This window comes from Mycobacterium sp. SM3041 (assembly GCF_039668335.1).
Lineage (GTDB): Bacteria > Actinomycetota > Actinomycetes > Mycobacteriales > Mycobacteriaceae > Mycobacterium.
This window is the reverse complement of sequence record NZ_JAYXBQ010000080.1, coordinates 56,552-112,434: the sequence shown is the minus strand read 5'-3', so window position 1 is coordinate 112,434 and position 55,883 is coordinate 56,552. Positions and strand designations below refer to the sequence as shown.

The window sequence follows — 55,883 nt, the reverse complement described above, 5'->3', positions numbered from 1 at the left end:
GATCAGCCGATTGCAATCGATGAAGCGCTCATCTATCAGTTGGGTTGCTACGAGGGCTCATAGAAGTTTCGAAACGCCTGAATCGGCTTTCGTTGGGCGTTGCCTCCATCAAAGCTTGGTGTCGCTGTCTCACAACCGCGCCAACACCTCGGCCAGCAGCGTCCCCATCCGGGTCGCTGACTGGCGCCCCGCCTCCAGGACTTCGGCGTGGCTCAGCGGCTCACCGGTCATGCCGGCCGCCAGGTTGGTCACCATCGAGATGCCGAGCACCTCGGCGCCGCCGGCGCGGGCCGCGATGGTCTCGTGCACCGTCGACATGCCGACCAGGTCGGCGCCCAGGGTGCGCAGCATCCGGATCTCGGCGGGTGTCTCGTAGTGCGGGCCGGGCAGCCCGGCATACACGCCTTCGGTCAGCGACGGGTCGACCGCGCGGGCCAGTGCCCGCAGCCGCGGCGAATAGGCGTCGACCAGATCGACGAACTGGGCGCCGACCAGAGGCGACCGCGCCGTCAGGTTCAGGTGGTCGCTGATCAGCACCGGCTGGCCCACCGAGTACTCCGCGCGCAAGCCGCCGGCGGCATTGGTCAGCACCACGGTGCCCACACCGGCCGCGATGGCGGTGCGCACAGGGTGCACGACATGGCGCAGGTCGTGGCCCTCATAGGCATGGATGCGGCCCAGCAGGACCAGCACGTTGCGGCCGCCGACCTGCAGCGCGAGCGCCTGACCGCCATGACCCGACGCGGTCGGTGGGGTGAATCCGGGCAGGTCACCCATGGCGATGGTGGCTGACGGCTCGCCCAGCACGGCGGCGGCCGGGGCCCAGCCGGAACCGAGGACGACCGCCACGTCGAAGCCGGCGATTCCGGTGCGGTCACGGATGGCGGCGGCGGCCGCAGCGGCGGCGGAGTCAGGGGTGGCCTGCGGATCGGTCACGGCGTCCACCTTAGTTGCCAGCTGCGGCCGAACAGGCCGGTGCGATACTTCCATGATGCTGACGGGAGACGCCATGCAGACGGTCACCGATGCCGTCGCGCGTCACCGTGCCGATTTGATCGAGCTGTCCCACTCGATCCACGCCGAACCGGAACTGGCTTTCGCGGAGCACCGCAGTTGCGCGAAGACCCAGGCGCTCGTGGCCGAGCGCGGCTTCCAGGTCACCCCGGCCGCCGGCGGCCTGGATACCGCGTTCCGTGCCGACTACGGCAGCGGCGAGCTGGTGATCGGCGTCTGCGCCGAGTACGACGCGCTGCCCGGTATCGGACATGCGTGCGGGCACAACATCATTGCCGCGTCGGCGGTCGGCACGGCGCTGGCGCTGGCCGAGGTCGCCGACGAGATCGGCATCACCGTGGCATTGATCGGCACGCCCGCCGAAGAGGCCGGCGGCGGAAAAGCGTTGCTGCTGAACGCCGGGGTGTTCGACGACGTCGCGGCATCGGTGATGCTGCACCCCGGTCCGGTCGACATCGCGGGGGCGCGGTCCCTGGCGCTGTCCGAGGTGTCTGTGGCCTACCGCGGGCGCGAGTCGCACGCCGCCGTCGCGCCCTACCTGGGCATCAACGCCGCCGATGCGGTCACGGTCGCGCAGGTCGCGATCGGGCTTCTGCGTCAGCAGTTGACGCCCGGTCAGATGGTGCACGGCATCGTCACCGACGGCGGTCAGGCACCGAACGTCATTCCGGCGCATACGGAATTGCTGTACACGATGCGGGCCACGGACTCCGCGTCACTGGACGAACTGGAAGTACGCATGTTCTCGTGCTTCGCGGCCGGCGCCTTGGCGGCGGGCTGTACGCACGAGGTGACGGAGGTGTCGCCGCGGTATGACGCGCTGACGCCCGATCCGTGGTTGACGACGGTGTTCCGCGCCGAGATGGAGCGTCTCGGCCGGACGCCGCTGCCGGTGGACCTGGAAGTGTCTGTGCCCCTTGGTAGTACCGACATGGGCAACGTCACGCAGGTGATGCCGGGAATCCACCCGGTCGTCGGGATCGAGGCCAATGGCGCGTCGATCCACCAACCGGAGTTCACCGCGGCGGCGGCGGGGCCGAGTGCGGACAAGGCCGTCACCGAAGGCGCGATCATGTTGGCGCGCACGGTGGTTGCGCTGGCGCAGGCGCCTGACGAGCGGGCTCGGGTTTTGCAGAAGATGGCGGACCGGGCGGCGGTTCAGCGACAAGTGAAGGCAGGGCGCGGATGACCCTCTCGGACCACGCCGAGCGCTGGCTGGCCACGAACTACGACGACCTGGTCGGCTGGCGGCGGCATCTGCACGCCAACCCCGAGTTGGGCCGGCAGGAGTTCGAGACCACCAAGTTCGTTGCGACGCGGCTGGCCGAGGCCGGGTTGAACCCGAAGATTCTGCCCGGCGGTACCGGCCTGACGTGCGATTTCGGTCCCGAGGACCGGCCGCGGATCGCCCTGCGCGCCGACATGGATGCGCTGCCGATGGACGAGCGCACCGGCCTGCCGTTCGCCTCGACCGTGCCCAATGTGGCGCACGCCTGCGGACACGACGCGCACACCGCGGTGCTGCTCGGCACCGGGTTGGCTCTGGCGTCGGCGCCGACGCTGCCGGTCGGTGTGCGCCTGGTGTTCCAGGCCGCCGAGGAGCTGATGCCCGGCGGCGCGCTGGACGCCATCTCCGCGGGTGCACTGGCTGGTGTGTCGAGAATCTTTGCGCTGCACTGTGATCCGCGGCTCGAGGTCGGCAAGGTCGCCACCATTCCGGGTCCCATCACCTCGGCCGCCGATCAGATGGAGATCACCCTGCACTCGCCGGGCGGCCACACGTCGCGCCCGCACCTGACCGGTGATCTGGTCTACGCGCTCGGCTCGCTGATCACCGGGGTGCCCGGCATCTTGTCCCGCCGCGTCGATCCGCGGCACAGCACCGTCATGGTGTGGGGCGCGGTCAACGCCGGATTCGCGTCGAACGCCATCCCGCAGACGGGCACCCTGGCCGGGACCATCCGCACCGCCAGCCGTGATGCCTGGGTCGAGATGGAATCGATTGTCCGCGAGATCGTTTCGTCCCTGCTGGCGCCGCTCAACGTGGATCACACGGTGCTGTACCGCCGCGGCGTCCCGCCGGTGGTCAACGAGGAACTCTCGACGCGCATCATGACCCACGCCATCGAGGCGCTGGGCCCCGATGCCCTGGCCGACACCAAGCAATCCGGTGGCGGCGAAGACTTCTCGTGGTATCTCGAGGAGGTGCCGGGGGCCATGGCGCGCCTCGGCGTGTGGCCCGGCGTCGGCCCGCAGTTGGACCTGCACCAGCCGACCTTCGACCTCGACGAACGCGCCCTCGCCGTCGGCGTCCGGGTCCTCGTCAACATCATCGAACAGGCCGCCGCTTTTTAACCCGCGGGCGCGCGTGTCTGCTCCTAACCGCGAGCGGCCGTGTTTGTACGCCGACACGCCGCGTTTCGCGTGCATCTTGGGGCCGCTCACGCTCGCCGAGGGGCCGTGAACTGCGCACCTGATCCACGTGCCGCGAAATTCCACAGTTCGTGATTGATCCACAGATCGTCTGATGCGCCTTTCGGCCACAGCCGTGGAAGCCGAGCATCAACGACGTGGACGCCGACCTTCAAGCACTACTCGACCTCCAGCATGGAGTAGCTACCAGCGCTCAGATCCTGTCGAAGCTGTCCCGCAGGACATTTGACTCGTATCTGAAAACTGGTGCCCTCGAACGTATCTGGCAAGGGATCTACTCACGGGGTGAACCCGACGACTGGACGCGGCTGCGCGGCCTGGACCTCTCGGCCGGCAAGCCGGTCCCGGTGTGTCTGGGGACGGCGGCGGCCCTCTACGGATTCGACACCGAGAATCCCAAGGACCTGCATGTGCTCAATCCCGCAGGTTCGCATCTGCGGCACGCTGATGGACTGGTGATCCATCGCCGCGACGGCGCACCGATGGTTGTGGAGCAGGGCCGGCTCGCGACCGCGCCCGCGTGGACTGCGATCGAAGTGGCACGCTCGCTGCGAAGGCCACGCGTACTGGCGACGCTCGATGCTGCTCTGCGTTCCGGCACCTGCGACCGGGTGGAGTTGTCACGAGCGGTGACCAGGCAGGCCGGACGTCGCGGAATCGTCATCGTGAGGGAGATGTTGCCGATCGCAGATCCGCGCGCGGAGTCGCCGATGGAGAGCGAGGCCCGCCTCGTGATGATCGACGGCGGTCTACCGATGCCCGAACTACAGTACGAGGTCATCGACGGTCGAGGAAAGCTGCGTCGGCTGGATTTCGCATGGCCGCAGTACATGGTCGCCGCCGAGTACGACGGATTGGATTGGCACAGCGGACCGGACGCGATGTTGGCCGACCGCGAGCGCAGTTCGGCACTGATGGACGTCGGATGGACGGCGATCTCGATGGTCTTCGAGGACGTCCGCTACCGCCCGGACGACCTCGTCGCGCGCATCAACGCGAACTTCGGGCGCGCTCGCGCCGCCTGAGCGGCCCCAAATTGCACGCGAAACACGGTGTGTCGCTGTACAAACACGGCCGCTCGCGGAAAGGAGGTTGCCGCTCGCGGGAAAGAAAGAGGGACTACGGCCCGATGTTGCGGGAGGGGCGGGTGCGGAGGTGGTGGACGTAGTCCGCGGGGGCGCCGGCGATCTCGGCGGCCTCGGCCATGACGCCGAGGTACCGCGCCGAGGGCAGCCCGCCTTCCCAGGCGTCGACGACGTACATCCAGGCCAGCACGGGGTCGGTCGAGGTGTCCGACGACACCCGGTGCACCCGGCAGCGGATCTTCTTGTGGATCCCCAGCTCGGAGCCTTCCCACCGGTCCAGGCGTTCCTCGTCCTCGCGGGTCATGTCGTAGAGCACGACGAAGACCTTCGAGAGTGGATCCTCGACCAGCGTCGCCAGCGCGCCCTCCCAGCCGATGTCGGCGCCGGCGAACGTCAGTCGCCAGCCATGCAGCCATCCCGTGGCCGCCATCGGAGAATGAGGCGCCCGCTGAAGCATCTGCTCCGGATGCATGTTCGATCCGTAAGCGGCGTAGAGCGGCACTCGGCAAGCCTACGGCTTGTTGTCCGGCGACCAACACCCAACTCGGGGTTAGATGTAGCCGTGGCTACCCGCATCGTGATCATCGGCGGCGGTCCCGCCGGATATGAGGCCGCCCTGGTCGCCGCCGGTTACGGCCGTGAGGCAACCGAGGTGACCGTCGTCGACCGCGACGGCATCGGCGGTGCCTGCGTGCTCTGGGACTGTGTGCCGTCCAAGACCTTCATCGCGTCGACGGGCGTGCGCACCGAGCTGCGCCGCGCCGACGGGCTGGGCTTCGACATCAAGATCGAGGACGCCAAGATCTCGTTGCCGCAGATCAACAACCGGGTCAAGACGCTGGCTCGCAGCCAGTCCGTCGACATCGGCGGGCAACTGCTGCGCGCCGGCGTCAACGTCGTGGCCGGCCGCGGCGAGCTCGTCGACAGCATCCCGGGAATGGCGCACCACCGGGTCAAGGTCACGACGCCCGACGGGCGGTCCGGCGTGCTGAAGGCCGACGTGGTGCTGATCGCCACCGGCGCCAGCCCCCGGGTCCTGCCCAACGCGGTGCCCGACGGCGAACGCATCCTGAACTGGCGGCAGCTGTACGACCTCACCGACCTGCCGGAGCACCTGGTCATCGTGGGCTCGGGCGTCACCGGCGCCGAGTTCTGCAACGCCTACACCGAACTGGGCGTCAAGGTCACGGTGGTGGCCAGCCGCGACCAGATCCTGCCGCACGAGGACTCCGACGCCGCCGCGGTGCTGGAGGAGGTGTTCTCCGAGCGCGGTGTGACGTTGGTCAAGAACGCGCGCGCCGATTCGGTGGTCCGGACCGAGACCGGCGTCAAGGTCAGCCTCGCCGACGGCCGCGTCGTGGAGGGCAGCCACGCGTTGATGAGTATCGGGTCGGTGCCCAACACCTCGGGCCTGGGGCTGGAGAAGGCCGGCATCGAACTCGGGCCGGGCAATTACCTGACGGTCGACCGGGTGTCGCGCACCAAGGCGCCGGGCATCTACGCCGCGGGCGACTGCACCGGCCTGCTGCCACTGGCCTCGGTGGCCGCCATGCAGGGCCGCATCGCGATGTATCACGCACTGGGTGAAGGGGTTTCGCCGATCAGGCTGCGGACGGTCGCCGCCGCGGTGTTCACGCGCCCGGAGATCGCCGCGGTCGGCGTGCCGCAGTCCGCGATCGACGCCGGCACGGTGCCGGCCCGCACCCTGATGCTGCCGCTGAACACCAACGCGCGAGCCAAGATGTCGCTGCTCGAGCACGGTTTCGTGAAGATCTTCTGCCGCCCGGCCACCGGTGTGGTGATCGGCGGCGTCGTCGTCGCGCCGATCGCCTCCGAGCTGATCCTGCCGATCGCGCTGGCGGTGCAGAACCGCATCTCGGTGACCGATCTGGCGCAGACGCTGTCGGTCTACCCGTCGCTGTCGGGCTCGATCATCGAGACGGCCCGCCGGCTCATGGCTCACGACGATCTGGACTGACACGCGAACCGCACCGACCACGTAGGCTCGGTCACGCAAGGCCTACCGACGAGTAACCACGAGGAGTTCCGCCGTGAGTGACCCGATTCCCGGTCCGGGCAATGGTCAGACCCTGCTGAGTCCCGCGCAGCGCGACACCGCATGGAACCGGTTGGGCTCCGAGCAGTTCGACGTCATCGTGATCGGCGGCGGTGTCGTCGGCGCCGGTGCGGCGCTCGACGCGGCGACGCGCGGCCTGAAGGTCGCCCTGGTCGAGGCTCGCGACTTCGCGTCCGGCACTTCCAGCCGCAGCAGCAAGATGTTCCACGGCGGCCTGCGCTACCTGGAGCAGCTCGAGTTCGGCCTGGTTCGTGAGGCGCTGCACGAACGCGAACTGTCCCTGACGACGCTGGCGCCGCATCTGGTGAAGCCGTTGCCGTTCCTGTTCCCGCTGACCAAACGGATCTGGGAACGTCCCTACATCGCCGCCGGCATCTTCCTGTACGACCAGCTCGGCGGAGCCAAGTCGGTGCCGGCGCAGAAGCACCTGCTCAAGGCCGGGGCGCTGCGGCTGGCACCCGGGCTCAAGCGCAGTTCGCTGATCGGCGCGATCCGCTACTACGACACCGTCGTCGACGACGCCCGGCACACCATGACCGTCGCCCGCACCGCGGCGCACTACGGCGCCGTTGTCCGCACCTCGACGCAGGTGGTGGCGCTGCTGCGCGAGGGCGACCGGGTCACGGGCGTGCGGGTCCGCGACTCGGAAACCGGTGCGGTGACCGAGGTGTGCGGCCACGTGGTGGTCAACGCCACCGGCGTGTGGACCGACGAGATTCAGGCCCTTTCGAAGCAGCGCGGCCGGTTCCGGGTCCGCGCCTCCAAGGGCGTGCACATCGTCGTCCCGCGGGACCGCATCGTCAGTGAGGTGGCGATCATCCTGCGTACCGAGAAGTCGGTGCTGTTCGTCATCCCGTGGGGGACGCACTGGATCATCGGCACGACCGACACCGACTGGAACCTGGACCTGGCGCACCCGGCGGCGACCAAGGCCGACATCGACTACATCCTCGGACACGTCAACAAGGTGCTGGCGACACCGCTCAACCACGACGACATCGACGGCGTCTACGCGGGTCTGCGCCCGCTGCTGGCCGGTGAGAGCGAGGAGACCTCGAAGCTGTCCCGCGAGCACGCGGTCGCGGTGCCGGCCCCGGGCCTGGTGGCCATCGCCGGCGGCAAGTACACCACCTACCGGGTGATGGGCGAGGACGCCATTGACGCGGCCAGTGAGTTCGTGCCGACGCGGGTGGCGCCGTCGATCACCGAGAAGGTGCCGCTGCTGGGTGCCGACGGCTACTTCGCGCTGATCAACCAGACCGAACACGTGGGCCAGCACTATGGTCTGCACCCCTACCGGGTGCGGCACCTGCTGGACCGTTACGGCTCGTTGATCGGTGAGGTGCTGGACATGGCGGCCGACCGGCCTGACCTCTTAGAACCCATCACCGAGGCGCCGGTGTACCTGAAGGTCGAGGCCTGGTACGCGGCCGCGGCCGAGGGCGCACTGCACCTCGAGGACATCCTGGCGCGCCGCATGCGGATCTCCATCGAGTACCAGCACCGCGGCGTCGACTGCGCCCGTGAGGTCGCGGAAGTTGTTGCGCCCGTGCTGGGTTGGAGTGCCGAGGACGTCGACCGCGAGGTCGCCACCTACCTGGCGCGTGTCGAGGCCGAGGTGCTGTCGCAGACGCAGCCCGACGACGAATCGGCCGACGCGCTGCGCGCGGCGGCTCCCGAGGCCCGGTCCGAGATCCTCGAGCCGGTGCCGCTCGATTGAGCCTGCCCGTCCGTCCCGGATACGAGGGGATCGGGCCCGCCCGGCTACGGGTGCACGGTGGGCCGGTGCTGGCTGAGCTGCGGTCCCGGTTCGGCGACGAGGCGGCCGCCAAAGTGCTTGCCGGCGAGGTGCTTTGCGCCGACGGGTCGGTCGTCTCCGACACCACGGAGCTACCGGCCGGCGCGTTCATCTACTGGTACCGGGACCTGCCCGACGAGGTCGTCGTCCCGTTCGACGTGCCGGTGCTGTACCGCGACGACAACATCGTCGTGGTCGACAAGCCGCACTTCCTGGCGACCATGCCGCGCGGTGGGCACGTGGTGCAGACAGCGCTGGTGCGGCTGCGCCGGGCCTTGGGACTATGGGAACTCTCACCGGCACATCGGCTGGACCGGCTGACGGCCGGTGTCCTGGTGTTCACCGCGCGGCGCGAGGTCCGCGGGGCGTATCAGACGATGTTCGCCTCGGGCGGGGTGTCCAAGACGTATCTGGCCCGATCGTCGGCGGGGACGCCGGCCGGGCCCGTCGAGCTGCGGAATCGAATTGTGAAGCGGCGCGGGTCTTTACAGGCCGTCATCGAGCCCGGTGAGGTGAACGCGGTGACGGCAGTCGAGCCGCTGGGGGACGGGCTGTTCCGGCTGACGCCGGCCACCGGCCGCACCCACCAGTTGCGGGTGCACATGAACTCGCTCGGGCTGCCCATCGACGGTGATCCGTTGTACCCCACGGTGCTCGAGGTTCCTGTCGGCGACTTCTCCACACCGCTGCAGTTGTTGGCCCACCGGCTCGCATTTGTCGACCCGGTGACCGGAGAGCAGCGGGAGTTCGTCAGTGAGCGGACGTTGGCGAACCGGCCCGAATAAGCCCTGTGTTCTACTGCTAGCCATGGACCGCACCACATTTGACCGCCTGTTCGACATGACCGACCGCACCGTCATCGTGACCGGCGGGACGCGCGGTATCGGCCTCGCGATGGCCGAGGGGTTCGCGCTGGCCGGTGCCAATCTCGTGGTCGCCAGCCGTAAGCCCGACGCGTGCGAGGCTGCGGCCGAGCATCTGCGCGGTCTGGGTGGCAAGGTGATCGGCGTGCCCGTGAACATGGGCAACCTCGACGATCTCGACCGGCTGGTCGAAGCCACCGTCGCCGAGTTCGGCGGCATCGACGTGCTCGTGAACAACGCGGCCAACGCGCTCGCCCAGCCGCTGGGGGAGATGACGCCCGAGGCGTGGGCCAAGTCGTACGACTCCAACCTGCGTGGGCCGGTGTTTCTGGTGCAGAAAGCGTTGCCGCACTTGAAGACGAGCCCGGCTGCCGCGGTCCTGAACATGTCGTCGGTCGGCGCCTTCCAGTTCGCGCCGTTCGTGTCGATGTACGCCGCGGGCAAGGCGGCGCTGCTGTCGTTCACCCGCTCGATGGCGGCCGCCTACGCGGCCGACGGCATCCGGGTCAACGCCATCGCGCCCGGCCCCGTCGACACCGACATGGTGCGCAACAACCCGCAGGAGGCCATCGACGCGATGGCGTCCAACACGCTGCTGAAGCGGCTGGCCAGCCCTGACGAAATGGTGGGCACGGCGCTCCTGTTGTGTTCGGGCGCAGGCAGTTACATCACCGGACAGGTCGTCATCGTCGACGGCGGCGGGACGCCGCGGTAGCGGTCAGTACGTGTGCAGGGGGCCGTATGACTTCCCGTACATCACCCGCAGCGCGCCGTCGCGGACGAATCCTTTGTCGAGAAGCTTGATACCCGTGTTCGGAATGGCCGGGATGCCGGCGAGCTTGTGGCCGAAGCGGCCCATCCGGTACTCCCGGCCCCAGGCCGCTTCCAGGCGCTGGGTGTAGTTGGTGAAGTCGTCGGGGCCACCGTTCTGCAGCGCCGCGATGACGCATTCGCCGGCGACCAGGCCGGCCTCCAGCGCCTTCGAAATGCCTGCGCCGGAAACCGGTTTGGCGGCGCCGAGTGCGTCGCCGGTGAAAACCACGCCCGGACGCCACGGCGGCCACGCGGTAAAACCCATCGGCAGCCGCCACGCTCGCACGCTCTTGCTCTTCTTCAATTCCGCGATCGACGGCAGCTCCCAGTCGCGCGGCAGGGATGCCAGGAATTCACCGAGCAATTGCGTGGCGTTGATGGCCTGCCAGTTCCGGTAGCAGTTCACATAGCCCACGCCGATGTTGAGGACGCCGTCGCCCATCGGGAACACCCAGCCGTAGCCGGGCAACTGATCGCCCTGGAACTGCAGTTTGAGGTAGATGTCGAGCGAATCGGTGTCCGGCCGGTTGGCGTGCATCTCCGCGCGGATCGCGATGGCCGAGTAGCCGTTGTACTCCGAATCGATGTTCAGGGCGCGCTTTACGGGCGAGTACGCGCCGTCGGCGGCGACGACGGCGTCTGCGGAGATCTTCTCCCCGCTCTTGAGGACCACGCCGACCACCCGGCCGTCGGCATCGATTTCAGGTCCCGCCACTTCGGCGCCTTCGTGTACCTCTGCGCCGGCCTTCTCGGCGTGCCTGAGCAACACCGTGTCCAACTGCGTACGGCTGACGGTGTGGCCGTGATCGGGCATGCCGGGGCGGCGCGGGAAGGACATCTCCCACCGGCTCGGACTGAACACCGTGACGCGGTTGACCCGATGGAAGGTGGCGACTTCGTCGGCCAGGCCCATCTTCTGCAGGTAACTGACGGCGCGCGCCGTCAGTCCGTCGCCGCAGGGTTTGTCGCGGGGAAACTCGGCCTTGTCGACGACCAGCACCTTGGCGCCCACCTGCGCGGCCTGCCAGGCGGCGGCAGAGCCCGACGGACCACCACCGGCGACGACGACGTCGTACCGCTGTGCCATCGTGCCCCCGCCCGTCCCGAAGTGGCTCCAGTTCATCAGCTTTCGTGCGGAGCCGCCAGGTGACCAACTTACCGATGCGGGTCGTCGACTTTCAGGCTGTCCCCGGTGTTCGAGACGAAGACGACGAGGAGCTTGGCGGATTCCGTCTGACTGGTGTTCTCGGTGAGCACGTGGTGCGCGCCGGGCTGCTCCACCCAGTTCTGGCCCCGGCGATACTCGGTGACGGGGGAGTCGTCGACCTGACTGCGCACCGCGCCGTCGAGGACGTAGGCGTAGATGAATGCGTCGCCGTGCCGGTGCGGCGCGGCCCGGACGCCGGGCGGGAATTCGACGACCGCCGACGTGAACGTCTTGCCCGGCACGTTGGGCAGCGCCTGCGCGATCAGTGGCGTCAGTGCCTCGACCGGTGGCGGCGATGCGGTGCCGGTCGACGTGCACCCGGTGGTTCCGATGACCAGGGCAGCGGTGAACAGGCCTGGTGCGCAGCGCATCCCGATCATCGAGTGGCGTCGTTCACTTGGATGATCGCCTTCCCGCGCGTCCGCCTGTCGGGTGCGAACGCCGCCACCGCTTCGGCAAGGGGCCGGACGGCACCGACGATCGGCGTGAGGCGTCCGTCGCGCACCCGGTTGGCGAGTTCGATCAGCTGCGAGCGGTCTGGTTCGACGACGAAGAACAGCCCGCGGCCGTTGCGGGGAAGCACCTCGGGCGGCTCCGCGATGGTGACGAGCGTGCCGCCGTCCCGCACGAGCGAGGCCGAGCGGGCGAGGATGTCGCCGCCGATGACGTCCAGCAGGACGTCGACTTCACCGGCATCTTCCAGCCTCTCGGTGTCGAGATCGACGAAGGCGTCGGCGCCGAGCGCCAGTGTCCGGTCGCGGTCGGCGGTGCGGCCGGTCCCGATGACGAAGGCGCCCACTTCGTGAGCCAGCTGTACCGCGAGCGAGCCGACGCCGCCCGCCGCGCCGTGAATCAGGACCGTCTGGCCGGTGGTGAGACGACCGTGCGTGAACAGGCCCTGCCAGGCCGTCAGTCCCGATATGGGCAGTGCGGCGGCGACGACGTGGTCGATGTCGGCAGGTAGCGGCGCGAGGTTGCGGGCCTCGACGGCGGTGTATTCGGCGAGCGACCCGTCACGCGTCCAGTCGGCCAGCCCGAATACCCGCTGTCCCACGGTCAATCCGGTTGTGCCGTAACCCAACTCGACGACGACCCCGGAAAGTTCATGGCCGGGCACGCTCGGAGTCCGGTCGCGTCCCGCCCGGTCGGTCCAGGTGGCGGGCCAGTCCAGCTCGCCGGGCGTGAACCCGGCCGCATGCACCCGGACGACGACGTCGTTCTCGGCGGCGTGCGGGTAGGGCAGTTCCATCAGGGTCATGCCCTTGATGCCGGCATCACGATCGTTCACGACCATGGCTTGCATGACGTTTCCTCCTTCGGTCCACCTCCACGAGAACAATCCGGACCAATCAAGTCCAATGAACAGAGTTGATCTTTCCGATCAGCATCATTGATAGGTTGTCGCCATGGAACTGCGTCAGCTCGAACACTTCCTCGCGGTGGCCGGCGCGATGAACTTCTCGCGTGCGGCGCAGCAGGTGCATGTCGTGCAATCCGCACTGTCGATGTCGATCGCGAAGCTGGAGAGGGAGCTCGGCGTCGAGCTGTTCGATCGGACCAAGCAGCAGATCAAGATCACGCCGGCAGGTGAGTTGTTTCGCGAACACGCCCGGCGCGTCATCCAGACCGCGCGGTTGGCGAAGGATTCGGTCGGCGACTTCCGTGGCGAGCTGTCCGGAACCGTCGATCTGGGTTCGCTGATCTCCTTCGGCACCTTGGACGTGCCGAAGGTGCTCGGGGAGTTCCACCGCACCTACCCCTTCGTCCAGATCAGGCTGCGGCAGAGTCAAACCGGTTCGGCTGCTTACCTTTCGGCGATCGCGGAGGGTTCACTCGACCTGGCGCTGGTGTCGGCGCCCGACCGGTTCCCGCCACGGGTCCAGATGCAGTTGATGTGTGAAGAGCCGATGGTCTTCGTCTGCCGTGCCGACCACCGCCTGGCGCAGCGTCGTCACGTGGACCTCACGGAACTGTGCGACGAAGACCTGATCGGCTTCCCTCCCGAGTTCGGGCTCAGAAGGCTGGTGGAATCGGCGTTTTCGGCGGCCGGCGTCTCGGCGCGTACCCCGCACGAGGTCGCGCTCGAATATTCGATCGCAGCCAGGCTGGTTCAGCATGGGTTGGGCACCATCATCATGCCGGGCAGTGAAGCCGCGAACTTTCCGGACTTGCGCGCCATAGAGATTCGGCCCGCGATCGTGTGGCAGATCTACCTGGCCTCGGCGGAACAATCACAGATCGGCCCGGCCAGCGCGAAGTTGGCCGAGATGCTGCTGGCCGAAGTCGGGCCGCGCGCGTCCCGGTAATCCGGGCGTACCGGGGCTACCGTGGATGTTGTGGCATCCATCTTCGGCGACTCGCATCTGAAGAACGTCCGCCTGGTCACCCCGCAGACCACGAAGGGCTGCCAGGACTGCATCGCGGCCGGCACCCGCTGGGTGCACCTGAGGCTGTGCCTGACGTGCGGGCACGTCGGCTGTTGTGATTCCTCGCCGATGAAACATGCGAGTGCGCACGCGCGAACGCCGGGACACGAGATCGTGCAGTCCTTCGAGCCGGGCGAGAACTGGCGGTGGTGCTACGTGCACGAGAAGTACGTCTGACATGTCCTGATTTGTGGGATGCGTGGCATTGCGCGCCCTGTCAGGTAGGGCCGATCCGCGGACAAAATGGACTGTATCCAATCAAGTCCGACGGAGAGTTGACGATCATGACCGAAGTCATTGCAGGAGTAACGATTCCGGATACCGAGCTGGTCCGGGAGGCCACCTCGATCGTGCGGAAGGCGACCGACGACACGTTGTTCAACCACTCCCGCCGGGTGTTCCTGTGGGGATCGTTGAAGGCCGCTGCGCGGGGCCTCGAAGTCGACCCGGAACTCGCCTACGTGGGCGGCATGTTCCACGATCTGGGCCTGACGACGGAGTACGGCACCAAGCATCAACGGTTCGAGATCGACGGGGCCGACCTGGCTCGAAAACTGTTGCTGGACTTCGGCCGGAGTGAGCAGGAAGCGACGAATGTGTGGCTCGCGATCGCGCTGCACACCACTCCAGAGGTCCCGCACCACCTGGCGCCCGAGGTCGCGGTGGTGATTCTGGGTGTCGAAACCGACGTCATCGGGCTGGGCCTCGACGAGATCAGTGCAGAGCAGCGCGCCGAAGTGGTTGCCGCCCATCCGCGTCCCGACTTCAAGAACCGCATCCTGCGGGCGTTCAACGACGGCATGGCCCATCGGCCGGCCACCACGTTCGGAACGATGAACGACGATGTGCTCGCACACTTCGATCCGTCGTTCGAACGGACGAACATGGTGGATCTCATTCAGAACAACGCCTGGCCGGAGTAGCGAAGGCGATGGGCAATGCCGGGCCGGGCGACAGGACGCGGGGGAACCCGGCCCGGCATTGCCTGTGGATCAGGCCTGCTTGACGGCTTCGATGTCGAGGGTGATGGTGACCTTGTCGCCGACGACGGCGCCACCGGTCTCCATCGGCAGGTCGAGGTCGACGCCGAAGTCCTTGCGGTTGATGACAACTGACGCCTCGTAGCCCGAGACCTCGCCGTTGCCCATGCCGGGGCTCACGCCGTTGAATTCCAGGTTCAGGTGACCGGGCGGGTGTTGCCCTTGATGGTCAGGTTGCCGTCGAGGAGGTACGCATCGCCGTTGGGGCGCACCGCGGTCGAGACGAAGGTCGCGACGGGGTGGTTCTCGGCGTCGAAGAAGTCGGCCGACTTCACATGGCCGTCGCGCTGCTCGTTGCCAGTGTTCAGCGACGTCACGTCGATCTCGGCGGTGACCGACGGGGTGCCGTCGGCGGCGACGGTGATGGCGCCACTGAAGTTCTCGAACTTCCCGCGGACCTTGCTGACCATCAGGTGGCGTACCGAGAACTCGACGGTGGAGTGGGCGGTGTCGATCGCCCAGGTGCCGACGCTGAGGGGAGCGGTTGCGGTGGAGGTCATGTGCCTGTCCTTTGCTTGGTTCGAGGGCCGGCCTGTCCGGCCTCTGCCGATCACCAACCGGACTGCGGTCCGGATTATTTCCGGGTGGTGACTCGCTTTTCCTTAATGAAAATGATTATCATTAAGACATGCTCTCGACTTCAGCTGCCCTGATCCCTGTGACCGTGCTTTCGGGCTTCCTGGGAGCGGGCAAAACGACGCTGCTCAACCACATCCTCGCCAACCGGGAGGGTCGCCGGGTTGCGGTGATCGTGAACGACATGAGCGAGGTGAACATCGACGCGGCCCTGATCGCCGGTCAGGGTCATCTCGACCGGACCGAAGAGAAGCTCGTCGAGCTCACCAACGGATGCATCTGCTGCACCCTGCGTGAGGACCTCATCACCGCGGTCGCGGATCTGGCCCGGCAGAACCGATTCGACCAGATCGTGATCGAGTCGACGGGCATCTCCGAGCCGATGCCGGTGGCGGCGACCTTCAGCTGGGAGTTCGAGGACGGCTTCGTCCTGTCCGAGCTCGCCCGCCTCGACACGATGGTCACCGTCATCGATGCGTGCACCTTCCTGCCGGAACTGGCGCGCGGGGAAGCGCTCACCGAGCGGAACCTCGCGGTGGCCGACGGCGACGGCCGCAACATCGCCGATCTGCTGGTCGACCAGGTCGAGTTCGCCGACGTCATTCTCATCAACAAGACCGACCTCGTGAGCGCCAAGACGACCGCGACCGTCGAGGCTGTCGTGCGGCGTCTGAACCCCAATGCGCGGATCGAGCGCACCGAGCACGGGATCGTGCCGCTGGCAACCGTTTTGGACACCGGCTTGTTCGATCCGGAACTTGCCGCGGAGGCTCCCGGGTGGGATGAAGAGATCGCCAACGGGCACACCCCGGAAACCGAGGAGTACGGGATCAGCAGCATGACGTTCCGTGCCGATCGCCCGTTCCATCCGCAGCGACTCGCCGATGCCCTCGACCAGGTGCGAGGTCTGTTGCGCAGCAAGGGTTTCTGCTGGATCGCCACCCGGCCGAACATCGCTGCCATCTGGTCGCAGGCCGGCCCCAACCTCACCATCGAACCCGCCCAGTACTGGACGAGCACCGAAATCGAGCCCGGTCAGGAGATCGTCTTCATCGGTATCCGCCTCGAAGCGGGCAAGGTGCGAGCGCTTCTCGACGCGGCGCTCCTCACCGACGACGAAGTGGCGGCCGGCACGGGTGCCTGGCTGCGTTACGCGGATCCGCTACCGGCGTGGACTGCGGCGCACAGCCACGTCTGAGGCGTGTCATTTGAAGCAAGCCCGCCGCGCAGGGGCATCACGCACTACCTTGGGCTGTATGACACGTGTCCGCGGTGCCGGCCCGGTCCGCCATGATCACGGCCGCTACTCGTGCCTCATCACCGGAGAACGCGTGAAAACCACAATTGCACAACACATCACACCACGAGAGGGACCGCCTGATGTCGATTCACCCAGCACTGATCAAAGCCACCAGGACGGTGGCCACGGGCGTCATCGGCGTGGCGGCGTACGACGTGCTGCGCAAAGCGTTGCGTGCGGCGCCCATCCACGAAGCGAGTGTCACCACCGCATCGTGGGCGCTGCGCGGTACCCGCAAAGCCGAGGAGGCGGCAGAGAACGCCCGGCTGAAGGTCGCCGATGTGATGGCCGAAGCACGAGAGCGAATCGGCGAGGAGGTGCCGCCGCCGTCGGTGGCCGACGCCGAACATTCCCATGACCACTGATGTGCTGACCGACGTGGCAGATGCGTCCCGCATCGCCGCGGACGCCGATCTGACGGTGATATCCATTGCAGCGGGCCGGATTCGGGTTCGGGTTCCGTGGCTGCGGGGCGACGCCGTCGGCGCTGTGGCGATCGAAGATGCCGTCGACAAGGTCGGTGGCGTCAGAACTGTCCACGCCTACCCGCGGACCGCGTCGGTGGTGGTCTGGTACTCGCCGCAGCGCTGCGACACGTCGGAACTGTTGACCGCGATCCGCGCCGCGCAGGCCACGCCGCGGCAGCTGGTGCCGGCTCGCTCGCCGCGTTCGGCCGACATTCACAACGCGGATGTACTGCGCATGGCGCTCGGTGCTCTGGCTCTCGCGCTCTTGGGAGTCCGTCGTTACGGCCTGGCCCGCCCGCGGTTGCTCGGGCCGGCCAGCCGCACGTTCGCCACCGGAGCGACCATCGTCACCGGATACCCGTTCCTGCGCGGTGCGCTGCGCGCACTGCGCGGGGGCAAGTCGCCCGGCACCGATCTGCTGGTGTCCGCGGCGACCATCGCGAGTCTGATCCTGCGCGAGAACGTCGTGGCACTCACGGTGCTGTGGCTGCTGAACATCGGTGAGTACCTTCAGGATCTGACCCTGCGTCGTACGCGCCGCGCCATCGCCGACCTGCTGCGGGGCGTTCAGGACACCGCCTGGGTGCAGCTTCACGACGGCACCGAGGTGCAGGTCAACGCCGAAACCCTGCGGATCGGCGATCTGGTCGTCGTTCATGAGCAGGTCGCGATCCCGGTCGACGGCGAGGTCGTCGCAGGGGAGGCGATCGTCGACCAGTCCGCCATCACCGGTGAGACGCTGCCGGTGACCATGGCACCGGGTGCGACGGTCCACGCAGGATCCGTGGTCGTCCGCGGCCGGGTCGTCGTGCGGGCCCGCGCGGTGGGCAGTCACACGGTGCTGGGCCGCATCGTGGCGAGAGTCGAAGAAGCACAACGTGATCGGGCGCCGATCCAGACGGTGGGAGAGAACTTCTCCCGTCGGTTCGTGCCCGCGTCGTTCGTCTTGGCAACGGCAACGTTCGTGGCCACCGGCGACGTCCGCCGGGCAATGACCATGCTGCTGGTGGCGTGCCCGTGCGCGGTGGGGCTCGCCACCCCGACCGCGATCAGCGCGGCCATCGGCAACGGAGCACGGCGTGGCATCCTCATCAAAGGCGGTTCACATCTGGAGGCGGCCGGCCGGGCCGATGCCGTGGTCTTCGACAAGACCGGCACTCTCACTCTCGGTCGGCACATCGTCACGAACATCGTTTCTTTCCAGGAGAGTTGGACTCCCGAGGAAATTCTCGCCTACGCCGCGAGCTCAGAGATTCACTCACGGCATCCGTTGGCCGAAGCGGTCATCCGCTCGACCGAAGACAAACACATCGTGATTCCGCCGCACGAGGAGTGCGAGGTACTCGTGGGTCTGGGGATGCGGACCCGCGCCGACGGTCGCACGCTGCTGCTCGGCAGCCCGTCTCTGCTGGAGCGCGAGGACGTCGCGGTGTGCGGCGAGGCCGATGCGTGGGTGCAGCGCTTGCGCCGTCAGGCCGAGACGCCACTGCTGCTTGCCGTCGACGGTGAACTGGTGGGTTTGATCAGCCTTCGCGACGAGGTGCGCCCCGAAGCGGCAGAAGTGCTTGCGCGCCTGCGGGCCTCGGGTGTGCAGCGGATCGTCATGCTCACCGGTGACCACGCGGACACCGCGCAGGCCGTCGCTGCCGAGCTCGGCATCACCGAATGGAAGGCCAACGCGCTACCCGAGGACAAACTCGCCCTGGTGCGCACGCTGCATGACGAGGGCTACACCGTTGCGGTGGTGGGCGACGGGGTCAACGACGCACCCGCGCTGGCCGCGGCAGACATCGGTATCGCCATGGGATTGGCCGGCACCGACGTCGCCGTCGAGACTGCCGACGTGGCATTGTCGACAGACGACCTGCGGCGGCTGCTCGACGTGCGCGGTCTCAGTGACCACGCAGTCGGCGTGATTCGGCAGAACTACGCCATGTCGATCGCGGTGAACGCGGTCGGGCTGCTACTCGGAGCGGTCGGCGGATTGTCGCCCGTCCTCGCCGCGATCCTGCACAACGCGTCGTCGGTCGCCGTCGTCACCAACAGCTCGCGCCTCATCCGTCACGAGCTGGCACAGTCCGGCGCGAGGTCACCGAGCAGGTAGCGCTGCAGCGTCACGCCGAGGTCGGCGGCGAGCTGTTCGTTCGAGCGGTTGGCCAGTGGTTCCAGGCCGATGACGTAGCGCGCCATCGCGAAACCGTTGACCTGCGACATGACGAGCGCGGCGCGGTAGTCGGCATCGGCGGAGCCAAGTCCTTCGGCGATGGGCGCAATGATCTTGCGCGCCAGGAAGTCCCGGACCAGCTTCGCGGCTTCGGGTTCGGCCGTGGCCGCGCGCACCATGCCGATCATGGGTTGTCGCCGCACTTCATCGTCGAGAACCTCGAGGATGAACGTCGCCAGCCGGAGCCCCGCTGAGTCCTTGTCGCCGTCGAGCACCCGGCCGATGACCGTGGCGGGCTCGACCGGCAGTTCGACCACGGCGAGGAACAGGTCGCGCTTCTTGCCGTAGAAGTGGCTGACCAGCGCCGGGTCGACGCCGGCCTGCAGCGCGATCTGCCGCAGGGAGGTCCGTTCGTATCCCAATTCCGCGAACAGCTTTCGCGCGGTTTCCTCGATCGCCTCGCGGGTGCCGCTGGGGCCCGGGCGGCGTCCACCGCGGGTGGGTCGCTGGCTCATTCGACTCCCTGATTCACAGAATTCTTTACGTGTTGAATTATAGCCCCAGCGGGTCTACTGTCATACCGTCAACCTTCTTGATTAGCCACGCTAGAAGGCGTTCCGCGCAGTCCGTGCCTCGCGTACGGATTGAAAGGGGCACGGATGCAGCAGCTTTCGATCAGGCGCCGACTCGGCCGGCACTGGATGTATGTGGTGGCCGTGGTGGTGGTCGTGGTCGCCGGGTTCGCGGTGTACCGACTGCAGGGCATCTTCGCCTCGCATGACGTCACCTCGACCCCGAGTGGTGCGGTGAACGACATCGTGCCGTTCAACCCCAAGCATGTGGTGATGGAGGTCTACGGACCGCCGGGCACCGTCGCCACCGTCACCTACCTGGACGTCAATGCCCAACCGCAGCGCGCCGACTCCGTCACGCTGCCGTGGACGTACGACACGACCACCACGCAGCCCGCGGTGTTCGTCAACCTTCAGGCCCAAGGCGACAGCGACTCGATCGGCTGCCGCATCACCATCGATGACGCCGTCAAGGACGAGAGAACGGTGAACACCGTGCACGCCTTCACCTACTGTCTGGACAAATCCGGATGAGCGCCAACCGCGTTCCCGACTTCATCCGCCGGTACTCGGTGCTGATCGCGTTCTTCTGGCTGGGCCTGGCCGTCGTCACGAACGTCTTTGTGCCGCAACTGGAGACCGTCGCCGAGTCGCACAACGTGTCGCTGAGTCCGACGGACGCCCCGTCGCTGCAGGCGGCGAAGCGGATCGGCAAGGTCTTCCAGGAGTTCGACTCCGACAGTTCGGCCATGATCGTCCTGGAGGGCGACAAGCCGCTGGGGGCGGACGCACACCACTACTACGACGGCCTGATCGACAAGCTCACCGCCGACACCAAGCACGTCCAGCATGTCCAGAACTTCTGGGGTGACCCGCTGACCGCGGCCGGATCGCAGAGCGCCGACGGCAAGGCCGCGCTGGTGCAGGTGTATCTCGCCGGCAATCAGGGTGAATCGCTGGCCAACGAGTCCGTCGACTCCGTCCGCAAGATCATCGAGAACACCCCGCCGCCAACAGGTTTGAAGGTGTATCTCACCGGTGCCGCGCCGCTGATCACCGACCAGTTCGAGGTGGGCCGCCACGGGACGCTGAAGACCACCCTGATCACCATCGGCGTGATCATGGTGATGCTGTTCTCGCTGTACCGCCGGATCACGACGGTGATCATGGTGATCTTCACGGTGATGATGGAGCTGACGGCCTCTCGCGGCGTCGTCGCGTCGCTGGCCAATGCGGGCATCATCGAGCTGTCGACGTACTCGACAAACCTGTTGACACTGTTGGTCATTGCCGCGGGCACCGACTACGCGATCTTCCTGCTGGGCCGGTTCCACGAAGCCAGATACGCCGGGCAGGACCGCGTCGAGGCGTACCACACCATGTATCACGGCACGTCACACATCATCCTGGGATCGGGCCTGACCATCGCGGGTGCGGTGTTCTGCCTGACGTTCACCCGGCTGCCGTACTTCGAGAGCCTTGGAATCCCGGCCGGCACAGGCGTTCTCGTCGCCGTGGTCGCCGCGTTGACGCTCGCGCCCGCGCTCCTGTGCATCGGCCGGCACTTCGGCCTCTTCGAACCCGTGCGCCAGTTGCAGACCCAGGGCTGGCGGCGCATCGGTACCGCCATCGTGCGCTGGCCCGGCCCCATCCTGGTGGTGACCATCGCGGTGGCCCTCATCGGCCTGATCGCCCTGCCCGGCTACAAGACGAGTTACGACACCCGTCCGTACATGCCGGCCGACGCGCCCGCCAACATCGGATACGCTGCCGCCGAACGGCACTTCTCCCAGGCCCGGCTCAATCCCGAACTGCTGATGATCGAAGCCGACCACGATCTGCGGAACTCCACCGACATGATCCTGCTCGAGCGCGTCGCGAAAGCGGTCTTCCACACCGACGGCATCGCACAGGTGCAGTCGATCACCCGGCCGCTGGGGACGCCGCTGGACCATTCGTCGATACCGTTCCTGATCAGCGCCGGGAACGCCGGCCAGATCAACAACCTGCCGTTCCAGCAGGCGCGTAGCGGTGACCTGCTGAAGCAGGTCGAGGTGATCAACAAGTCGATCGACATTCTGCGGCAACAGTATGCGCTGCAACAGCAGTCGAGCGGTATCACCCACGAGCAGGCCACGGCATTCCAGCAGACGGTCGCGACCGCCCAGGACCTGCGTGACAAGATCGCCAACTTCGACGATTTCTTCCGCCCGCTGCGCAACTACTTCTACTGGGAGCCGCACTGCTACGACATCCCGGTCTGCGCTGCCCTGCGGTCCATCTTCGACGCGCTCGACGGCATCGACGAGCTGACCGATCAACTGAACGACGTCGCGGGAAGCATCGCCAAACTCGATGCGCTGCAACCGAAGTTGCTCGCGCTGATCCCGCCGCAGATCGCCAGTCAGGAGACCAACCGCGAGCTGACGATGACGAATTACGCCACGAACAAGGGTCTCAACGACCAGGCTGCCGCATCGCTGCAGAACGCCACCGCGCTGGGCCAGGCGTACGACGCGTCGAAGACCGACGACTCCTTCTATCTACCGCCCGAGGCGTTCACCAATCCCGAGTTCCAGCGCGGTATGAAGCTGTTCATGTCCCCGGACGGCAAGGCCGCCCGGATGATCATCACGCACGACGGTGATCCCGCGACGCCGGAGGGTATTTCGCACATCGCCGCCATCCGGCACGCCGCGCAGCAAGCGGTCAAGGGCACGCCGTTGGGCGGGTCGAAGATCTATCTCGCCGGAACCGCGGCCACCTACAAGGACATTCAGGACGGCGCCAAATATGACCTCATGATCGCCGGCATCGCCGCGCTGAGTCTGATCCTGCTGGTGATGATGTTCATCACCCGAAGCATCGTCGCGGCCGTCATCATCGTCGGTACCGTGGCGCTGTCGTTGGGCGCCTCTTTCGGACTCTCGGTGCTGATCTGGCAGGACATCTTCGGTATCGAGCTGTACTGGATCGTGTTGGCGCTGGCCGTCATTCTGCTGTTGGCTGTGGGGTCGGACTACAACCTGCTGCTGGTCTCGCGGTTCAAGGAGGAGATTCACGCCGGCATCAACACCGGCATCATCCGCGCGATGGCCGGCTCGGGCGCGGTGGTGACCTCGGCCGGGTTGGTGTTCGCCGCGACCATGGCGTCCTTCGTGTTCGCCGACCTGCGGGTCCTCGGTCAGATCGGGACGACCATAGCCCTCGGTCTGCTGTTCGACACCTTGATCGTGCGGTCGTTCATGACACCGGCCATCGCGGCGCTGCTCGGACGGTGGTTCTGGTGGCCGCTCAAGGTGCGGCCACGCCCGGCCAGCCAGATGTTGCAGCCCTACGGATCTCGCCAGTCCGTGCGTCAACTGCTGCTGTGGGAGGACGGTGATCCCGCGGTCGCGGGATCGGGTGCAGGTGCGCGGCGGCACGGAGGAGACGCATGACGGGCATCGAGCTGTGGGGCGGTCTGACGATCCTTGCCGGGTTGATGGCACTGATCCTGCTGGTGTGTGTCTTCGTGTACGTCCGCGGCTTGGAGCGGCGGCCACCCGCCGCATTGGGCGAACAGGTGGGCGCTCACAAAGCCGTACTGGCCAAAGTGCGTCAAGGCCAACCGATGTCGCAGGACGAGATCGAGTACGCGAACGAACTGGTGTCCGACGCCGGCTCACCGCTCGCCTACGCGATACCGGCGCTGCTGTTCACCATGGGCTTCTTCTACGTGGTCGGCTGCATGTACGAACTCCAGGTCCACGGCGGCCACCCCTCGTTCCGCACCTTCATCGGCGGCATCCCGATGCTGACCTCGCTCAACATCTTCGGTCAATTGCACCGGGTGGCACGACTGAAGAAGCGCGTGCCCTAGTTACCGGTTACCGAACGCTTTTGCCGCCAGATCGATGTGGGCCGAGGCCGCGAGAATCTGGCTGCGGTTCTCGACATGCAGTGCGGCCTGCAAGCTGGGGGCCTCGAGGTTGGCCCACAGCACCTGTTTGGTCGACTCGACACCGAATTTTCCGTAGCCGCACAGGGTTTCGGCGATGGCCAGGGCATCGGCGACGACGTCGTCCGCGGACAGTCGTGAGACCAGCCCCAGGCGCAGCGCCTCGTCGGCCTCGACCGTCCGGGCCGTGAGGATCAGGTCGAACGCCTGCCCGGCGCCGACGATCCGGGGGAGGGTGTAGCTCACCCCGATGTCGCAGCCGCCGATGCCCAGCTTGATGAACTGGGTGCAGAACCGTGCGCCGGGTCCCGCGATCCGGATGTCGGCGGCCAGCGCGATGGCGAAACCGCCGCCGTATGCCGGCCCGTTGACCGCGGCGATCACCGGCTGGCGCAGATTCTGGATCCGCGTGGTCAGCTCGGCGATACGTTCCTGCCAGCGCATGCCCGAGCGTGGAAATTCCAGTCCGCCACCGGCTTCCGGCGGGTTGGGGTCGGAAAGGTCCAGGCCGGAACAGAATCCGCGGCCGGCGCCGGTGAGTACGACGACACGGCACTCGTTGTTCCGGTGGATCTCCTCGAGGGTGCTGTGCAGGGCCTCGACGAGTTCGAGGTTCAGCGCGTTGAGTTTGTCCGGCCGGTCCAGCGTGAGGACGGCGATATCGGGGCGAGGATATGCGAGCGACAGCGTTGTCATGCGCCTGACGTTAGCCGCTGTGCCACCCGGCCACGCCGACGGCGATCATGCGCAGCTGCTTGCGTGCGGTCCGTTTGACGTCGTCCAGGGCCTTGGCGTCGTTGGCGTCGTCGATGGATTCGGCGGTGGTCATCATCGTGTTGACGAAGAGTCCGGCCACGATGTTCAGGTCCTCGGCGCTCCAGGTGGTGAGCCCCGGCAGCCGGCCGAGGTCGATCGCGAGCTCCGAGGTGATCAACCGGATTTCCGTGCGAATCGCGTAGCGCAGCGCGGTGACGCCGCTGTTGCGTTCGCGGCTGATGAAGCGCCAGTGCTCGGGGCGTTCGGCGACGCTGTTGAACAGGATGTCGACCGAGGACTCGATGATGCGCTTGGGATCGAGTTGGCCGGCGCGGGCGCCACGGAGCATCTCCCGCAGGGCGCGGAACGACTCGTCGATCAGGACCAGGCCGAGGGCGTCCATGGTTTCGAAGTGCCGATAGAAGGCTGCCGGCACGATGCCGGCCTCGCGGGTGACCTCACGCAGGCTGAGCGCGCTGAAACTGTCCTCGTCGAGCAGCTTGAGGGCGGCCGCGATGATGGCGCGGCGGGTGGCTTCCTTGCGCTCTTCGCGAGAGAGGTTGTCCTGGACGCGGGAGCTTGATGAGCGGCTGGACCTCCGGTCGCGTGAACCAGGGGTACGACTGTTCACCGAACAAAGTTTACACAGCGCACCGAAACCGCAGATCGATACAGATGTGTATGAGTTATCGATACGGATGTTCACCCTGTGATCCGGGCAACAACCTGCACTTTAAGTCTTGACGCGAACGGTTGGAGTCGGCCACTGTGTACACATGTTCACCGAAACTTTGAGCCGCCGGGTACGGCGCTCCGCCCTGGTTGGCATCCTCACCGGCCCGCATGGCGTGGACCGGTACACCGAGGTTTTCGACCGCACCTGGACTGTCAACGATGCCCGCGCCAAGGTCGTCGCGGTCCGTCGGCAGACGCCGCGCAGCGTCACCCTGACCCTGCAGCCCAACGACGCCTGGCAGGGCTTCAAAGCCGGCCAGCACATCAACCTGACCGTCGAGATCGACGGCCGTCGCCGCACCCGGTGCTACTCGCCGGCCAACTCCGAGGGCAGCCCGGTCATCGAGCTGACCGTCGGCCTGCACGACGGCGGCCTGGTCTCCACCCACCTGTTCGAGCACGCCGAGCCCGGCATGGTCGTACACCTCGACTCCGTCGGTGGTGACTTCGTCCTGCCCGAGCAGCGGCCCCGGCGCATCCTGCTGGTCTCCGGCGGCAGCGGCATCACCCCGGTGCTGTCCATGCTGCGCACGCTGCGCGAGGAGAACTTCGACGGCGAGGTGGCCTTCATCCACTACGCCCGCAACCCCGAAGAGGCCGCGTACGCCACCGAGCTGGCCGCAACGCCCGGCGTGAAGGTGCTGCACAGCTACACCCGGTCCAACCGCGGCGACCTCAGCGGCCACTTCGGCCCGGACCACCTGGCCGCCGCGATGCCCAACCCCGATGCGGTGTTCGTCTGCGGCCCGCCGGCACTCGTCGACGCGGTCAAGGACCTGCTGCCGGGCGCGCAGTCCGAGAGCTTCGTGCCCCCGGTCATCGCGGTCCCGACCGAGGCCTCCGGTGGCAGCGTCGCCTTCACCGAGAGCAAGGTCGACGTCGTCGACGACGGTCGCTCGATCCTGGAGCAGGCCGAGGCCGCCGGCCTCAACCCGACCAACGGCTGCCGCATGGGCATCTGCCACACCTGCACGCGCAAGAAGATCAGCGGCCCCGTGAAGAACCTGATCACCGGCGCCGTCTCGACAACCCCTGACGAAAACATCGAAATCTGCGTGACCGCCCCGTGCGGCGACGTCCAGATCGACCTCTAGACCACCCACCCAGCCCACACACAAAGGAGACGAACCATGGCTCAGCGTCCCGCCCCCATGACCCCCGAGCAGTTCGACGAATTCGGCCGCGCGCTCGACGCCATCCGCGAACGCCACCTCGCCGACCTCGGTGACCGCGACTCCGACTACATCCGCAACATCATCGCCATGCAGCGCAAGCTGGAGGTCGGTGGCCGCGCCCTGCTGTTCCTGCCGCCGGCCTGGCCCATCGGCACCGTGATGCTCGGCCTGTCGAAAATCCTGGACAACATGGAGATCGGCCACAACGTCATGCACGGCCAGTACGACTGGATGGGCGACCCGGCGCTGCGCGGCCAGAACTTCGAGTGGGATTCGGCCTGCCCGTCCAACCAGTGGCGGCACTCGCACAACTACATGCACCACACCTACACCAACATCGTCGACATGGACCGCGACATCGGCTACGGCATCCTGCGGATGAGCGAGGACCAGAAGTGGAGCCCGTACTTCCTGGGCAACCCGGTGTACGCCTTCCTGCTGATGGTGTTCTTCCAGTACGGCGTCGCGCTGCACGAGCTGGAGGCCGAGCGCATCCGCACCGGTGAAATCCGCCTGCGCGACAAGAAGGACATGCTGCGCGAGATGTGGGCGAAGGTCCGTAAGCAGACCATCAAGGACTACGTGGCGTTCCCGTTGCTGGCCGGGCCGTTCCTGCCGTTCGTGTTCGCCGGCAACATGACCGCGAACCTGATGCGCAACGTGTGGTCGTACGTGATCATCTTCTGCGGCCACTTCCCCGAGGGCACGCACGAGTTCACCATCGAGGAGACCAAGAGCGAGACCCGCGGCCAGTGGTACTACCGCCAGCTGCTGGGTTCGGCGAACCTGTCCGGCGGCAAGTGGTTCCACATCTTCAGCGGCAACCTGTCGTTCCAGATCGAGCACCACCTGTTCCCCGACATCCCGGCGCACCGCTACGCGGAAATCTCGCCCGAGGTCAAGGCACTGTGCGAGAAGTACGATCTGCCCTACAACACCGGCCCGATCCACAAGCAGTTCTTCTCGGTGGTCAAGAAGATCTGCCGCCTGGCCCTGCCGGACTCATGGCTGACAAAGCGGGCACCAGAAGGTGATCCGGTCACGGAGATTGTTGAGGTCGCCGACGACGTCGAGGTTCTGGTGCCGGTTCCGGTCGCCTGATTCGATCAGCGTCCCGCACCTGCGACACGCCTGCCCGGCCCGGCCGTACACCCAGAGTTGACGGCCGGGCCGGGTATCGCCCGTTGTGGTCCTGTTCCACCGATTTCTGTTCAGCCACAACATGTCCCGGGCCCGCTGCGCCAGCCGCAGCGGGTCTTTTACTGTGCTGACCGGTGCCGTCGGACGGCGGCCGACGATGAAGCACAGCTCATTGGCGTAGACGTTGCCGACGCCGGCTAGGTTGCGTTGGTCGAGTAGTGCTTCGTGCAGCGGCCGGTCGGGGTCCCGGGTGAGGTTCTGCGCTGCCCGGTGCGGATCCCAGTCCGGGCCGAGCAGATCCGGGCCGAGGTGTTTGACGGGTTCCTCGTCGTGGTCCCGCCGGAGGACCTCCAGGATGCCGAGTTCGGAACCCACCGCCTGAATGTCGCCTGCTTCCAGGATGATTCTGGTCTTGTGGTCAGGTCGGCGGCGCCTGGTGTTGACCTGCCACTTACCCTCCATCTTGAGGTGCGAGTGGATGCTGGCCTCGGCCGTGCGGATGAACAGGTGCTTGCCGCGGCTGACGACGTCCTCGACCGTCTGGCCAGTGAGGTCGACGGTGGCGAACTTCGGGACGCGAATGTCGCAGCGCGTCAGCGTCTTTCCCTGCAGCGCCTCGCGGAGGATCGCTGCGGTGTGAAAAACGGTGTCGCCTTCGGGCATCAGCGGATGTAGGCGTGGGCTCGGGTCAGCGCGCGTTCGGCGTCGTGCGCGATTTTCTGGACCAGGGGAGCGGCCAGTTCCAGCTCGTCGATCAGGTCGAGGGCCTCACCGGCCCAGATCGGCACGTAGTCCATGTCCAGCTCGGCGACCTTGGTGCGGAACTCGTTTTGTGCCTTGGGATCCGCGTCGAGTTCGGCGTCGCGGTCCTGCCACGTGTCGGTGAAGACGCTGCGCAACGTGCGCGCCGGATACTCGGCGGGCCAACGCGTTTCGACGGGCCGCGCGGCGATGTCGATGGCACGGCCGCTGGTGGTGTCCGCGGCTTTCGCCTTGAGCATGACCTTCGACTCGGCGGCGCTGAGCAGGGACTCGTGGGTGGCCTCGAATCGGGTGCCGATCATGGCGCCCGCGGCGCCGAGGGTCAGTGCAGCGGCCAGGCCGCGGCCGTCAGCTATCCCACCGGCGGCAAGAACCGGGATGCCGTGCGCGATGTCGACGACGGCGGGCACGAACGGCAACGTCGACCGGCCGCCGTGGTGGCCCCCGGCTTCCCGGCCCTGCACGACCAGGACCTGTACTCCGGCGTCGAGGGCCTGCTTGGCCTCATCGAGGCTGTGGACCTGGGACAGCAGCGGAATGCCGGCGTCGTGGATGGCCTTGGCGAACGGGGCGGGGTCGCCGAACGACAAGATGATGGCGGCGGGCTGCTGCGCGATCACCCAGTCGATGATCTCCTGATTGACCGCCCAGGTGAGTAGGCCGACGCCCCAGGGTTTTTCGGTGCCCTGCTTGGCCAACTGGCATTCGGTGGCGAGCATCGTGAGGTCGCCGCGGCCGCCGCCGATCAGACCCAGCCCGCCACCCTCCGATACCGCGGCTGCCAGCCGGCCACCGGATACGTCGCCCATCGGGGCCAGGACGATCGGGTGCTCGATGCCGAACAGTTCCGTCAACGGGGTGTGCAGGGCCATGGCTTCACTCTAGGACCCGGTGTGAGCGGGTCCCGCGGCCGCGGAAGTTGAACTTGCCCCCGGCGGCAATGTTTACCCTCTCGATTGAGGACATTGACCATGCAGATTTCCGAGCTGGCCCGGCGGACGGGCGCGTCGACCAAGGCCGTGCGGTACTACGAGGACCTCGGCCTGCTGGCGCCGTCGCGCCTGCCCAACGGCTACCGGGACTACTCCGAAGAGGATGTGCAGATCGTCAGCGAGGTGCGTGCTCTCGCCGCCGTCGGCATCGCCCCGTCGAAGGCCGGACCGTTCATCGACTGCCTTCGTCATGGCCACGAACACAGCGACGAGTGTCCCGAGTCGCTCGTGGCGTATCGGGACAGCATCGCCGTCCTCGACGAGACCATCGCGTCGCTGACGCGGCGCCGACACGACCTCGCGGCGCGGCTCGACGCGGCCGCATGCCGAGCATTCGACAAGAAGGACGAACCGTTGACAGATTTCACGACGCTCCCCGCCGGCCTGCCTGTCCCCGAAAACGACGGTGCCGCTGATCATCTCGTCGGCCTGGAGGTCCCCGACATCACGCTGAGGTCGAGCGGCGGCGGGGAAGTCCAGCTGCGGCAGCTGCCGGCGGGGCGGACGATCGTGTATCTGTATCCACTGACCGGCCGTCCCGGTGCTGACCTCCCCGCGGGCTGGGATGCGATTCCCGGGGCCCGAGGGTGTTCCACCGAGGCATGCGACTTCCGTGACCACTTCGCCGAACTGAAAGCCGCTGGGGCGAGCCAGGTCTGGGGAATGTCCAGCCAGGACGTCGACTATCAGGCGGAAGTGGTGCGGCGGCTGCGGCTGCCGTTCCACATGCTGTCCGACGAGACGTTCGTTCTGGCCGACGCGCTGCGGCTCCCGACGTTCGCTGCCGACGGGCATCCGCGCCTCTACACCCGACTCACCATGGTGATCTGCGACGGCCGCATCGAGCACGTCTTCTACCCGATCTTCCCGCCGAACGCGCACGCGCAGCAGGTGCTGGACTGGTTGCGCGCGCACCCGGCCTAGCGTCTGCTGCTCGCGCGGCCCTGGCGGATTGCCCTCTGGCGGAGCGTCGTCAGCGGTACGCTCGGCTCGATATCGAGCGGGAGACGGTTGATGACAGAAGCATTTGTGCTTGGTGGTGTCCGCACTCCGTTTGCGCGGTACGGCAGCTCGCTGTCGCACATCCGCACCGATGACCTCCTCGGCATGACGATGAAGGGCGCGTGCGAACGCGTCGGCGTCGAACTCGGCGCCATCGAGGATGTCGTCGCCGGTTGTGTGAACCCAGCCCACGAGGGGATGGGTGACGTCGCCCGCTGGGCAGCGCTCGCCGCCGGATTCCCGGACACCGTGGCCGGGACGACCATCAACCGGTTCTGCGGGTCGTCGCTGAGCGCCACGATCAACGTCGCCCACGCGATCCGGGCCGGCGACCTGGGCGTCGGGATGGCCTGCGGCGTCGAGTCGATGTCGCGATCGGGCTGGGCCTACATGAAAGGCGACGCACCGTTCGCGCCGCGCGGGCCGGTCATCCTGCTCGACACCATGTGGGCCGGTGCCGGCGGCCCGCCCAACCCGGCGCTGCTGGCGCGCAACGCCTACATCAGCATGATCGAGACCGCGCAGAAGGTGGCTGATCGCTACGGTCTGACGCGCGAGGAGATCGACGCCTTCGCGCTGCGCACACAGCGAAATGCCAAGGCGGCCCGCGATTCCGGGCGCCTGGCCAAGGAGATCATGCCGGTCGAGATCGCCGCGACGAAGAAGTCGCCGGCGCGGCTGTTCGAGCACGACGAATTCATCCGCGACGAGACCACGGCCGAGCAACTGGCGGCGCTGCGCCCGCAGCCGGGTACGACCCAGATGACCGCGGCCAATTCGACGCCGCTCACCGATGGCGCCAGCGCTTTGGTGCTGGCGTCGGGGGAGCGCGCGGCGGAACTCGGCGTCGAGCCGTTGGCGCGGGTGGTGTCCTCGGCGGTGTACGGGATCGACCCGCTGTTCATGGGGCTGGCACCGGCGTGGGCCCTGCCCCTGGCCATCAGACGTGCCGGTCTGACTCCTGAGCAGATCGATGTCTGGGAGGTCCACGAAGCGTTCAGCGCGCAGGCCCTCGGGGTGTTGCGAGAGCTGCCCAATCAGCTCGACGGATTCGTCGTGCCCGACGAGAAGCTCACGCCCAACGGGGGCGCCGTGGCGATCGGCCACCCGTTCGGCGCCACCGGTGCCCGGTATGTCCTGACCCTGGCCACCGAACTGCGCGAGCGCAATGCCCGCTACGGAGCCATCGGCGTCTGCGTCGGATCGGGTCAAGGCGTTGCCATTGTGCTCGAAAACCCCTCTGCTGCTTGAGGAGTAGGCCAGCGGCTGGGTGCGAATTTTTGTCGTACCCTTCTGGTTTGATGGTGTCATGTCCAGCACCGCAACGGCTTTCGATGTTGAGTCGTCGCCGTGTGAGCGGATGGATGCGTACTTCGCGGAGATCGGTGAGCTGACCGGTCAGCGCAACGCGATCGACGCGCGGCTGGTGCAGATTGCCGCCGAGATCGACCGGGACGGGCTCTGGGGTGCCACCGGTGCCCGGTCGATGGCGTCGTTGATGGCGTGGAAAACCGGTGTCTCGCCGCGTAATGCGGAAGTGATGATGGCGGTGGCGCACCGGCTCGAGGAGTTCCCGCGCTGCGCGGAGGCGATGCGGGCGGGCCGGTTGTCGCTGGATCAGGTCGGGGTGGTCGCCGAGCATGCCGGCGAGGGTTCTGATGAGCATTACGCGCAGTTCGCCGAATCCGCCACGGTCACCCAACTGCGCACGGCGGTGAAACTCGAGCCCCGGCCGGAGCCGGAGCCGAAGTCCGAACCGGAGCGGTCGATCTCCAAGACCAGCCACGACGACGGCTCGGTCACCTACAAGATTCGGCTACCGAAGCTGGAGGCGGCGAAGTTCGATGCGGCGCTGGCCTCACATCAGGATGCGTTGGTCGCGGACTGGAAGCGCGACCACGAGGACACCGAAGGGCAAGTGGCGGAGCAGGTGCCGCCGTTCCCGAATCAGGTGGATGCGTTCATGAGCGTGGTGGAGGCCGGCTGGGACACCGACGTGGCACGGCGGCCGCATGGGCAGCGCACCACCGTCGTCGTGCATATGGACCTCGAACAGCGCACGGCCGCCTTGCATCTGGGGTCGGTGCTCACCGAGGAGGAACGCCAACTGCTGTTGTGCGATGCGACGTGCGAGGTGTGGCTCGAAAAGCACGGGCAGCTGTTCGGGGCCGGGCGCAGCACCCGCACCATCAGTCGCCGGTTGCGCCGCGCGCTGGAGCACCGGGACCCGTGCTGCCGGGTCCCCGGGTGCGGGGCCACCCGGGGTTTGCACGCCCATCACATCATTCACTGGGAGAACGGCGGGGAAACCGAGCTGCACAACCTGGTGCTGGTGTGCCCGTACCATCACCGGCTGCACCACCAGCGGGTCATCACGATCACCGGGCCGGCCGACCGACTCGTCGTCACCGACGCCGCGGGTCGCCCACTCGACGGCGGATCCCTGGCCCGGCCACCCACCACGGCCCGCGCTGATGTGCCGCCCTGCCCCGGTCCGACCGGGGAGCGCGCCCAATGGTGGTGGTACCAACCCTTCGAACCACCACCCGCACCCTCGACCAGCTAGGGCAGCAGCGGCAGCCGCCACAGCGGTGCGCCGGGTTCGAGGAACCACAGCCGCGTCGCGGTCAGACGCAGAATCCGGATGGCGCCGGTCATCATGAGCACCGCCAGTGGCAGCTCGATCAACACCGCGGTGAGCAACGGCACCGTCGAGTCGTGGCCGAAATCGGACGTCATGACGTCGAACCAGGCATCACAGACCAACAGCACCCCCGTCGTGAACGCGGTGAGCAGCACGAGTTGACGACGCAACCAGCCCAGCACCGCGGTCGTGGCCATGAACGCGACGAGGAGACCGTCGAAACCGATCCAGGTCGCCGGCCAGTTGTGCGCCGTGTAGTTGTCCGGAAGCGTGAATCCGAGATAGACGACCCACGGGATCAGCACGATGCAGCTGCCGGTCATCACCGTCAGCCGGATGCGCCGCATCCTCCTCGCCAGCGCGGGCGGGAACACTTCATCCAGTGGACGCTGCAAGCGCATGATCAGGTCGTGCCGCTGCGCCGGCGTCATCGCGGCGATGGCGGCGTCTGACAACCCACTTTCCATGCGGTCGATACTGCCGAACGTCTTGCCGGAGGCCTAGCGCAGCCGCAGCCCTCGCGGCGTTCGGGAGAAACCGGCGTCGGCAAGCGCGGCGTGGACCTCGGCCTGCGCCGCGTCGGGGGTAGGGGCCAATACCGGCTCCCCGTTGACCTTCTCGATCAATAGCGACTGCAGCCGACCGGTGCTCACCAGCTCCGCCAGCGCACCGGCCGCCGCGCGTTGTTGTTCCGGGGTGGCGCCGAACGACAACAACGATTTTCCGCCGCGCTCCAGGAACCACACCAACTCGCCGTCGACCAATGCGACCAGCGCACCCGCCTTGCGGCCCGGCCGGTGGCCGGCTGCCTCGGGCCAGGGGAGCGCGACGCCGTAGGGATTTCCCGGGTCCGTGGCGGCGAGCACGATGGCGGTGTAGTCGGGGCTGCTCTGGTCGACGTTGTCGAGATAGTTGCGCAGCCGGTCCACCGTCGAGGCCACCGCGAACTGTGCGCCACCGAGGGATTCGATGAAATACCCGCGCTGGCAGCGTCCGGCCTCCTCGAAAGCGGTCAGCACTTTGTAGAGGGTGGCGAAGCCGCCGGGCAGACCGTCGGCCGCGCCACGCGTGACGACGCCATAGCGGTTGAGGAGCAGCTCGGCCTGAAAGTGTGCCCGTGTCGTGGATTCCGGCTCAGCGGGTGGCAGGGCCGACCACCGGCCGGCGACAGTGGGATCGACGGTGCGGGCCTGCGGCCGGGCGACGCTGTACCGGCTGAGCCGGGGCGGACGCTGCTGCCGCTGCCGGTGCGATCCACCGGGTTTGCGTCCCGCGTTGCCGAGGAGCGCCCGTACCGGCGCGAAGGTGTCGCCGGTGACCCAGCCGGCCCAGATCAGTTCCCACAGCGCCTGTTTCGCATCGGTGCTGTCCTCTGCGGCCAGCTGCCGGAAGAAGTAGGCGCCGCCATTACTCAGCGTGTCCAGCAGCTCGCGGTGCGCGTCGGTGAACTCGATCTCGGTGCCCGGCGCCAGTGACAGCGGCGCGGTGTCGGCTCGATGGAAGACGACCCAGCCGTCGTTGGCGCCGATCTGGCCGGCGCCCGACCAGGTGACCTCACCGGAGGCCAGCAGTTCGTCGAGCACCGCCGGCTGATAGTCCGTCACCCGCTGGCCGAACACCAGCGGCTCGACCGCGGACGCCGGAATCGGCACGCCCGCAAGCTGTTCGATGACCGACGCCAGGCCGTCGATGCCGCGGGCATCACCGAACTGCTGCCAGGCCGGCAGAAACCGGGCGTACGCGGCGGTGCTCACGGGTTCGATCTGGGCCCGCAGCGCGGCCAGCGACCGGCGCCGCAGAATCTTCAGCACCGTGGCGTCACACCACTGCTGGTCGACGCTGTCCGGCAGATCGGTGAACTCACCGCGAATGAGCTTGCCGTCCAGCACCATCCGACTCAGGGCATCAGCGGTCACCCGGTGACCGAGACCGAACCGGGCGGCGGCCTGCGTCGTCGTGAACGGCCCGTTGGTCCTGGCGTAGCGGCCGAGCAGTTCACCCAGCGGGTCGGTCACGGTGGCGGTGAAACTGGCCGGCACGCCGACCGGCACCGCGACACCGAGGCCGTCGCGCAACAGGCCCATGTCTTCGACGGCGGCCCACCAGCTCTGGCCGGCGAAGGTCACCGATACGGCGCGTTTGGCAGCTTGCAGGGTGGCGCACCAGGCCTCGACATCGCTTGCGGTGCAACGCTGCCGGAGTTCCTCGGTGGTGAGCGGACCGAGCAGTCGCAGGAGGTCGGCGATGCACTCGGCGTCGCGGGCGGCCCGGTCTTCGGTCAGATGCTGCAGCTGGCGGATGGTCGACGCCACCACGTCCGGGTCGAGCAGTTCGCGCAGTTCGACGCGGCCCAGGAGCTCGGCCAGGAGGGTGGCGTCCAACGACAGTGCGGCAGCCCGCCGTTCGGCGAGTGGACTGTCGCCCTCGTACATGAACGCACCGACGTAACCGAACAGCAGCGACGCGGCGAACGGCGACGGCGTGGCGGTCTGCACGTCGAGCACCCGGATCCGGCGTTGCGCGACGCGGCGCATCAACTCGATGAGCATCGGGACGTCGTACACGTCCTGCAGACACTCGCGCACCGTCTCCAGCACGATCGGGAAATCCGGGTACTTGCGGGCGATGTCGAGCAGCTGCGCGGCGCGCTGCCGCTGATGCCACAGCGGCGACCGCTTGCCGGGATGGCGCCGCGGCAGCAGCAGCGCCCGTGCCGCGCATTCACGGAAACGCGACGCGAACAGTGCCGACCCGCCGACCTCAGCGGTGACGATGGGCTCGATCTCGTCGGCCTCGAAGACGAAAATGTCTGCGCCGGGCGGGTTTTCCCCGGTATCGGGCAGCCGCAGCACGATGCCGTCGTCGGATGCGGTGGGCTTCTCGTCGATGCCGTACCGCTCCATGATGCGTCGGCCGACCGCCAGCGCCAGCGGCCCGTGCACCCGCAGCCCGTAGGGGGAGTGCAGGACGATCCGCCAGTCGCCGAGCTCGTCGCGGAACCGTTCCACCACGAACGTGGTGTCGGTGGGCACCGTACCGGTGGCCTGCCGCTGCTCGTCGAGCAGCTGCCACAAGTTGTCGGTGGCGTAGCCGTTGAAACCCATTGTGCTGCAGTAGTCGTCGAACTCGGTGCGAGGCAGTCCGGCGAGCTTCCCGGTGAAGGCGCCGATCGCCGCACCCAGCTCGGCGGGACGGCCGACGGCGTCGCCGCGCCAGAACGGCAACCGCGCGGGCTGGCCCGGCGCGGGCAGCACCAGCACCCGGTCATGGGTGATCTCGGTGATCCGCCAGCTGGTGGCGCCCAGGGAGATGACGTCGCCGGGCCGCGACTCGTAGACCATCTCCTCATCGAGTTCACCTACCCGCGAGGGCTTTTCGTCACCCGTGGCCAGGTAGACGGTGAACATGCCGCGGTCCGGGATCGCCCCGCCGGACGTGACCGCCAGCCGTTGCGCGCCCGGCCGGGCGGTCAGGGTGCCGGTGTCGCGGTCGTAGACCAGACGCGGCCGCAGCTCGGCGAACTCGGTGGACGGGTACTTGCCGGCCAGCAGGTCGAGCGTCGCTTCGAAGGCGGTGCGCGGCAGGGCGGCGAACGGTGCACTGCGGCGGACGGCCTCGAACCAGCGGTCGGCATCGAGGGGCTCAAGAGCCGCCGCCGCGACGGTGTGCTGGGCCAGCACGTCGAGGGGATTGGTGGGCACCTGCAGGGTCTCGATCTCGCCCGCGCGCATCCGCTGCACGGTGACGGCGCAGTCGATCAGGTCGGTGCGGTGCTTGGGCAGCAGCACACCCTCGGAGATTTCACCGACCTGGTGGCCGGCGCGGCCGATGCGCTGCAGACCACTGGCCACCGAAGGTGGCGCCTCGACCTGGATGACCAGGTCGACGGCGCCCATGTCGATACCGAGTTCCAGGCTGGACGTGGCGACGACGGCTTTGAGCCGGCCGCTCTTGAGATCCTCTTCGACCTGCGCCCGGGCCTCCTTGCTGACCGAGCCGTGGTGGGCCTTGGCCAGCAGGCTCGGCGCGCCGAAGGTCTGCCCGCTGCCCATGAGGTTGGCGGGCGCGCCGCCACCGACCTGCGGATTGCGTTCATTGGGCAGTTCGATGCCCGAGCGGGCGGCGTGAATCTCGTTGAGCCGCGCGGTGAGCCGTTCGGCCAGGCGCCGGGAGTTGGCAAACACCAGCGACGAATTGTGTGACTCGATCAGGTCGACGATGCGTTCCTCGACATCGGGCCAGATGGTGCCGCCGTCGAGGTTGGCCATGTCCGGCACCGGTACTTCGACGCTCAGGTCGAAGGTCTTGGCGGCCGGCGGTTTGACGATGCTGGTGGGGGCCGCTCCCGACAGGAACCGGGCGACCTCCTCGGGTGGCTTGACGGTCGCGGACAGGCCGATCCGCTGAGCGGGCTTGTCGAGCAGCTCGTCGAGACGTTCCAGCGACAGGGCCAGGTGCGCGCCGCGCTTGGTGGCGGCGACGGCGTGTACCTCGTCGACGATGACGGTCCGCACCGTCGCCAGCGTCTCGCGGGCTGCCGACGTCAGCATGAGGAACAGCGACTCGGGCGTGGTGATCAGGATGTCCGGCGGCGTCGCGATCAGCTGGCGCCGCTGCGCCGGCGAGGTGTCACCCGACCGCACCCCGACGGTGATGCTGGGCGCAGGTGCGCCCACGCGCCCGGCGACCCGCGTGATGCCGGTGAGCGGCGTGGACAGGTTGCGCTCGACGTCGACCGCGAGCGCCTTCAGCGGCGAGACGTAGAGGACTTTTGTGCCCTTGGCGCCGTTGGTGTTGGTGGGCTCCTGCGCCAGCTGGTCGATGGCCCAGAGGAACGCCGCCAACGTCTTGCCGGACCCGGTCGGGGCGATGACCAGCGTGTTGTGGCCGTCGGCGATGGCCTGCCAGGCCTGCTCCTGGGCCGGGGTGGGCGTGCTGAAGGCAGCCGCGAACCACTCCCGGGTCAGGTCACTGAACCTGTCGAGTGGATTCACGTGTCCATACTGCCCGGCGGGTCTGACATGCCTGAGGGATTTGTGCACGAAAATCCGCGGTCAGCGCGGAAAATCGTGCACAAATCGCAGGTCAGAGGGTCCGCTGGTAGCGCCGCATGCCGGCGATCCAGCGGTCGTAGTCGGCGCCCTTGTGGCGGTACATCTCCAGCACCTCGGGGTGCGGAAGGACCAGGAACGTGCCGTCCTCGATGGCCTTGACCACCAGGGCGGCGACGTGATCGGGCCCGACGACGTTGCCCGCGTGGGTCACGGCATTGCCGGCCACCCGGATCGCGGAATCGGGGGAGTCCGTCATGCCGCGCAGCAGGGGCGTGTCGACACCCATCGGGCAGACGCAGCTGACGCCGATGCCCTGGTCGCCGTACGTGATGGTCAGCCACTCCGCGAACCCGACGGCGGCGTGCTTGGTGACGCTGTACCCGGCCGCGCCGAGCTGGGTGAGCAGGCCGGCGGCGGAGGCGACAGCGACGAAATGCCCGCCGCCGCGCTCGACCCATTCCGGCACAACGGATTTCGCGGCGCGGATGTGCGCGCGCAGGTTGATGTCGATGATGCGGTCCCAGGCGGCTTCGTCGTCGCCCAGTCCTGGTTCGCCGGTGATGCCGGCGTTGGCGACGTAGATGTCGACGGGCCCGTACGCATCGCGTGCGGCGTCGAGCAGTGTCGCGATGCCGTCGACCGACGACGCGTCAGCGCCGATGCCGACACCGCCGTAGCCCGCGGCCGTCTCGGCGGCGGCCTCGGCATTGATGTCGCCGGCCACGACCGATGCGCCCGCGGCCGCCAGCGCCGTCGCGATGGACCTGCCGATGCCCGAGCCCGCTCCGGTGACGACGGCCACCGCACCTTCGATCTTCACGGGCTCATGTCTACCTCAGCCGAACTGCACGCCTTGAGCCAGCGGCAGTTCCGAGGAGTAGTTGACGGTGTTGGTGGCCCGGCGCATGTAGGCCTTCCAGGAATCGGAACCGGATTCGCGGCCGCCGCCGGTCTGCTTCTCGCCACCGAACGCGCCGCCGATCTCCGCGCCGGAGGTGCCGATGTTGACGTTGGCGATGCCGCAGTCCGACCCGTCGGCGGCCATGAAGCGTTCGGCCTCCCGGATGTCGGTGGTGAAGATGGCCGACGAAAGGCCTTGGGGAACAGCATTGTTGAGAGCGATGGCCTCGTCGAGGGTGTCGTACGCCAGCACGTACAGGATCGGCGCGAACGTCTCCTGGTGCACGATGGCCGTCTGCCCGGGCATCCGGACCACCGCAGGCGTGACGTAGTAGGAGCTGGGGTGCAGCTGGACGCGTTCGCCACCGGTGACCTCGCCGCCTTCGGCCTGCGCCTGTTCCAGCGCGCCCACCATGTCGCGGTACGACCGCTCGTGGATCAGTGGCCCGATCAGCGTTCCCTCGGCAGACGGGTCACCGACGGGCAGGCTCTGATACGCGGTGACAATGCGCTGCACCAACGTCTCCACCACGCTGTGGTGCGCGATGACGCGGCGCAGCGTGGTGCACCGCTGGCCTGCGGTGCCGGCGGCGGCGAACACGATGCCGCGCACCGCGAGATCGAGATCGGCCGACGGCGTGACGATGGTCGCGTTGTTGCCGCCGAGTTCCAGCAGCACCTTGCCGAACCGCTGGGCCACCCGCGGGCCGATCTCCTGACCCATCCGCACTGATCCCGTCGCACTCAGCAGCGCGACACGGGGGTCGTCCACCAGCTGTTCGCCGATGTCACGGCCGCCCAGCACCAACCGGCCGACATGCGCGGGTGCGCCGACGTCGGCCGCGGCGCGCTCGAGCAGCGCCTGGCAGGCGACGGCGGTCAGTGGGGTGAGCTCGGAGGGCTTCCACACCACGGTGTCGCCGCACACCAGCGCGATGGCGGCGTTCCAGGCCCAGACCGCGACGGGGAAATTGAACGCCGTGATGACGCCGACGACCCCCAGCGGATGCCAGTTCTCCATGAGCCGGTGGCCGGGCCGCTCCGAGGCGATGGTGCGCCCGTACAGCTGGCGCGAGAGACCGACCGCGAACTGGCAGACGTCGATCATCTCCTGCACTTCGCCGAGGGCCTCGGAGGTGATCTTGCCGGCCTCGATGGTCACCAGCGTGCCCAGATCGGCCTTGTGCTCGACGAGCAGCTCACCCAGCCGGGCCACGAGCGCGCCGCGCACCGGCGCCGGGGTGGTGCGCCACGTGGAAAAGGCCTGCGCCGCTTCGGCGATCGCCGCATCCGTATCGGCGGAGGTGCTCTCCGGAATGGTGAAGAGCACTTCGCCGGTGATGGGCGTGCTGGCGTGCAAGCCGTGGTCGCCGGGCTCACCCAGTGTGACGTGGGCACCGACGGCCTGCAGCGCGGTACGCACGCGGTCGCGGAGTTGATCGGCAGTCGGGAGGAGATTCTGCACTTGCGGTTGAAGGGGAGTCATGATGCCGCTTTCTCGTAGAGGTCGTACGGGTCATGGATGTGATGGCCGATGGCACCGGCCATCCAGTCGAGGCTGTAGTCGGAGTGGTCGTCGGCGGCTGCCGGCTGCGCATCCCGGTCCAGGTTCGACCGGAAGATACCGGCCGCGGAGGCCGGCAGGAAGTCCTCGTAGACAACGGGTTTCGTGGGGTCGCCGCCGCGGTAGTAGGCCAGGCCCTGTGTCGCCATCTCGGCGTCGGTGGCGGGAAAGTACCTGTCCCAGTACTCCTGGTCGGCCATCGCGGCGTCGTAGCGCTCCCGGCCGGCGCGGGTCAGCGCCACTCCGCGGGCCTCGACCTCACCGAAGCGCACCCGCAGACTCCCGTCGAACACCGTGCCGTCGGGGTTGCGGAACGTGCGTGGCTCGGCCAGGGCCCGAAACGAGGTCTGCCGCAACAGGACCTGCGGTCCGTCCGTGCGGGGCGGGCCTTGGATCGCGTCGATCATGGTGATGCCGCGGGCCGTCATGCGCCGGTACAGCTCGTCGATGTCGAGTACGCGCGGCGTCAGGTGGTTGATGTGCGTCGTGGCCACGCCGGCGATGTCCGCGGCGACGGCCGAGACCTCACTGAGTTCGTCGTACCAGGCCTTGTCGATCGGCGTGCGGGACAACGCGAAAGCGGCAGTACAGCGGCGGACGAAATCGTCGGCATCATGGTCCGGGCAGCCGTCGGCGGCGATCCGGCGGGCCTGGGCGATCAGCGCCGGGTCGAACAGCCGGCGTTGCCCGAGGAACCGCTGCACCCGGGCGCGCAGATCGGGGGAGAAGAAGCGGGCGTCCTCGGTGGCCAGCATCGAGGTGAACACCCGAAACGGGTTGCGGTCCAGCTCTTCTGCGTCGATGGGACGGAACGCGGTGGAGACCACGGGCACCGGTGAGGCGGCCTCGCGCAGGTCGTAGAAGCCGACGGGGTACATGCCGAAGGCTGCGAAAAGGGCTGCGGCATCGGCGAGTTCGGCGGGGCTGCCAACGCGGATCGCGCCGTGGCGTTCGGCGGTGACGCGCTCGAGGGAACCGAGCCGGCCGTCGGTGGCGCAGTCGCGGTTCACGGCCGTGCTGACCTCGACCAGCGTGGTGTACGCCGGAACCTCGGTGCCGTACATGCGCGACAGTGCGGCGGCGAACGCGGCGCGCAGCTCCCAGGTCTGGACCGTCATGGCACGACCTGCGGGTAGTCTCCGGCCATGGCCGAAGCCGAGCAGCTAGACGATGTCGACCGAATCCTGGTGCGGGAGCTGATGGCCGACGGCCGCGCGACGCTGGCACACCTCGCGACGGCGGCGGGACTGTCGGTGTCGGCGGTGCAGTCGCGCGTGCGCAGGCTCGAATCCCGCGGAGTGATCACCGGATACACGGCGCGGATCAACCCCGAGGCCGTCGGCCACATGCTGTCGGCGTTCGTTGCGATCACCCCACTCGATCCTTCCCAACCTGATGATGCCCCGGCGCGGCTGCAACCCTTCCCCGAAATCGAGTCCTGCCATTCGGTGGCCGGCGAGGAGAGTTACGTCCTGCTGGTGCGGGTCGCCTCGGCGCGGGCGCTGGAGGGCCTGCTGCAGCGGATCCGCACGGTCGCCAACGTTCGCACGCGAAGCACCATCATCTTACAGACTTTTTACGATGATCAGGTGTCACTACCGGAATAGTTCCTGTCGGATGGCGGGCAAGCTGTAAATATTGCGTTAGAATGGCGCCATGACCGCTGTTCTGACTTCTGGTGACGGGCTGTCGGCGAGCAGCGCCCGCGACGTGCGCGACGTGCTGGGGCGCAGCATCCTGACCGACGGCCTGGATCTCGTGCTCGATCTGGACCGGTCGGGTGGCTCGTATCTCGTCGACGCCCGTGACGGCACCCGGTACCTCGACATGTTCACGTTCTTCGCGTCGTCGGCGCTGGGGATGAACCATCCGGCGCTCACCGATGCGGCCTTCCGCGCCGAACTGGCGCAGGCGGCGGTGAACAAGCCGAGCAACTCCGACGTGTACAGCGTGCCGATGGCGCGCTTCGTGCAGACGTTCGCGCGGGTGCTCGGCGACCCGGCGCTGCCGCACCTGTTCTTCGTCGACGGTGGGGCGCTGGCCGTGGAGAACGCGCTGAAGGTGGCGTTCGACTGGAAGAGCCGCCTCAACGAGTCGCGCGGCATCGACCCGGCGCTGGGCACCCGGGTACTACATCTGCGCGGCGCGTTCCATGGCCGCAGTGGCTACACCATGTCGCTGACCAACACCGACCCCAACAAGGTCGCCCGTTTCCCGAAGTTCGACTGGCCGCGTATCGATGCCCCGGTGGTGACGCCGGACGCGGATATCGTTGCGCTGGAACGTGAATCGCTGCGCCAGGCCAGGGCGGCCTTCGAGGCGTACCCGCACGACATCGCCTGCTTCATCGCCGAGCCGATCCAGGGTGAGGGTGGCGACCGGCACATGCGTCCCGAGTTCTTCGCGGCGATGCGGGAGTTGTGCGTCGAGTACGACGCGCTGCTGATCTTCGACGAGGTGCAGACGGGCGTCGGGATGACCGGAACCCCTTGGGCCTACCAGCAATTGGGCGTCACACCCGACGTCGTGGCGTTCGGGAAGAAGGCCCAGGTGTGTGGTGTGATGGCCGGTGGTCGCGTCGATGACGTCCCCGACAACGTCTTCCGCGTCAGTTCACGGATCAACTCCACCTGGGGCGGCAACCTGACCGACATGGTGCGGGCCCGCCGCATCCTCGAGGTCATCGAGGCCGATGGGCTGATCGACAACGCCGTGCGCATGGGCTGGTACCTGGTGGGGCAATTGCGCTGCCTGGCAAGCGAATTCCCGGCGCTGGTACTCAATCCGCGCGGGCGTGGGTTGATGTGTGCGTTCAGCATGCCGTCGGCTGCGCAGCGCGACGAGGTGATCAGGCGGCTGTGGCAGCACCATGTCATCCTGCTGGCCAGCGGCACCGACTCCGTGCGGTTCCGGCCGGCGCTGACGGTGTCGCGGACCGAGATCGATGAAGCGGTTCAGGCGGTGCGGGACGTGCTAGCGGCGCTCTAGGACCTGCTGCCGGATCAGTCCGCGCAGCCGGGTCAGCTCGCTGCCGCTGACGAGAGTGCAGTCGTGCAACTCGGCCAATTTCCGTGCGGCCGGGGTGAAGTCGTTGTTGGTGACCACCATGGTGTGCGCGCAGTCCTGCATGGGTGCGCCGGCGACGACCTCCTGGACGGCGCCGGGGCCGACGGGCCGGGACAGCCGCTTGCATTGGATGGCAAGGCGATTGGGCCGCGTCCCGACGATGAGGTCGACGCCCCAGTCTCCCGACAGCTCGGTCATGATGACGGGGACGCCGCAGGACCGGGCGATCCGGGCGACGTAGTCCTCGAATTCGGTGCCGGACATGTCGTGCACGGGATCTTCGTGGCGGCTCGGGGTGCGCATCCCGGTGATGACGTGCGGAACGGCGGCGAGGAGCAGCGGCACGCCGACGGCCACGCCCAGCGCCGGTTCCCAGGTCCAGCCGTGCAGATACGCCGCGCCGCCCGAGAACAGCCCGGCCGCGCCCAAGAGTTTCATCCGCACGCCAGGCATCGTAGGGCCAACCCCTGACAGGTCTTTACAGAACGGCACCTGTTTACTACCGTGCGTAGTAGAGGTGATCCGAATGACTGGTGAATCCAGGAATTGGCAACGTAACTTCGATTGGGCCGCAGGCTTTTTGGCTGTCGCGCTGCTGCTGCACGGCGCTGATCACATGCGGCGGGGGATGAACGTCGTCCCACCGGCGGTGATGGTGGGCGGCACGCTGCAGCTGATTCTCGCGGCGGTCACGATCACGTTGGTGTTCAAGCGGAACCGGTGGGCACCGCTCGCGGCGGTCGGTATCGGCTATGCCGGCGCGGTGGGATTCACTGCGGCACATCTGCTTCCGAAGTGGGGATTCTTCAGCGACAGCTTCATCAATGCGCCGCCGTGGGCGCGCGTGACGGCGTTCTCGTGGGTCACCGCGATTCTGGAGATCGCGGCCAACCTGGTGTTCGGCACCATCGGCCTGATGCTGGTGCGAGAGCGGCGCGCGACCGCAAGTGCAATCTGAGGGTTGCAGTACGGGCTGGCGTGTGCAACTCTGGAGTTGCACATCACGTCGCTCGAAGGGGAATCATGGACACGCTGGACATCACCCGCAGCATCGACATCAACGCGCCGATCCAGCGGGTCTGGGATGCTCTGACGAAAGCCGAGCTCATCGCGCAATGGTTCGGTGACGCAGCCGAACTCGAGCCGATCCCCGGCGGCACCGGGTTCTTCGGCTGGAACGCCCACGGCAAGTTCCGGGTCGTCGTCGAGAGTGCCGAGGCGCCGCACACGCTGGTCTATCGGTGGGCGCACCGCGAAGCCGACGCCGACCCGACCCCGGAAAACTCCACGGTCGTCCGCTTCGACCTCACCGAGATCGACGGCGGCACCCGGCTCGATCTGCGCGAGACGGGTTTCGAGAACCTGGCCGATCCGCAGACCGCGCACTCCGAGAACAGCGGCGGCTGGACCGCCGAACTCGACGACCTGGTGGCGTACCTGCAGGCGGCGGTGTGACCGACACCCACATGCCGGCGGTGCTGGCGGTGCTCGCCGACGAGACCCGGTGGCGCATCCTGACCGAGCTGGGCGCCGACGACCTGTCGGCGAGCGCGCTGGCCGGCCGGTTGCCCGTGAGTCGGCAGGCCATCGCCAAGCACCTGTCGGTGCTGGCCGATGCGGGGCTGGTCGAGCCCGTCAAAGTGGGGCGGGAGATTCGCTACCGGGCGCTGGGCGCCAAGCTCAGCGCCCTGGGCAGTGAGCTGGAAACCCTTGGCAGGCAATGGGATCGGCGTCTTGCCGCGATCAAGCGGATCGCCGAGGGCCCACTGGCGCCCTGAGGCCACCAGGCGCATACTGGGGTTGGCGGTGATAGTGATGCTCAGCCCGACAACCGATCGCTTCCGCGACGACGATCCCAGCGTGCATCAGGCCGCGCGATTCGGTCTGGTGATGGGGAGCGTCGGCGTCGGATTCATGGTGCTGGCGGCCGTCTGGGTCCGGCACTGCCACGGTTACGACACCGCCGCGTGCAGCATGCCGTACCGCACCGTCCTGGCGCTGGCAGGCCCGCTGTTCCTGTTCGGCAGCGGGGTGTGGGCCTTCGTGCGCACCTACCGGGCGTGGCGCGGCGACAAGGTCTGGTGGGCCTGGCAGGGCGCCGGGTGGTTCCTGTTGCTGCTGATGGCCATCGTGTTGACGATGAGCCTGCCGGTGCTGCTGTTCTGACCGTGACGTGTCAGCCCAGCATCGCGGCCGCGAAGCGGCGCACGGATTCGACGCCCGTCGCGGCGGCGTCGTCGAACCCCTCGCGGGTGCGTACGGAAATCTCCCGCGTGGCGGGGTCCAAGGTGATCTCGGCCAGCAGCTCGCCGGTCGTCGGCTCGCAGACCGCCCACGAGTACAGCGTGTCGGATTCCCATTGCGCCGTACGGGTTTCGACGTGATCGGGGGAGTGCTCACCCAAGTCCGCGAGTGACGGCCGGTCATCCATGCGGTCGTCGGCACGCAGGGCGCGCAGGTACCAGGCTCCGGCGTTGATTTCGATGGGTTCCATGACGCTCCTCAAATGCAACTCAGGGCTGCGATCCGCGGTGGATCGCAGCCCTGAGTCGTAAAACCAGCGGACTGGAAACTAGTCCTTCAGCTCGGCGATGACGGTGCCCTGCGTGATGGCGGCGCCGGCCTCGACCGACAGGCCGGTCACGGTGCCGTCCTTGTGCGCGGTCACCGGGTTCTCCATCTTCATGGCCTCCAGCACCACGATCAGATCACCCGCGGAGACCTGCTGGCCCTCCTCGACGGCGACCTTCACGACGGTGCCCTGCATCGGCGCGGTGACCGAGTCGCCCGAGGCGGCCTTGCCGCCGGCGGCGCCACGCTTACGCGGCTTCGGCTTCTTCTTGATGACGCCGGTGGCCGCGCCACCACCGCCACCACCGATGGCCAGATCGCCGGGCAGCGACACCTCGACGCGACGGCCACCGACCTCGACGACGACCTTCTGACGCGGCGCGGCGTCTTCGTCGTCCAGCGCCTCGCCACCGGTGAACGGCTCGACCGTGTTGTTCCACTCGGTCTCGATCCAGCGGGTGTGCACGTCGAACTTGTCGCCGTCACCGATGAAGGCCGGGTCGGAGACCACGGCGCGGTGGAACGGGATGACCGTGGCCAGACCCTCGACGTTGAACTCCGCCAGCGCACGACGCGAGCGGGCCAGGGCCTCTTCGCGGGTGGCGCCGGTGACGATCAGCTTGGCCAGCATCGAGTCGAACTGACCGCCGATGACCGAGCCGGACTCCACACCCGAGTCCATGCGGACGCCGGGGCCGGTCGGCGCCTCGAACTTGGTGACCGGGCCGGGGGCCGGCAGGAAGCCGCGACCGGCGTCCTCGCCGTTGATGCGGAACTCGAACGAGTGGCCGCGCGGGGCCGGGTCCTCGGTGATGTCCAGGGCCTCGCCGTTGGCGATCTTGAACTGCTGCAGCACCAGGTCGATGCCCGAGGTCTCCTCGGTGACCGGGTGTTCCACCTGCAGACGGGTGTTGACCTCGAGGAACGAGATCAGGCCGTCCTGGCCGACCAGGTACTCGACGGTGCCCGCACCGTAGTAGCCGGCTTCCTTGCAGATGCGCTTGGCCGACTCGTGGATTTCCTTGCGCTGCGCGTCGGACAGGAACGGCGCGGGGGCCTCCTCGACGAGCTTCTGGAAGCGGCGCTGCAGCGAGCAGTCGCGGGTACCGGCGACGACGACGTTGCCGTGGGTGTCGGCGATGACCTGGGCCTCGACGTGGCGCGGCTTGTCCAGGTAGCGCTCGACGAAGCACTCACCACGGCCGAAGGCGGCGACGGCCTCACGGGTGGCCGAGTCGAACAGCTCGGGGATCTCCTCGAGGGTGCGGGCGACCTTCATGCCGCGGCCGCCACCACCGAAGGCGGCCTTGATGGCGATCGGCAGGCCGTGCTCCTTGGCGAAGGCCAGGATTTCGTCGGCGTCCTTGACCGGGTCCGGGGTACCCGGCACCAGCGGCGCGTTGGCCTTGGCGGCGATGTGGCGCGCGGTGACCTTGTCACCGAGGTCGCGGATGGACTGCGGGCTCGGCCCGATCCAGATCAGCCCGGCGTCGAGGACGGCCTGGGCGAAGTCGGCGTTCTCGGACAGGAAGCCGTAGCCCGGGTGGATGGCGTTGGCGCCGGACTTGGCGGCGGCGTCGAGGATCTTGTCGAAGACGAGGTAGGACTCGGCCGAGGTCTGGCCACCCAGGGCGAAGGCCTCGTCGGCCAGCCGCACGTGCGGCGCGTCGGCGTCCGGCTCGGCGTAAACGGCGACGCTGGCCAGTCCGGCGTCCTTGGCAGCCCGGATGACCCGGACGGCAATCTCTCCACGGTTGGCGACTAGCACCTTGGAGATCTTGGAACTGGCGTGGTTGGCCACAGTGCCTCCTGACGGCGGTTCTCTAAGAAATGTCTTTAAGAATGTATCGCGTGCAGTGTAAGGCCTAACCGGCGGATCCCCACTTCGGGATACGCGGGCGCCGGGACGTTTCCTTAGAGATTGCCCAATCGACCCACTTGACCCGCGCTTTCTCACCGAACATCTGCTTGGGTGATACTGGTGCCGCACCGGACCCGCCGGGGAGCCACGAGTAAGGGGACACCGTTGTTCGTCGAGCCGCAGGCCTCAGACCCCGAATTGATCGCGCGCAAGCGGGCGGTCAACCCGAACGTCCGCATCCCACCGAAGATGCAGTGGGTGACCGACGAGGACGGCAACATCCTCAAGCACGAGCTGCCGGGCGAGACGCTGTGGCACCGAATCCGGGACACCTACGCCGCGCTGTTCTACAGCTCGATCGTCACCCACATCCCGTTCCACTTCATCCGGCTGGGCTACCTCCGGCTGTTCGGGGCGAAGATCGGCAAGGGCACCGCGATCAACCGCGGCACCAGCGTCTGGTCCATTCCGTACCTGGTGATCGGCGACCGGGTGTCCATCGGCTTCCGCTGCCTGCTGGACGCGCGCGCGGGCATCGCGATCGGCAACGACGTCGTCATCGCCAGCGACACGCACATCATCGCCGGCGGTCACGACATCAATCACCCGAACTTCGTGCCGGCACCCAACCCCCCGGACCCCATCGTGATCGACGACCACGTGTGGATCGCGACGCGCGCCATGATCCTGCCGTGCCTGCTCGGCCGCGGCGCTGTGGTGGCCGCACACACCGTCGTCAACAAAGAGGTGCCGCCGTTCGGCATCGTCGGCGGCGTGCCCGGCAAGATCATCGGCCAGCGCAACCCGGACGCGCTGCACTACAGCGGCAAGTTCAAGCTGCCGTTCTTCTGAGCCGTACCCGGCGGGCTATGCCGCTTCGCGCAGGCGGCGCTTGATGCGCGTCAGCATCGCCGACATGCCGCGCAGGCGCAGCGGGCTGATCAGCTTGGCCAGCCCGAGGTCGGCGTAGAAATCGTCGGGCACCGCCAGGATGTCGGCCGCCGGCAGGCCGTCCAGGCCCGCCGCGAGGATGGCCGCGAAACCACGCGTCGTCGGGGCCTCGGCCGGTGCGCTGAAGTACAGCCGCACATGCTCGGGGTCGCCGGCGTCGACGTGCAGGAACAACGGCGACTGGCACTCGGGCACCGGCTCCATGGCGGCTTCCTCGAGCGACGGCGGGAGTGCCGGCAACTCGTTGGCGAACTCCAGCAGCAGCGCCAGCTTGTCCTGCCCCTGCATCTCGGAGAACTCCGACACGACCTCGGCCAGAGCCGCGGGCATGGTCACGAAGGTGCGTCCCCCGGTTCCTCACCGACCGCGACGGGCACCCGCACGGCGTTGCCCCACTCGGTCCAGGAACCGTCGTAGTTGCGGACGGCGGGCAGGCCGATCAGGTGCGTCAGCACGAACCAGGTGTGGCTGGAGCGCTCGCCGATGCGGCAGTAGGCGACGGCCTTGTCGTCGGGGGAGATGAAGCCGTACAGCTCGTCGAGTTCGGCGCGGCTGCGGAACCGGCCGCTGTCGTCGACGGCCTTTGCCCACGGGATGGACCGCGCGGTGGGGATGTGGCCGCCGCGCAGCGCACCCTCCTCCGGGTAGTCGGGCATGTGGGTGCGCTCGCCGGTGTACTCCTGCGGCGAGCGGACGTCGATCAGCGGCTCTTTGCCGAGGATCGCGAGGACGTCGTCCTTGAAGGCGCGGATCGGAGCGTCGTTGCGCTCGACCACCGGGTACCCGGTGGTCTGCTTGCTCGGGACGTCCAGGGTGGTGTCGCGGCCGTTGGTGATCCACAGGTCGCGGCCCCCGTCGAGGAGGCGGACGTCCGGGTGCCCGAAGAGCGTGAACACCCACAGCGCGTAGGCCGCCCACCAGTTGCTCTTGTCGCCGTAGATCACCACGGTGTCGTCGCGGCTGATGCCCTTGCGATCCATCAGCGCGGCGAACTGTGCGCCGTCGATGTAATCGCGGACATGCGGGTCATTGAGGTCGGTATGCCAGTCGATCTTGACGGCGCCGGGGATGTGGCCGGTGTCGTACAGCAGGACGTCTTCGTCGGATTCGACGATGGCCAAACCGGGGCGTCCGATGTTGCCTGACAGCCAGTCGGCGGTCACCAGGCGATCGGGATGCGCATAGGTGGCGAAAGCGGGATGTGGGTCTGCGGGCAGCGGCACACTGTGAGCGTACCTAGGCCCGAAATGCGCCGCCGACCCGTAAGGTCGAAACTTGTTTGCGCGACAACCGCTGCGGTATGACATCAGCCGTCTCCCACAGGGCTGACCGGAGGGATTGAGGATTTGCCAGAGAAATACGACGTCGGAATCATCGGCCTGGGATATGTGGGCCTGACGCTGGCCACCGTGCTGGCCGAGGCCGGCAACTCCGTCATCGGAATCGAGACCCGTCAGGAATTGGTCGATATGACCAATCAGGGTTTGCCGCATTTCACCGAGACCGGCCTGCCCGACGCCCTCGAGGGCGTCACCCGATTCGGGAAACTGAAGGCCGTCACCGCATTTGACGACAGCTTCTCGTGCGATACGTACATCATCACCGTCGGCACCCCGCTGTCGGCGGACGGTGTCGCACGCGTCGACATGATCGAGGCCGCGGCCCGTGACATCGCCGGAAACATGCAGGACGGCGCGCTCGTCATCCTGCGGTCGACGGTCAAGGTCGGCACCACCCGCGACGTGGTCGCGCCGATGCTGGCCGCCAGCGGCAAGAGCTTCGACATCGCGATGTGCCCCGAGCGCACCCTGGAAGGCAAGGCGCTGCAGGAATTGCGCGAGCTGCCGCAGATCGTCGGTGCCGACGACCCGGCGGTCGCCGACCGGGCCGCCGCGGTATTCCGGAAACTCACCAGCTCGATCGTGCTGGTCTCCGATATCGAGACCGCCGAGATCATCAAATTGGTGAGCAACACCTTCCGCGATGTTCAGTTCGCGTTTGCCAACGAAGTCGCCCGCATTTGCGACGCATTCGGTGTCAGCGCCTACGAGGTGATCTCGGCGGGCAAACTCGGATACAACCGCACCAATATCCCGTTGCCGGGTCTGGTCGGTGGGCCGTGCCTGGAGAAGGACCCGCACATCCTGATGGAGAGCGTCCGCGAACGCGGCGTCACGCTGGACATCACCGCCGCCGGCCGCCTGGTCAACGAGCGCCAGCCCGCCGAGACGGTGCGCTTCATCAGCAGCGAGATCGCCCGCCGGAAGCTGGGCGCCGAAGGGCCGCTGAAGATCAACCTGCTGGGCATGGCGTTCAAGGGCCAGCCCGAGACCAGCGACCTGCGTGGGTCGATGTCGATCAAGGTGTTCAATGAGCTGAAGGCCGCGCACCCGGATGCCGAGATCGGCGTGTACGACCCGGTGACGCCGAATGACGTTCTGGCCGAAGCCTTCCCGGGCCACAAGGTGTACAACCGGTTCGGTGACGCGGTGAGTGGCGCGGACGTCGTCGTCCTCGGCAACAACCACCCGTCGCTGGGCACCATCTCGCCGCGCACCATCAGCGAGTTCATCAGCCCCGACGGCTTCGTCTTCGACTACTGGAACCACTACAGCCACCTGCCGCCCACCGAGCTGGGCGACAGCTACTTCGCCGTGGGCCGCAGCGGAAAGGTCGTCGAGCGTGTCTGAGAAGGTCGTGGTCACCGGTGGTGGCGGATTCATCGGCGCCTACCTGGTCAAGCGGCTGGTGCGGGACGGCTGGCAGGTCGCGGTCGTGGACTCCATGGTCCGCGGCGATGCCAGCCGATTCGCCGAAGTCGCTTCGGACGTCGAGCTTTTCACGTGTGACGTCCGCGATCAGGACGCCCTCGAGAAGGCGTTCGCCGGTGCCGAGGTGGTCATGCACCTCGCCGCCATCAACGGCACCGAGAACTTCTACAAGCAACCGGAACTGGTGCTCGACGTCGGCCTGCGCGGCGCGCTCGCGGTGACCAACGCCGGCCGCGCGGCGGGGGTGCCGGACCTCATCGTCGCCTCGACCGCCGAGGTCTACCAGACGCCGGCGATCATCCCGACGCCCGAGACCATCCCGCTGATGCTGCCGGACAGCCTCAACCCCCGGTACTCGTACGGCGGCGGCAAGATCGTCAGCGAGCTGATCGCCTTCAACTACGGGCAGGACCACTACCGGCAGGTGCAGGTCTTCCGGCCGCACAACGTGTTCGGGCCCAACATGGGGTGGAAGCACGTCGAGCCCCAGTTCATCCTGCGGGCGCTGGGCTGCCAGGAGGCCGGTGACCCGACCTTCCCGATCCAGGGTGACGGCAGTGAGACGCGTTCGTTCTGCTACGTCGACGACATCGTCCAGGGCATCTTGACGATGTACGAAAAGGGCGGTCACCGCGAGGTCTACCACATCGGCAGCGACGAGGAACTCAGCGTCCGCGAGCTGGCGGAGCGCATCGGCCGGGCCGTCGGCGTCGAGCTGGAGATCAAGCCCGGCGAGTTGCAGGCCGGCGGCACGCCGCGCCGGTGCCCCGACATCTCGAAGATGCGGGCGCTGGGCTGGTCGCCGCAGGTGGCCCTCGACGACGGTCTGGCGCGCACCGTGGCGTGGTACCGCGAGCACCGAAATGACGTGCCCGCAAACGACCTGATGTAGCCCGGGCACAATAGCGGGTATGAGGGCGCGCATCCTGGCACTTGTCGTCATCGCTGGGCTGCTGCTGACGGGGCTCGCGGCGCTGGTCTACAGTCTCACGCGCCCCGAACCCGAAGCCGTTCAGGCCAAGCCGTCGGCGCAGTTGCCGATGGTGGACAAGGCGTCGCTGGAGCGGGCGATCCACGACGCTTTCACGAGCCAGCCGCCGCAGGCGGTGATCTGCGAGCGCGGCCTCATCGCGAAGGTCGGGCAGAGCACGCGGTGCGACGTCACGATGTCACCGGCCTACGGCATCCAGCCGACCATCACGGTGTCCGGGGTCGAGGGCGGCAAGGTCAGCTATTCGATGACCCCGGCGGTCTCCAAGACGCAGTTGGAGGCGGCCGTGGCGGACATGGTGACGCGCACCCGCAAGGCGGCCCCGGACTCGGTGACGTGCCTGTCGGGACTGGAGGGCAAGCAAGGCGCGGTGGCGTTGTGCGACATCACCGACGACGGGTTCACCAGCCGGCGCACCGCGCTGGTGAGCGAAGTGTCCGGCCTCGCAATGAATTACGGCCTGACGCCCGTGCTGGAGAAGTCCGTGGCCGAGAGTTCCCTTGCCTCGCAACTGGGCCAGAGCCCGAACACCGTCACCTGTGCCGGCGATGTGGACAGCAAGGTCGGGGCGACGCAGCGGTGCACCGCGGTCGTCGGCGGCCAGAACCGGGCCTACACCCTGACGGTCACCGACGTCGCCGACGGCAAGGTGTCGTTCAGCTACAAGCCGGCCAACTGACCAGACCCATCCGCCGGCCGGTTGGCGCCGAATCCCACTGAGACCGAATCAACTCGGAGGTTTGATGGGAATCGAGTACAGCAGCGTGGTCGACGCGCCACGCGACGACGTGTTCGCCTGGCACGCGCGGCCGGGGGCAATCCACCGGATGCTGCCGCCGTGGCAGCCCATGAGCGTGGTTGCCGAAGCGGCGTCGCTGGCCGACGGGCGCGCCGTGCTCGGCCTGCCCGGCGGGTTGCGCTGGAGCGCACAGCACAATCCCGCCGACTATGCGCCGCCCGGACGGTTCGTCGACGAGTTGAGCCGCGACGGATTGCGTTCGCTGCCAACACAGTTGATCGGGCACTGGCGGCACGAACACTGCTTCGACGCCGTCGGCGACGGGCGCACCCGGGTCACCGACCGTGTCGATGCGCCGGTCCCCGGGCACCTCCTCGAGCCGACGTTCCGCTACCGCCATCGCCAGCTGAGCGAGGACCTGGCCGCCCACCGGTGGGCGCGCGAGCACGGCGAGCGTCCCGGCTCGGTGGCGGTGACCGGGGCATCAGGCTTGATCGGCAGCGCCCTGACCGCCTTCCTGTCGACCGGAGGTTACCGCGTCATCAGGCTGGTGCGCCGAGAACCGCGTGACGACACCGAGCGTCGCTGGGCTCCCGAATCACCCGCCGACGACCTGCTCGACGGCATCGACGCCGTGGTGCACCTGGCAGGTGCATCGATTGCCGGCCGGTTCACCGACACGCACAAAAAGGCGGTGCGCGACAGCCGGATCGGGCCCACCCGCCGGCTGGCCGAGTGCGCCGCGGCGGCGACGGCCGGGCCGTCGGTCTTCGTCAGCGCGTCGGCCGTCGGCTGGTACGGCGACGACCGGGCCGACGAACGCCTGGACGAAGCGGCACAACCGGGCGACGGATTCCTGGCCGACGTCGTCGCCGACTGGGAAGCGGCGACGGCGCCGGCAACCGCGGCCGGACTGCGCGTCGTGAACGTCCGCACCGGGATCGTGCAGACGCCGCGCGGCGGCACGCTGCAACTGATGCGGCCGCTGTTCGCCGCCGGTCTCGGCGGACCGCTCGGCAACGGGCGGCAGTGGCTGTCGTGGATCGACATCGACGACCTGATCGATGTGTACCACCGCGCCCTCGTCGACGCCGGACTGTCCGGTCCGGTGAATGCCGTTGCCCCGCAACCGGTCCGCAACGCGGACTACACGCGGACCCTGGCCGGGGTGCTGCACCGCCCGGCCGTGCTGCCGGTGCCCGCCCTGGGACCGGCGCTGCTGCTCGGCCGGCAGGGGGCGCGCGAGCTGGCCATGGCCAGTCAACGCGTCGTACCCGGCCGGCTCATCGACGCCGGGCACCGCTTCCGGCGCCCGGATCTCGAACAGTGCCTGCGGCACCAGCTGGGAAAGGCGGCCCGATGATCGACGCGCAACGTCAGGTGGTGGTGGCGGCGCCGGCGGACGCCGTCTTCGCGTACCTGGCGGACTTCACCACCACGACGCAGTGGGACCCCGGCACCGTGCACACCGAACGCATCGCCGGCGACGGCGGCGTGGGAACTCGCTACGCGAACACGTCGCGCTTCGCCGGTCGCACGTCCGAGATCACGTACGAAGTCACCAGCCTGACGCCGGGGCAGTCGATCGAACTGCGCGGCGTCAACCAGTACCTGATCGCGCGCGACACCATCACGGTGGTGCCGCACGTCGACGGTACCCAGGTCACCTACCGGATCAGGTTCGCGTTCCAGGGGTGGCTGCGGTGGCTCGAGCCCGTGCTGCAACTCGCGGTGGCGCACCTGCTCGACGACGGGGCGCGCGGGCTCCGCCGCGAACTCGCCCGAATCTGATTGCGCGACAAGCCCTCACAAACCGGTGGCAGCGGCGCAGTACTGCCACACCTGCCGCACCCGGGCGTCGTCGTCTCGGGTGGGCAAGTAGTACGTGGGACGGATGCGGCGGTCGTGCCAGAACTGTCCGGAGACCGGGGCGGGTTCGGTGGCGGTCAACCAGACCGCGGTGTCGGCGGCCTGCTCGGACGTCCGCAGGATCGGGCGCGTCAGGCGGCGGAACCCGGGCAGTGACTGCGCGACGCCCGGGGTGTCGGCCCAACCGGGATGCATGGCGGCCACCATCAATTCGGGCCAGCGCCGCGCCAGCAGCGGCGTCAACGCGACCTGGACGCGTTTACTGCGCGCGTACGCCGTGGCGCCGCGGTAGTGCCCGTGCCGGTACTCGATGTCGTCGACGGGAAGCGACTGGGTGTACATGCCGCCCGAGGACATCAGGACCACCCGCGGGTCGGGCGCCGCGGTGAGCGCCGGCAGCAGGAGCTCCGTCAGCAACACCGGGCCCAGGACGTGGGTTGCCAGCGAAAGCTCGTGTCCTTCCGCGCTTTCCGTCCGCTCCTCGGGCATCACCCCGGCGTTGTGGATCACGGCGTCCAGCCGTGGCCGCCGGGAGAGCAGGTCCGCGGCGAACGACCGGACGGCG

The 55,883-nt window shown here is 67.8% G+C and carries 55 protein-coding genes and 1 pseudogene (2 of these 56 running past the window's edge); 34 read left to right on the top strand and 22 right to left on the bottom strand.

Annotated elements, in window-relative coordinates; genetic code table 11:
* Window positions 1-63 carry the end of a hypothetical protein gene (locus VXD91_RS29215; protein ID WP_346417033.1) on the top strand. The gene continues 138 nt to the left of window position 1, outside the view, so only the last 63 of its 201 coding nucleotides appear in the window; the start codon falls outside the window, past its left edge; its stop codon occupies window positions 61-63.
* A gap of 66 nt (window positions 64-129) precedes the next feature.
* Here VXD91_RS29215 and VXD91_RS29210 read toward each other — a convergent pair whose 3' ends face one another.
* The gene (locus VXD91_RS29210) at window positions 130-990 is read right to left on the bottom strand and encodes a purine-nucleoside phosphorylase (protein WP_346417032.1); all 861 of its coding nucleotides are present in this window, start codon (window positions 988-990) and stop codon (window positions 130-132) included.
* 1 nt (window position 991) lies between these two features.
* On the opposite strand from VXD91_RS29210, the gene VXD91_RS29205 reads away from it, so the two are divergent.
* The 3 genes from VXD91_RS29205 (at window position 992) to VXD91_RS29195 (ending at window position 4,472) form a co-directional block, all read left to right on the top strand.
* Window positions 992-2,203 (top strand): M20 family metallopeptidase, encoded by a 1,212-nt coding sequence (locus tag VXD91_RS29205; RefSeq protein WP_346417049.1) that lies wholly within the window; start codon window positions 992-994, stop codon window positions 2,201-2,203.
* A complete protein-coding gene (locus tag VXD91_RS29200) occupies window positions 2,200-3,369 on the top strand; it encodes a M20 family metallopeptidase (RefSeq protein ID WP_318986384.1) in 1,170 nt (389 codons plus the stop codon). Before VXD91_RS29205 ends, VXD91_RS29200 begins: the two co-directional genes overlap by 4 nt.
* Window positions 3,370-3,584: 215 nt before the next feature.
* Window positions 3,585-4,472, top strand: coding sequence for a hypothetical protein (locus VXD91_RS29195; protein WP_346417031.1), 888 nt, complete (start codon window positions 3,585-3,587; stop codon window positions 4,470-4,472).
* 94 nt (window positions 4,473-4,566) lie between these two features.
* Here the strand turns inward: VXD91_RS29195 and VXD91_RS29190 are convergent, their stop codons facing one another.
* Window positions 4,567-5,034 carry a gamma-glutamylcyclotransferase gene (locus VXD91_RS29190; protein WP_267318214.1) on the bottom strand — a complete coding sequence of 156 codons (468 nt, stop codon included), beginning with the start codon at window positions 5,032-5,034 and terminating at the stop codon, window positions 4,567-4,569.
* Window positions 5,035-5,094: 60 nt separating this feature from the next.
* Between VXD91_RS29190 and VXD91_RS29185 the strand changes: the two genes are divergently transcribed.
* The 4 genes from VXD91_RS29185 (at window position 5,095) to VXD91_RS29170 (ending at window position 9,985) form a co-directional block, all read left to right on the top strand.
* The gene (locus VXD91_RS29185) at window positions 5,095-6,510 is read left to right on the top strand and encodes an NAD(P)H-quinone dehydrogenase (RefSeq protein ID WP_318986386.1); all 1,416 of its coding nucleotides are present in this window, start codon (window positions 5,095-5,097) and stop codon (window positions 6,508-6,510) included.
* A 73-nt stretch (window positions 6,511-6,583) separates the two neighbouring features.
* Window positions 6,584-8,329, top strand: coding sequence for a glycerol-3-phosphate dehydrogenase/oxidase (locus VXD91_RS29180; RefSeq protein ID WP_318986387.1), 1,746 nt, complete (start codon window positions 6,584-6,586; stop codon window positions 8,327-8,329).
* On the top strand, window positions 8,326-9,192 hold the full coding sequence (locus tag VXD91_RS29175) for a pseudouridine synthase (protein WP_346417030.1): 867 nt from the start codon (window positions 8,326-8,328) through the stop codon (window positions 9,190-9,192). Before VXD91_RS29180 ends, VXD91_RS29175 begins: the two co-directional genes overlap by 4 nt.
* Window positions 9,193-9,214: 22 nt before the next feature.
* Window positions 9,215-9,985 carry an SDR family oxidoreductase gene (locus tag VXD91_RS29170; protein ID WP_346417029.1) on the top strand — a complete coding sequence of 257 codons (771 nt, stop codon included), beginning with the start codon at window positions 9,215-9,217 and terminating at the stop codon, window positions 9,983-9,985.
* Window positions 9,986-9,988: 3 nt separating this feature from the next.
* Here VXD91_RS29170 and VXD91_RS29165 read toward each other — a convergent pair whose 3' ends face one another.
* The 3 genes from VXD91_RS29165 to VXD91_RS29155 all read right to left on the bottom strand — a co-directional run bounded on the left by VXD91_RS29165 (window position 9,989) and on the right by VXD91_RS29155 (window position 12,593).
* On the bottom strand, window positions 9,989-11,170 hold the full coding sequence (locus VXD91_RS29165) for a geranylgeranyl reductase family protein (RefSeq protein ID WP_346417028.1): 1,182 nt from the start codon (window positions 11,168-11,170) through the stop codon (window positions 9,989-9,991).
* Between the two features lie 68 nt (window positions 11,171-11,238).
* Window positions 11,239-11,670 (bottom strand): cupin domain-containing protein, encoded by a 432-nt coding sequence (locus VXD91_RS29160; protein WP_346417027.1) that lies wholly within the window; start codon window positions 11,668-11,670, stop codon window positions 11,239-11,241.
* Window positions 11,667-12,593 (bottom strand): NADP-dependent oxidoreductase, encoded by a 927-nt coding sequence (locus VXD91_RS29155; protein ID WP_346417026.1) that lies wholly within the window; start codon window positions 12,591-12,593, stop codon window positions 11,667-11,669. Before VXD91_RS29155 ends, VXD91_RS29160 begins: the two co-directional genes overlap by 4 nt.
* A 103-nt stretch (window positions 12,594-12,696) precedes the next feature.
* On the opposite strand from VXD91_RS29155, the gene VXD91_RS29150 reads away from it, so the two are divergent.
* The 3 genes from VXD91_RS29150 to VXD91_RS29140 all read left to right on the top strand — a co-directional run bounded on the left by VXD91_RS29150 (window position 12,697) and on the right by VXD91_RS29140 (window position 14,639).
* A complete protein-coding gene (locus VXD91_RS29150; protein ID WP_212806652.1) occupies window positions 12,697-13,596 on the top strand; it encodes a LysR family transcriptional regulator in 900 nt (299 codons plus the stop codon).
* 30 nt (window positions 13,597-13,626) lie between these two features.
* A complete protein-coding gene (locus VXD91_RS29145) occupies window positions 13,627-13,893 on the top strand; it encodes a UBP-type zinc finger domain-containing protein (protein ID WP_318986391.1) in 267 nt (88 codons plus the stop codon).
* Window positions 13,894-14,000: 107 nt separating this feature from the next.
* Window positions 14,001-14,639, top strand: coding sequence for an HD domain-containing protein (locus VXD91_RS29140; RefSeq protein ID WP_346417025.1), 639 nt, complete (start codon window positions 14,001-14,003; stop codon window positions 14,637-14,639).
* Window positions 14,640-14,708: 69 nt separating this feature from the next.
* Here the strand turns inward: VXD91_RS29140 and VXD91_RS29135 are convergent.
* Window positions 14,709-15,256: pseudogene (locus tag VXD91_RS29135) on the bottom strand (YceI family protein).
* Between the two features lie 128 nt (window positions 15,257-15,384).
* Here VXD91_RS29135 and VXD91_RS29130 point away from each other — a divergent pair.
* The 3 genes from VXD91_RS29130 to VXD91_RS29120 all read left to right on the top strand — a co-directional run bounded on the left by VXD91_RS29130 (window position 15,385) and on the right by VXD91_RS29120 (window position 19,203).
* Window positions 15,385-16,530: a GTP-binding protein gene (locus tag VXD91_RS29130; protein WP_346417024.1), complete on the top strand. Its 1,146-nt coding sequence runs from the start codon at window positions 15,385-15,387 to the stop codon at window positions 16,528-16,530.
* Between the two features lie 182 nt (window positions 16,531-16,712).
* Window positions 16,713-16,997: a DUF1490 family protein gene (locus VXD91_RS29125; RefSeq protein WP_029120166.1), complete on the top strand. Its 285-nt coding sequence runs from the start codon at window positions 16,713-16,715 to the stop codon at window positions 16,995-16,997.
* Entirely contained in the window at window positions 16,987-19,203 is a 2,217-nt protein-coding gene (locus VXD91_RS29120) for a cation-translocating P-type ATPase (protein ID WP_346417023.1), read from the top strand. The genes VXD91_RS29125 and VXD91_RS29120 overlap by 11 nt, the downstream gene beginning before the upstream one ends.
* Here the strand turns inward: VXD91_RS29120 and VXD91_RS29115 are convergent.
* A complete protein-coding gene (locus VXD91_RS29115) occupies window positions 19,161-19,778 on the bottom strand; it encodes a TetR family transcriptional regulator (protein WP_346417022.1) in 618 nt (205 codons plus the stop codon). The two genes, VXD91_RS29120 and VXD91_RS29115, sit on opposite strands and share 43 nt — an antisense overlap.
* A 144-nt stretch (window positions 19,779-19,922) precedes the next feature.
* On the opposite strand from VXD91_RS29115, the gene VXD91_RS29110 reads away from it, so the two are divergent.
* From VXD91_RS29110 to VXD91_RS29100, 3 genes are read left to right on the top strand one after another with little or no spacing between them, the layout of a single operon-like run.
* Window positions 19,923-20,369, top strand: coding sequence for an MmpS family transport accessory protein (locus tag VXD91_RS29110; RefSeq protein WP_318986395.1), 447 nt, complete (start codon window positions 19,923-19,925; stop codon window positions 20,367-20,369).
* The gene (locus tag VXD91_RS29105; RefSeq protein WP_346417021.1) at window positions 20,366-23,275 is read left to right on the top strand and encodes an MMPL family transporter; all 2,910 of its coding nucleotides are present in this window, start codon (window positions 20,366-20,368) and stop codon (window positions 23,273-23,275) included. The genes VXD91_RS29110 and VXD91_RS29105 overlap by 4 nt, the downstream gene beginning before the upstream one ends.
* Window positions 23,272-23,697 carry a hypothetical protein gene (locus tag VXD91_RS29100; RefSeq protein ID WP_346417020.1) on the top strand — a complete coding sequence of 142 codons (426 nt, stop codon included), beginning with the start codon at window positions 23,272-23,274 and terminating at the stop codon, window positions 23,695-23,697. Before VXD91_RS29105 ends, VXD91_RS29100 begins: the two co-directional genes overlap by 4 nt.
* Here the strand turns inward: VXD91_RS29100 and VXD91_RS29095 are convergent, their stop codons facing one another.
* Both VXD91_RS29095 and VXD91_RS29090 read right to left on the bottom strand, forming a co-directional pair.
* A complete protein-coding gene (locus tag VXD91_RS29095; RefSeq protein WP_318986398.1) occupies window positions 23,698-24,471 on the bottom strand; it encodes an enoyl-CoA hydratase-related protein in 774 nt (257 codons plus the stop codon).
* Between the two features lie 10 nt (window positions 24,472-24,481).
* Entirely contained in the window at window positions 24,482-25,162 is a 681-nt protein-coding gene (locus tag VXD91_RS29090; RefSeq protein ID WP_318986399.1) for a TetR family transcriptional regulator, read from the bottom strand.
* A gap of 145 nt (window positions 25,163-25,307) precedes the next feature.
* Here VXD91_RS29090 and VXD91_RS29085 point away from each other — a divergent pair, with 145 nt between their 5' ends.
* Window positions 25,308-26,360, top strand: coding sequence for a ferredoxin reductase (locus VXD91_RS29085; RefSeq protein ID WP_318986400.1), 1,053 nt, complete (start codon window positions 25,308-25,310; stop codon window positions 26,358-26,360).
* A gap of 36 nt (window positions 26,361-26,396) precedes the next feature.
* On the top strand, window positions 26,397-27,542 hold the full coding sequence (locus VXD91_RS29080; RefSeq protein WP_346417019.1) for an acyl-CoA desaturase: 1,146 nt from the start codon (window positions 26,397-26,399) through the stop codon (window positions 27,540-27,542).
* On the opposite strand, the gene nei2 is transcribed toward VXD91_RS29080, so the two are convergent.
* Window positions 27,444-28,244, bottom strand: a complete 801-nt coding sequence (nei2, locus tag VXD91_RS29075; RefSeq protein WP_346417018.1) for an endonuclease VIII Nei2 — start codon at window positions 28,242-28,244, stop codon at window positions 27,444-27,446. The genes VXD91_RS29080 and nei2 overlap by 99 nt on opposite strands.
* Window positions 28,244-29,215 (bottom strand): nitronate monooxygenase, encoded by a 972-nt coding sequence (locus VXD91_RS29070; RefSeq protein WP_346417017.1) that lies wholly within the window; start codon window positions 29,213-29,215, stop codon window positions 28,244-28,246. The genes nei2 and VXD91_RS29070 overlap by 1 nt, the downstream gene beginning before the upstream one ends.
* A 99-nt stretch (window positions 29,216-29,314) precedes the next feature.
* Here VXD91_RS29070 and VXD91_RS29065 point away from each other — a divergent pair, with 99 nt between their 5' ends.
* The 3 genes from VXD91_RS29065 to VXD91_RS29055 all read left to right on the top strand — a co-directional run bounded on the left by VXD91_RS29065 (window position 29,315) and on the right by VXD91_RS29055 (window position 32,903).
* The gene (locus VXD91_RS29065) at window positions 29,315-30,259 is read left to right on the top strand and encodes a MerR family transcriptional regulator (RefSeq protein WP_346417016.1); all 945 of its coding nucleotides are present in this window, start codon (window positions 29,315-29,317) and stop codon (window positions 30,257-30,259) included.
* Window positions 30,260-30,349: 90 nt separating this feature from the next.
* Window positions 30,350-31,588: a thiolase family protein gene (locus tag VXD91_RS29060; RefSeq protein ID WP_346417015.1), complete on the top strand. Its 1,239-nt coding sequence runs from the start codon at window positions 30,350-30,352 to the stop codon at window positions 31,586-31,588.
* A gap of 58 nt (window positions 31,589-31,646) precedes the next feature.
* The gene (locus VXD91_RS29055; protein ID WP_346417014.1) at window positions 31,647-32,903 is read left to right on the top strand and encodes an HNH endonuclease signature motif containing protein; all 1,257 of its coding nucleotides are present in this window, start codon (window positions 31,647-31,649) and stop codon (window positions 32,901-32,903) included.
* Here VXD91_RS29055 and VXD91_RS29050 read toward each other — a convergent pair.
* From VXD91_RS29050 to VXD91_RS29030, 5 genes are all read right to left on the bottom strand, one after another.
* The gene (locus VXD91_RS29050) at window positions 32,900-33,448 is read right to left on the bottom strand and encodes a hypothetical protein (protein WP_346417013.1); all 549 of its coding nucleotides are present in this window, start codon (window positions 33,446-33,448) and stop codon (window positions 32,900-32,902) included. The two genes, VXD91_RS29055 and VXD91_RS29050, sit on opposite strands and share 4 nt — an antisense overlap.
* Window positions 33,449-33,481: 33 nt before the next feature.
* Window positions 33,482-37,975, bottom strand: coding sequence for an ATP-dependent helicase (locus VXD91_RS29045; protein WP_346417012.1), 4,494 nt, complete (start codon window positions 37,973-37,975; stop codon window positions 33,482-33,484).
* 91 nt (window positions 37,976-38,066) lie between these two features.
* The gene (locus VXD91_RS29040; protein WP_346417011.1) at window positions 38,067-38,855 is read right to left on the bottom strand and encodes an SDR family oxidoreductase; all 789 of its coding nucleotides are present in this window, start codon (window positions 38,853-38,855) and stop codon (window positions 38,067-38,069) included.
* Window positions 38,856-38,870: 15 nt separating this feature from the next.
* Window positions 38,871-40,358, bottom strand: coding sequence for an aldehyde dehydrogenase family protein (locus tag VXD91_RS29035; RefSeq protein ID WP_346417048.1), 1,488 nt, complete (start codon window positions 40,356-40,358; stop codon window positions 38,871-38,873).
* A gap of 59 nt (window positions 40,359-40,417) precedes the next feature.
* Complete coding sequence (locus VXD91_RS29030) at window positions 40,418-41,617, bottom strand: VOC family protein (protein ID WP_346417010.1); 1,200 nt, start codon at window positions 41,615-41,617, stop codon at window positions 40,418-40,420.
* 27 nt (window positions 41,618-41,644) lie between these two features.
* Between VXD91_RS29030 and VXD91_RS29025 the strand changes: the two genes are divergently transcribed.
* Window positions 41,645-42,106 (top strand): Lrp/AsnC family transcriptional regulator, encoded by a 462-nt coding sequence (locus tag VXD91_RS29025; protein WP_133426946.1) that lies wholly within the window; start codon window positions 41,645-41,647, stop codon window positions 42,104-42,106.
* Between the two features lie 49 nt (window positions 42,107-42,155).
* On the top strand, window positions 42,156-43,487 hold the full coding sequence (lat, locus tag VXD91_RS29020) for an L-lysine 6-transaminase (protein ID WP_318986412.1): 1,332 nt from the start codon (window positions 42,156-42,158) through the stop codon (window positions 43,485-43,487).
* On the opposite strand, the gene VXD91_RS29015 is transcribed toward lat, so the two are convergent.
* Entirely contained in the window at window positions 43,473-44,003 is a 531-nt protein-coding gene (locus tag VXD91_RS29015; protein ID WP_318986449.1) for a restriction endonuclease, read from the bottom strand. The two genes, lat and VXD91_RS29015, sit on opposite strands and share 15 nt — an antisense overlap.
* Window positions 44,004-44,091: 88 nt before the next feature.
* On the opposite strand from VXD91_RS29015, the gene VXD91_RS29010 reads away from it, so the two are divergent.
* The 4 genes from VXD91_RS29010 (at window position 44,092) to VXD91_RS28995 (ending at window position 45,731) form a co-directional block, all read left to right on the top strand.
* Window positions 44,092-44,523 (top strand): hypothetical protein, encoded by a 432-nt coding sequence (locus tag VXD91_RS29010; protein ID WP_346417009.1) that lies wholly within the window; start codon window positions 44,092-44,094, stop codon window positions 44,521-44,523.
* Between the two features lie 65 nt (window positions 44,524-44,588).
* A complete protein-coding gene (locus VXD91_RS29005) occupies window positions 44,589-45,020 on the top strand; it encodes an SRPBCC family protein (RefSeq protein WP_318986414.1) in 432 nt (143 codons plus the stop codon).
* An 11-nt stretch (window positions 45,021-45,031) separates the two neighbouring features.
* Entirely contained in the window at window positions 45,032-45,343 is a 312-nt protein-coding gene (locus VXD91_RS29000; protein WP_318986450.1) for a metalloregulator ArsR/SmtB family transcription factor, read from the top strand.
* 37 nt (window positions 45,344-45,380) lie between these two features.
* The gene (locus tag VXD91_RS28995; RefSeq protein WP_318986415.1) at window positions 45,381-45,731 is read left to right on the top strand and encodes a hypothetical protein; all 351 of its coding nucleotides are present in this window, start codon (window positions 45,381-45,383) and stop codon (window positions 45,729-45,731) included.
* A gap of 10 nt (window positions 45,732-45,741) precedes the next feature.
* Here the strand turns inward: VXD91_RS28995 and VXD91_RS28990 are convergent, their stop codons facing one another.
* Window positions 45,742-46,059 carry a hypothetical protein gene (locus VXD91_RS28990; RefSeq protein ID WP_318986416.1) on the bottom strand — a complete coding sequence of 106 codons (318 nt, stop codon included), beginning with the start codon at window positions 46,057-46,059 and terminating at the stop codon, window positions 45,742-45,744.
* Window positions 46,060-46,137: 78 nt separating this feature from the next.
* Window positions 46,138-47,937, bottom strand: coding sequence for an acetyl/propionyl/methylcrotonyl-CoA carboxylase subunit alpha (locus VXD91_RS28985; protein WP_318986417.1), 1,800 nt, complete (start codon window positions 47,935-47,937; stop codon window positions 46,138-46,140).
* 180 nt (window positions 47,938-48,117) lie between these two features.
* Here VXD91_RS28985 and VXD91_RS28980 point away from each other — a divergent pair, with 180 nt between their 5' ends.
* Complete coding sequence (locus tag VXD91_RS28980) at window positions 48,118-48,849, top strand: acyltransferase (protein WP_318986418.1); 732 nt, start codon at window positions 48,118-48,120, stop codon at window positions 48,847-48,849.
* Between the two features lie 15 nt (window positions 48,850-48,864).
* On the opposite strand, the gene VXD91_RS28975 is transcribed toward VXD91_RS28980, so the two are convergent.
* Both VXD91_RS28975 and VXD91_RS28970 read right to left on the bottom strand, forming a co-directional pair.
* Window positions 48,865-49,278, bottom strand: a complete 414-nt coding sequence (locus VXD91_RS28975) for a SufE family protein (RefSeq protein WP_346417008.1) — start codon at window positions 49,276-49,278, stop codon at window positions 48,865-48,867.
* A 2-nt stretch (window positions 49,279-49,280) separates the two neighbouring features.
* Complete coding sequence (locus VXD91_RS28970; protein ID WP_064858492.1) at window positions 49,281-50,171, bottom strand: sulfurtransferase; 891 nt, start codon at window positions 50,169-50,171, stop codon at window positions 49,281-49,283.
* Between the two features lie 123 nt (window positions 50,172-50,294).
* Here VXD91_RS28970 and VXD91_RS28965 point away from each other — a divergent pair, with 123 nt between their 5' ends.
* From VXD91_RS28965 to VXD91_RS28945, 5 genes are all read left to right on the top strand, one after another.
* Complete coding sequence (locus VXD91_RS28965) at window positions 50,295-51,638, top strand: nucleotide sugar dehydrogenase (RefSeq protein WP_318986420.1); 1,344 nt, start codon at window positions 50,295-50,297, stop codon at window positions 51,636-51,638.
* Complete coding sequence (locus tag VXD91_RS28960; protein ID WP_318986421.1) at window positions 51,631-52,611, top strand: SDR family NAD(P)-dependent oxidoreductase; 981 nt, start codon at window positions 51,631-51,633, stop codon at window positions 52,609-52,611. The genes VXD91_RS28965 and VXD91_RS28960 overlap by 8 nt, the downstream gene beginning before the upstream one ends.
* A 19-nt stretch (window positions 52,612-52,630) precedes the next feature.
* On the top strand, window positions 52,631-53,389 hold the full coding sequence (locus VXD91_RS28955) for a DUF4333 domain-containing protein (RefSeq protein WP_318986422.1): 759 nt from the start codon (window positions 52,631-52,633) through the stop codon (window positions 53,387-53,389).
* 64 nt (window positions 53,390-53,453) lie between these two features.
* Window positions 53,454-54,812, top strand: coding sequence for a TIGR01777 family oxidoreductase (locus tag VXD91_RS28950; protein ID WP_346417007.1), 1,359 nt, complete (start codon window positions 53,454-53,456; stop codon window positions 54,810-54,812).
* The gene (locus VXD91_RS28945; RefSeq protein WP_346417006.1) at window positions 54,809-55,240 is read left to right on the top strand and encodes an SRPBCC family protein; all 432 of its coding nucleotides are present in this window, start codon (window positions 54,809-54,811) and stop codon (window positions 55,238-55,240) included. Before VXD91_RS28950 ends, VXD91_RS28945 begins: the two co-directional genes overlap by 4 nt.
* Before the next feature lie 15 nt (window positions 55,241-55,255).
* On the opposite strand, the gene VXD91_RS28940 is transcribed toward VXD91_RS28945, so the two are convergent.
* Window positions 55,256-55,883 carry the 3' portion of an SDR family NAD(P)-dependent oxidoreductase gene (locus tag VXD91_RS28940; RefSeq protein WP_346417005.1) on the bottom strand. The gene runs 323 nt beyond the window's last position, so only the last 628 of its 951 coding nucleotides appear in the window; its start codon lies off the right edge, out of view; the stop codon is at window positions 55,256-55,258.

What these genes read in the sequence shown, in the direction of transcription:
- VXD91_RS28975 (WP_346417008.1), bottom strand. Translation starts at nt 49,278, where the DNA reads ATGCCCGCGGCTCTGGCCGAGGTCGTGTCGGAGTTCTCCGAGATGCAG.
- VXD91_RS29110 (WP_318986395.1), top strand. Translation starts at nt 19,923, where the DNA reads ATGCAGCAGCTTTCGATCAGGCGCCGACTCGGCCGGCACTGGATGTAT.
- VXD91_RS29025 (WP_133426946.1), top strand. Translation starts at nt 41,645, where the DNA reads ATGGCCGAAGCCGAGCAGCTAGACGATGTCGACCGAATCCTGGTGCGG.
- VXD91_RS29060 (WP_346417015.1), top strand. Translation starts at nt 30,350, where the DNA reads ATGACAGAAGCATTTGTGCTTGGTGGTGTCCGCACTCCGTTTGCGCGG.
- VXD91_RS29100 (WP_346417020.1), top strand. Translation starts at nt 23,272, where the DNA reads ATGACGGGCATCGAGCTGTGGGGCGGTCTGACGATCCTTGCCGGGTTG.
- VXD91_RS29165 (WP_346417028.1), bottom strand. Translation starts at nt 11,170, where the DNA reads ATGGCACAGCGGTACGACGTCGTCGTCGCCGGTGGTGGTCCGTCGGGC.
- VXD91_RS29210 (WP_346417032.1), bottom strand. Translation starts at nt 990, where the DNA reads ATGGAAGTATCGCACCGGCCTGTTCGGCCGCAGCTGGCAACTAAGGTG.
- VXD91_RS28990 (WP_318986416.1), bottom strand. Translation starts at nt 46,059, where the DNA reads ATGGAACCCATCGAAATCAACGCCGGAGCCTGGTACCTGCGCGCCCTG.
- VXD91_RS28945 (WP_346417006.1), top strand. Translation starts at nt 54,809, where the DNA reads ATGATCGACGCGCAACGTCAGGTGGTGGTGGCGGCGCCGGCGGACGCC.
- VXD91_RS29150 (WP_212806652.1), top strand. Translation starts at nt 12,697, where the DNA reads ATGGAACTGCGTCAGCTCGAACACTTCCTCGCGGTGGCCGGCGCGATG.
- VXD91_RS29050 (WP_346417013.1), bottom strand. Translation starts at nt 33,448, where the DNA reads ATGGAAAGTGGGTTGTCAGACGCCGCCATCGCCGCGATGACGCCGGCG.
- VXD91_RS29095 (WP_318986398.1), bottom strand. Translation starts at nt 24,471, where the DNA reads ATGACAACGCTGTCGCTCGCATATCCTCGCCCCGATATCGCCGTCCTC.
- VXD91_RS29115 (WP_346417022.1), bottom strand. Translation starts at nt 19,778, where the DNA reads ATGAGCCAGCGACCCACCCGCGGTGGACGCCGCCCGGGCCCCAGCGGC.
- nei2 (WP_346417018.1), bottom strand. Translation starts at nt 28,244, where the DNA reads ATGCCCGAAGGCGACACCGTTTTTCACACCGCAGCGATCCTCCGCGAG.
- VXD91_RS28955 (WP_318986422.1), top strand. Translation starts at nt 52,631, where the DNA reads ATGAGGGCGCGCATCCTGGCACTTGTCGTCATCGCTGGGCTGCTGCTG.
- VXD91_RS29070 (WP_346417017.1), bottom strand. Translation starts at nt 29,215, where the DNA reads ATGGCCCTGCACACCCCGTTGACGGAACTGTTCGGCATCGAGCACCCG.
- VXD91_RS29125 (WP_029120166.1), top strand. Translation starts at nt 16,713, where the DNA reads ATGTCGATTCACCCAGCACTGATCAAAGCCACCAGGACGGTGGCCACG.
- VXD91_RS29015 (WP_318986449.1), bottom strand. Translation starts at nt 44,003, where the DNA reads ATGAAACTCTTGGGCGCGGCCGGGCTGTTCTCGGGCGGCGCGGCGTAT.
- VXD91_RS29000 (WP_318986450.1), top strand. Translation starts at nt 45,032, where the DNA reads ATGCCGGCGGTGCTGGCGGTGCTCGCCGACGAGACCCGGTGGCGCATC.
- VXD91_RS29155 (WP_346417026.1), bottom strand. Translation starts at nt 12,593, where the DNA reads ATGCAAGCCATGGTCGTGAACGATCGTGATGCCGGCATCAAGGGCATG.
- VXD91_RS29160 (WP_346417027.1), bottom strand. Translation starts at nt 11,670, where the DNA reads ATGATCGGGATGCGCTGCGCACCAGGCCTGTTCACCGCTGCCCTGGTC.
- VXD91_RS29200 (WP_318986384.1), top strand. Translation starts at nt 2,200, where the DNA reads ATGACCCTCTCGGACCACGCCGAGCGCTGGCTGGCCACGAACTACGAC.
- VXD91_RS28995 (WP_318986415.1), top strand. Translation starts at nt 45,381, where the DNA reads ATGCTCAGCCCGACAACCGATCGCTTCCGCGACGACGATCCCAGCGTG.
- VXD91_RS29005 (WP_318986414.1), top strand. Translation starts at nt 44,589, where the DNA reads ATGGACACGCTGGACATCACCCGCAGCATCGACATCAACGCGCCGATC.
- VXD91_RS28950 (WP_346417007.1), top strand. Translation starts at nt 53,454, where the DNA reads ATGGGAATCGAGTACAGCAGCGTGGTCGACGCGCCACGCGACGACGTG.
- VXD91_RS29065 (WP_346417016.1), top strand. Translation starts at nt 29,315, where the DNA reads ATGCAGATTTCCGAGCTGGCCCGGCGGACGGGCGCGTCGACCAAGGCC.
- VXD91_RS29055 (WP_346417014.1), top strand. Translation starts at nt 31,647, where the DNA reads ATGTCCAGCACCGCAACGGCTTTCGATGTTGAGTCGTCGCCGTGTGAG.
- VXD91_RS29120 (WP_346417023.1), top strand. Translation starts at nt 16,987, where the DNA reads ATGACCACTGATGTGCTGACCGACGTGGCAGATGCGTCCCGCATCGCC.
- VXD91_RS29010 (WP_346417009.1), top strand. Translation starts at nt 44,092, where the DNA reads ATGACTGGTGAATCCAGGAATTGGCAACGTAACTTCGATTGGGCCGCA.
- VXD91_RS29085 (WP_318986400.1), top strand. Translation starts at nt 25,308, where the DNA reads ATGTTCACCGAAACTTTGAGCCGCCGGGTACGGCGCTCCGCCCTGGTT.
- VXD91_RS29205 (WP_346417049.1), top strand. Translation starts at nt 992, where the DNA reads ATGCTGACGGGAGACGCCATGCAGACGGTCACCGATGCCGTCGCGCGT.
- VXD91_RS29030 (WP_346417010.1), bottom strand. Translation starts at nt 41,617, where the DNA reads ATGACGGTCCAGACCTGGGAGCTGCGCGCCGCGTTCGCCGCCGCACTG.
- VXD91_RS29080 (WP_346417019.1), top strand. Translation starts at nt 26,397, where the DNA reads ATGGCTCAGCGTCCCGCCCCCATGACCCCCGAGCAGTTCGACGAATTC.
- VXD91_RS29170 (WP_346417029.1), top strand. Translation starts at nt 9,215, where the DNA reads ATGGACCGCACCACATTTGACCGCCTGTTCGACATGACCGACCGCACC.
- lat (WP_318986412.1), top strand. Translation starts at nt 42,156, where the DNA reads ATGACCGCTGTTCTGACTTCTGGTGACGGGCTGTCGGCGAGCAGCGCC.
- VXD91_RS29105 (WP_346417021.1), top strand. Translation starts at nt 20,366, where the DNA reads ATGAGCGCCAACCGCGTTCCCGACTTCATCCGCCGGTACTCGGTGCTG.
- VXD91_RS29140 (WP_346417025.1), top strand. Translation starts at nt 14,001, where the DNA reads ATGACCGAAGTCATTGCAGGAGTAACGATTCCGGATACCGAGCTGGTC.
- VXD91_RS29130 (WP_346417024.1), top strand. Translation starts at nt 15,385, where the DNA reads ATGCTCTCGACTTCAGCTGCCCTGATCCCTGTGACCGTGCTTTCGGGC.